The sequence below is a fragment of the Mycobacterium sp. AZCC_0083 genome (assembly GCF_014202335.1).
Classification (GTDB): Bacteria; Actinomycetota; Actinomycetes; order Mycobacteriales; family Mycobacteriaceae; genus Mycobacterium.
On record NZ_JACHGP010000018.1, the window covers coordinates 119,961 to 163,171 of the forward strand.

A 43,211-nucleotide genomic window follows, 5' to 3' on the forward strand; every position below is an offset into this window, starting at 1 on the left:
TGCTGCGGGTGCAGCCTGCGTCGGACCACCGGTAGTGCCGTCTGCGCCGGCGCCCTCCCGTGATCCCCAGTTCGCCGCGGCTAAGAAGGACATCGACGCGAACGCGAGCACGCTGAAGGCGCACCCGCCGGCCGCCAAAGAGGTGAACGAGGCGCAGAACGCCGCCGTAGCGCCAACCGACGACAAGGAGGCCCAAGCCAAGGCGGCACACACCGGCAAGATGGAGGCCGCCAAGCCCGGTGGATTCGACAAGGCTGCTTTCATCGCCGCGGTGAATGCCGCTGTCGCGGCGAAGGCGCCCAAGAACCTCGACGAAGCGGACAAGTTCGCGCAGTCCGGCAAGGCCGATCAAGTCAAGAACGAGGTGATGGGGAAGGTCACCGCAGGCAAAGACGCGTCGGCGAAGGCGATCAAGGAGACCACGGCTGCCACCCCGGACAACGCCGCGACCAAGGACAAACCCGTCACGCCGATGCCGCCAACGCCGGCGCCTGCAACTCCGACAGCCCCTGACCCGAAAGCGTTGGCGCCCAAGCCTGCACCGGCCGAGCAGACGCAGCTGGGCGCGGGCAGCTGCGAGACGAACAAGAACATGGCCGACGCCGGCGTCACGGAGGACCAGCTGGCGAAGTCCAACGAACCGGAATTCACCGGTGCGTTGGAGGCGAAGAAAACCGCGGAGGCCCACGATGCGACCGCGCCCGCCGCCGTGCGCCAGAAGGAAGGCGAAGTCATTTCTGGCGCCGCCGCCGGTGCCGGTGCCGTCAGCAAGGTCGGGCTGGGCGCGATGACCGGCGCCAAGGGCGGTGCCCTGCAGGCGGCCGGTGCCGACAAGCACGCGACGAAGTCGAAGGACGAGGGGGAGCGGGCACGGATCACCGGCGAGATCAAGAAGATATTCGACAAGACCAAGGTCGACGTCGAGCAGATCCTGACCGCCCTGGATACCACGGTTTCCACCAGGTTCGAGGACGGCGAGAAGAAGGCCAAGGAGGCCTTCACCGCCGATCACGAAGCAAAGATGTCGAAGTACAAATGGGCGCGGTACGGCGGCCTCGGCGGCGGCGCGCTGTGGGTGAAGGACCAGTTCCTCGACCTGCCGCCCGAAGCGAACAACATCTTCCTTGAATCCAAGAAGCTCTACGAGTCGAAGATGCAGGCGGTCATCAGCGACGTCGCCGACACCGTCGGAGCCGAACTCGCGCGCGCCAAGGCCCGCGTGGCGGAAGGCCGCGCACAGGTCCAGAAGTTCATCGGTGAGCAGCCGAAGAACCTGCAAAAGCTCGCGGGCGACGCCGCGAAGGAAATCGGTTCTCAGTTCCAGGATTTGGAGAAGTCGATCGACGAGAAGCAGAGCTCTCTCGTCGACGATCTGGCCGATAAGTACGTCGAGGCGCGCACTGCCATCGACGAGGAGATCAAGAAGCTCCAGGAGGACAACAAGGGTCTCGTCGGTCAGGCTGCCAGCGCGATCACGGGCGCCGTCGAGACCATCAAGAAGCTCAAAACCATGCTGCTCGGAGTGCTCGCCCGCGCGGCCAACGCGGTCGAGAAGATCATCAAGGATCCGATGGACTTCCTGGAGAAGTTCATCAACGCCGTCAAGGCCGGAATCACGAACTTCGTGTCAAACATCGCCACCCATTTGAAGAAGGGACTGCAGGGTTGGTTGTTCGGCACGCTGGCCGACGCCGGCATCGAGATACCCGAGAAGTTCGACCTCAAGGGAATTATCTCGTTACTGCTGTCTTTGCTTGGGCTGACGTGGAATTCGATTCGTGCGCGGATCGTCAACGTCGTCGGCGAGAAGGCGATGGGCGCGATCGAAAAGGGCGTCGACTTCATCAAAGTGATCGTCACCGAGGGCATTCCAGGCGTGTGGAAGTTCATCGCACAGAAGCTCACCGATCTCAAAGACCAAGTGATGGGCCAGATCAAGAACTTCGTGATCACCAAGGTCATCACCGCCGGCGTCACGTGGCTGATCTCTTTGCTCAACCCCGCGGCCGCATTCATCAAGGCATGCAAGATGATTTACGACGCGGTGATGTGGTTCGTCGACAACGCCGAGCGGCTGAAGGACTTCGTCGACTCGGTTCTCGATTCGGTCGAATCGATTGCGGCGGGCGGAGTCGGCAAGGTCGCGGCATTGATCGAAAGCACGATGGCCAAGACTGTGCCGATGTTGATCAGTGGCCTCGCCTCGTTGCTCGGGCTCGGTGGTATCGCCGACAAGATCAAGAGCATCCTCGAGAAGGTCCAGGCGCCGGTCGGCAAGGCAGTCGACTGGCTCATCGGCAAGGCCGTGAAGTACGGCAAGAAGTTCCTCGACAAGCTGAAGAAGTCGAAGTTCGGCAAGGCTGTCGGGGCCGCGAAGGACAAGGCCAAGGCCGCGTACGCCAAGGGGAAGGCGTACGTGAAGAAGAAGTACGAGGCGGGCAAGGCGTACGTCACGAAGAAGTACGAAGCGGGCAAGGCGTACGTCAAGAAGAAGTACGAGGCTGCGAAGGACTTCTTTACTGTCCACAAGACTTTCTCAGTAAAGGGTGAAAGCCACAGCCTTTATACCTCTGGCTCCTCTTCAGCGCTGACGGTGGCGTCGAAACCTACTGATCTAAGCCAGCACGAAAGCGCCGCGGTGAAGAAGGAGTACAACAAATACTTAAAAGCGATCGACAAAGCGAAGTCCCCGTCGGCCAAAAAGGAGGCCGCGAAAGCGCCATTGAAGAATATTATCTCCGCTCTCCGTAATTGGATGGGGAAATCAAAGAAGAAATATCCGGAGGCAAGCGCTCCGGGTATCGGCACGACGGCGCCTTACGGAGAATTGGGGTCGTCCTTGAGGCAACCGCACAATCCGGGCGCACCTCCAGAGTGGGCCATGGAGAAAGAGCACATCTTGCCGTTCTCCGTCGGAAAGCGTCTATGGCAGGTCACAAACCTACTGATACCTGGGCGTGGCGGATACGAGGACAAAGCGCAGACGACGATCCTCATCTACAAGGGAGCGGCTAACCGGAAGACGCAGGGTGATAAGACTTCGTGGCAGTCGTTTGAGAGGAAGACGGCGGATATTCTAAAGCGCACGAAATTCGCGGGGATGGGAGTAATCGGCCTTGCGATGGAGATTGATCAAGAGTTGGTGAAAGAAAAAGCCATGGCGGTCGGCCGCACCGCCGAGGCCGTTATCTACGAGAATAAAATACTTCCCTTGGGAAGTGCAGACAAAGAAGACAAAAATGGGGCACGGCGGGGGAAGCCCGGTAGCCCCGAAGATCCAATTCCGGGCCTAGGGGCCATCCAGGCGGCCGCGGATAGTCAGGTGACAATTGTGAGGGCGACGTTGAAGAGTTGCCTTGATGACGTAAGGGAGGGCCTCGTGCCAGACATTACGCCAGCGCGAAAGAAGAAGAAGCCGTAAGAATCCCGGGATTTGGAACATCTTTCGCCTCAACTGGTGTCGGGTCAACTCGGCGCTCACACGCACGAGTGACTCAGGTCAGATGCCACACGTAGCCGCAAACAGGACTGGTTTGGTGGATTGTGGCTCCGCGGTGAAGTCGAGAATGTACCGGCTATCTGCGAACGTCGATGGACAACGACCCGCCATCGGAGTGCACTAGCGAACCTTGGTCGCTAGGTTTTTTTGACAGTTGTCTTGAGTTTTCAGGCTGGCTTGGGCAGCAGTCGGGCCCGGTCGATGGTTTCGGTCATGTGAATGTCGATGGTGCGGAAGGCGTTTCGTACCGGTGGGGCCGGGGCGCCGGTAGCGGTTTTTGCCCGGGATGCGGGCGATGAGCCCGTTGGTCCGCAGCCGCGCCAGGTCGTAGCTGGCCTGGTTCATCGTGTAGGTCATACCGCCGAGCAATCCGGTCATCAAGGCGCGCAGGCTCTGGGTGGTGATGCCGCTGACGGCGGGCATGCTCGTGCATGGGCGTCGGCAGGGCCTGGACCCGAGGGCCGCCGAAGGGCAAGGCCGGTGCCCTCCTGCCATCCTCGGTGAGGGGTGGGCCGCGCGATCCGCTCAAAGGCCGGACTCGCAAGGACGCAGCCCTGGCCGACGCGTTCACTATCGAGCAGTGTGGTGTTGACCGGGACGGGCACGGGACTGCAATTCATCGAGATGGACCAGCCGCCGCAGACAGCCCACACCGTCCGGGTCGTTGATCGCGGTCTCGATCCGCAGCGCGCGCCCGTCCTTCAAATATTGTTTGATGCGCGAGTGCGGGTAGAAGGCGTTCACCTTGACGTCGGTGCCGTAGCTGACGACCGTGGTCTTGAACTCACCGGCCGCCGGTCGACATGGCGTTGGCCGCGTCGAAAGACGAGTTCGATCAGCTCCGGGCGGCCGATGTCGAGGTTGTCGGTGACCAGCGCCTCGAAGAACCCGCGGGCGTGGCGTGGCGCGTCGAACACCAGGGTGCGCGAGGTCTCCACCTGCCGCATTGACAGCTCCCACCAACAGCAGGCGGCGTGTGTGGGCCATTCATCCGTTCAGGCCCGTATGCCAAGCACACGTCGAAGGTGGTCACGTAGCGGGAGCTGCTCGGCGCGGGATGGTCGACCATGGGAACCGATCCGGAGTCCAAACAGGGCAAGACGCCATATCGACGTGTGGCCCAAGTCGGCGAATCACGCCCCCAACTCAGCCTGTATCTGCGCATGCTCGCGCCGAACATATTCGGCGCCAACGTGATCGCCGGCGGTGTCGTGTAGGTCGGCGATGATCAGCCACGACGTCTCATCTTCTGGGTTGAGCTCCACCGACCGTTGCGCGGCTTTCATGGCGAGGTCGCTCTCGCCCAACCCGTGGTAGTCGGACGCCAAGGCCGCGGCCGCAGCTGCGGCGCTGCGGCGATATCTGCGGCGCTCCGCGTCGACGTGATCGGTGGACGGGAAATCAATCAGCAGGTCACCCGTGTAGACGCTGAGCACTTGCTCCCGCGCCGCGATCCGGCCGTCGGTATCGCCCTGCACTGCACTGACGGAAGCTTTCGACAGCAGCTCGTCGAATTCCACGACGTCGACGTGCGCATTGGCGGGCAGGGACATCCGGTACCTGTCGCCCGCGCGTTCGATGCCGATGCCGTGGGCATCGACGGCGCTCCGCACGCTCGATATCGCCACTTGAAGACGATGTCCCGCGACCGAATGCGCGACGCCCGGCCACAACAGGTCCTCCAGGAATTCGCACCGGTGATCGCGATTCGGTGCCAGGGACAGCAACTGCAAGACGTTACGGGCTTGCGGTCGCAATGCGGAAAGGTCGAGCAGCTGACCGCCTGACTCCAGCTGGAATCTGCCGAAACACGTGATGGTGACTTCGGTTTCGGCCGAGCGGTCGATGGTGGTTTGGGTCTCCACAAGTGGCGGCGTATCGACCGTGTGCACTACTTGGCGCACTGCAGGCACCGCGATGCCTATTATCCCGTTGGCCGCCAACGCTGACGTCAGCGTGTGGGCGCTGCGTACATCCACTGCGGTGCTGTTCTCGATGGCCCGGCGCAGGGCAACCTCATTGCCGGCTTCGCGGAGCGGCAGGAGTTCACACCACAGCCGTAGAAGCGGCGCGTCCAGGTCGCGGAATTTTGCAGCGGCCGAGGCAAATTCATGACTCGCCTCGGCGCGCCCGCAGTGTTGGCCACTGATCGCGACAGCTACCGTAAGTAGGGCTGCGCCCCACGCATCACCAATTTCTTCGCAATGGGTGATGTTGCCGCGGCAACTTCTCGACCACCACGCCACATTCTCCGGTGAGATGGAAGCGGCTCGGTGAAAGCCGTTGGCCAGCCGGGCGATCCACGGTAACCCCTGCTGTTCTGCCTTGGTTGCGATCTCACTGAAATCTGACTCCGTGTTGTCCGATTCATCGGCTAGCAGTCCGATCACCGTGAGCGCCAGCTCAGCGCCGATAACCGCCAATGAATCAGCAGGGGAGTTCTCGCGGATCGTCCGCAGAACCGTTCGGGCCTGCTCGAATTCGCCGGCAAGAATGCCGGCCAGGGCGTAGCACAAACGGGTCCTCGGCTCCTGGTTGGGTGCAGGCTCGGTGATCGTCGCGAAATCCGGCGAGTGTCTGAGGGCTGCTCGCAGCAGCTCACTCCAGTGGGTTTGCGCCGCCGCTTGATCGCCCCTGCCCCGACCGTCATCGCCGGGCAGCCACATGGTCGCGACGCGGCGTTCGCCCCGGCAGAGCTGGTGGAAATTCGGCTCCTCATACAGGCTCTGCGCATGTTTGTACGCGTTGGCAGCAGCCTCTAGAGCACCTTCCCGGACCAGTCGCCGCGCGTTCGCGACGGCAAGCCACGGATCGTGATGCCATGTGCTTGCGGGAAGTAGATGGTCGTCGTCCATGTGCGAAGCATCGATGCCATTCCCGCTGTCGCCACCGACCAGCTCGCTCAGCGCCGCCCAGTCACCGGCCTTCGCGTAGGCGCGGGCTGCGGCTCGCAAGTCGCCGGCCGCCTCAAGCACCTGTCCGCTGCGGCGATACAGCGCGCGGGCCTCGTCAATGCCGAAGTCCTCCACGAGTGCGAGTTCGAGATGGGTTTGCAGGATCTCGTGGTAGCGGTAGAACGATCCGCCGTCGTCGGTTGAGGTGAACAGTTGAGAGTCCTCGAGCTGTTCGAGAATTCGGTGACTACCGGTGGTATTCAGGAGTTCATCGCATGTCGCGCCCGAAAGCCGGCCCAGAGTGCAGGTTTTCACCAAGAACTCGCGACGATCCTCGGCCAGCTCGGCCAGTACGTTGCGGGTCAGGTAGGAACGCACCAGTTTTGATCGGCCGGCAAGGTCGAGCACCGCCTGATGTCGTTCGGCGACCGTGCGGCCGACCGTCGACAAATGAAACAACTGCAGACCAGCGGCCCACCCACCGGTGCGCCGAGTCAAGGCTGCTGCCGCTTCGGGCCGAAGCGGCTGGTTGTACACCGAGGCGAACAATTCTTCGACTTCCCAGGACCGGAACCGGAGGTCGTCGCTCCCAGTTTCTTGTATCGACCCCGATACCCGTATCCGGGGGATGTTCACGTCGGGCATTCGGCGTGAGCCGAGAATGAGTCGCAGTCGCTGCGGGCGCAAGGACACGAGGCGTTCCAACGCGCGCTCTGCTGGGGTATCGGCAATCTCGTGCAGATCATCGAGAATCAGTGCACCCGCAGGTCCGTTCCACCGGTCCAGCCCGGTCAGGACATCGGTCATGGACGTGGCATCGGCGGCGTCTGTGATCGGGGCAAGTGCTTGCCGCAGGTGAGCGATGAAACGGTCCTCGGCGGCGTCGTCGGCGGTGACCCGGTACCAGCCGACCGGCACAGGTATTGCCGCGGCGACCCGGGCCAATAGCGTCGTCTTTCCTGAACCGGCGGGGGCGACAACAACATTGAGGCCACCGGGGGCATCTGACATCAGTGGCTGCTCAAGCCGCTCGCGCGCCAGGCCCCGCGCCTCAGGCGCGCGGAGCTTCTCTTGAAGGACGGCGTCTAGGACCATTTCGGGTGGCACAACCGGGGCATTCGGACGGTCACCAGTGGCCCGATGCCTTCACCTGATGTCGTCTCGGACCTTCCTCGCACCGCATGTTTCCTCGGATTGGCGGCCGCGTCAGTGCGGCCTGCGCTCGGGACGCTAACCGCAGGACCGTGTCCGATGGTCGCGCACACTGTCGCATCCTTCCGTGAGCAGCTACCAGCCCATGCGGGATTGCCGAGTTGTCCCCAACCGCAATCATTGACGGACGGCCGACCTGAAACATCGGGAGAAATTACCCATCTTTTGTTTCTGGTGATACGTGGTTATCGCCGGGTCTGCCGAATTGGTCGAGTAGGACCTATTCTTTTGCTATTGGTGTGTGAACGATTGATTGCACCTTTGGGCCGAGATCGAACGTTTCGGTGTACTGCGCGGGTGCGGTCGCCCATAATCGTGCGGATGCCGGTGGGTCCCGGGGGGGTCCCAGGGAGCAGGGGGAGGACAGCGAATGGCAGACTGGAGGTGTCTGCGCCATGTGTCCGTGGTGGTAGGCACTCTTGTTGTGGCGGCAGGCATGTCCTCGTGCACTCAGTCGATGCCGGTGCCCGCGAACACTTCAGTCACCCCGACGTCGTCGGGTACCAGTGCCTCCAGTTCTAGTAGTACGACGACCACTACGGCTTCGACTGCAGAGACCTCGACTGGTGAAACCACCACTACGACTTCCAGCACCGACAGCAGTGCGATGACGAGTACGTCCAGTGGCACGTCCTCGACGTCGAGCAGCACACCGACCACCACGACCACGGCGAGCGATGCCGGTGCGCTAGCGCCCAAAGTGATTGTCGGGGACAGTGTGTTGACCGCGACAGGTCCGGTGCAATGCACCTACGACTCCAATGGCACTCGCACGATTGAGGTCGGCTCGGGCACCGTCTACACCGCGCAGGTGACGTCAGACGAGAATTTCAGCGTCGTGAAAATGGATCTGGGCGTCGTCGATGGAGTGCCGATGCAGGTCCGTGCCAATGGCGGTTCGGCTCAAGGCAGCAGAACGGACAAGTCGTACAGCATTGCGGGGACGGCGCAGGGGACGGACCCCTCCACCCAGCAGGTGGTGCAGAAGAACTTCACCTTCGAGGCGACGTGCCCATGAGCGGGGAAACGCCGATGTCGGGCAGTGAGTTCCGTGGCCAGCGCTAGTGGTGCTGCAACGCAGCGAACGGGCGTCGTCGATGAGGGCGACGCCGCCCATGCCGATTTGCTTGAGCAGCTCGGTGTTTTGCTGGCCGACGTTGCCGGACAGCTTGGCGCTGCGGGGAAACAGCGGGTCGATGCCCTCGGGCGGAGGTCGCTGCAACCGCTGACGATCGCGGTGGCCGGCCGCACCAACGCCGGCAAGTCCACTCTGGTGAACGCCCTCATCGGAGCGCGGGTGGCTCCAACTCGGGCGACCGAATGCACGCGGGCGATCACCTGGTATCAGTATGGCGCCAATCAGGCTCGGGTGATCCGCCGAGACGGCACGTCGGTCCCGGTGTATACCGGGCCTCAGGGTGAATTGCCCGAAGAACTCGAGGTGCCGCTAGACGAGATCGACCGGCTAGAGGTGTCGCTGTCGCATGCGCCACTGCGACGGGTGATCATGATCGACACCCCTGGACTGTCCGGAGATGACGGCCTAGCTGACCAAACCGAGCGACTGCTCGCGTCGGGTGAAGTCGACGTGATGGTGTTCGTTCTCGGCGAGATCGTGCACGCCGACGAGGCAAAGATCGTCAATGACTTTTGCGCCAAGAACCGCTTCGCGTTTGATTTCCCGAATGCCATGGGCATCCTGAGCCGCGCCGACCAGTACGGCGACGGCGAAGATCCGTGGCCGATCGCCGTCGCGACCGCCGCTCGGCACGCCAGTGACCTGGCTGCGGGCTTGGCCGGAGTCCTGCCCGTCATGGGCAAGATTGCCGAGACCACCGAGACGGGCGCATTCGATGAAACGCAGTCCGACTCGATCCGCACCCTGGCCGGTCTTGACGAGGACGAGTTGTCGACGGCGCTGTTGTGGGCCGGTGCGTTCGAGGGCATCGATTCCCTGCCACCGGGGGCTGCCCGACTGCTGCTCGACCGCCTTGACCTCTTCGGAATCCGGGTACTGACGGAGTCCAGCGGCCCAGGCACGTCGGCGGCCGCCATGTACGGCCAGCTGCGGTCGATTTCCGGTATCGCCGCACTGTGGCACCGGATTGAGGTCCTGTACGTCCGGCCTGCCGCGGTTCTCAAGGTGAAACGGACATTGGCCGAATTGGACCGGCTACTCGTCACTGCCGATATGCCCAAGCCACAGCGACAGCAGGCGCGGCAGCAGATCCGAGCACTGCATGATCATCCGGCCATGCACGCCCTGGCCGAACTTCGCTGTCTGGCTGCGTTGTACTCGGGCCGGTGCGTTCTGCCTGACGGCCAGACGACGCAGGCGGCGCTGAACTTATGGGAGCAAACGGAACCGGCTGCCCGACTTGGCGCCCAGGCCGATACCCCCCGCGAGGAGCTGGCGCGCCTGGCGCAGGAAGCCAGCAGATTATGGCGCGCCTACGCCAACACCGCCTCGAATGCGCTCGTGCGCCAACTCGCTGACACAGCGCACTGGTCGGCCTACCAGTTGAGCATTGAACTTCGGGAGCGATCATGACGGCGCCCGTGGATCTGGATCTGGCGGCGTTGCGCGAATCGCTCCAATCACTTCTGCCCGAGGTCGGTGCCGGCGCGGCGCTGCAGCGGATGACGACCGGTGCCGGAGCGTCTTCGGGCAGCCGGGCAAACATCGTGGTGGTCGGCGAGCCCAGCACCGGCAAGACGTCGATGATCAACGCCCTGCTCGGTCGGGCCGACCTGCTGCCAGTACGACCCACGGCGTCCTACGTCGCCATTGGCGGTGACCAAATCCCCTCGGTACGAGCCCATTACGCCGATGGTCGGATGACGAGCGGAGATGAGACGCATCTGGCGATGCTCCTAGGAGAGGGTGCCGATGAGCGTGCCGAGCGGGTCGAAATCATGGTGGCCGACCCCCGGCTGGCCGCGCTGACGTTGTTCGATACGCCCGGCGTCGGCGGCATCGATTCGGGGCTGGCCCAGCTGACTCTTAGCGCCGTACAGCAGGCAACGGCTTTGGTGTTCGTCTGCTCGGCGGGGGCGAAAATATCGATCGCTGAACGCAAATTCCTCGCCGAGGCGGCGAATCGCATCGAGCAGATCGTGTTCGTGCTGTCCAAGATCGACAAGTACGCCGACTGGGAGCAGGTACTGGCCGAGAACGCTGACACCATCCGCGGCGATTTCCACAGATTCCCGCCGGGTCGATTCGACGATGTGGTGTTCGTCCCCATCAGTGCGCGGCTGGCGAATATGGCAGCCGCTCGCGGAAACCTCACGCTTGCTCGGGTAAGCGGGATAGACGAACTCTGGACGCAGCTGTTCCGAATCTCGGGGATGCACCATCAGCTGGATGAGCTGAACACGTTGCGGGAGTTTGCCAGCGTTATCGCAGACGCCGAGGCCATCCTGGCGGACCGCAAACGCACGCTTGAGGCAGCGCCCGAAGACGACGATGAACTGGCTGCGGTAACCCGTCAAATCGGCGCGCTCACTGAGGCCAACTCGGCCTGGCGGATGCAATTGTCCAAGCAGATCGACTTGGCGCGCGACGAGGTGCGCACGCGGCTGCGCCGTCGGGTGAGCCAGTTGCGTGACCGCTACGACGCCAAGATGCAGGAGAAGATCAAACCGAACATGATCCCGGAGATCGAAGCGGCGATCGTGTCCGACCTATGTGAGTTGCAAGACGAGATCGACGCTGCGGTACGCGAGCACATCACTGAGATCGCGGGCTATCTGCTGGCTGGAATCGCCGGCGGTGATGGTGCCGTCGCCGACTTGGCCGACCAGCTGCCCGCCCGAGGAGAGACGGCGGCGGAGTTTCTCCGGGAGCGTACGGGGCCGCCCCAGGATCCGTCGGCAATGATGATGGGTCTGACGACGGCCATGATGGGCACCAATACGGCGCGCATGTTGCTCACGCCCACTCTGGCGGCGGCCCTCCACGTCGCCGCATCTGGGTTCATTGCGGTGGGTGTCGGTGCGGTCGCGGCATTGCCCGTCGGTGTGGTGTGGTGGCGCCTGCAAAAGAAGTTTCGCGAGCGAGCGAGTGATGTTGCCAGCCTTCGTGGGTGGATAATTGAATGCCTCAGCAGTGCAAATGGTGAAATTGCTCTTGACTTGGACCGCATTTTTCGACAAGCTTCCTATTCTCTTCAGGAAACTATCGCGAGTGCCATGGCCGATGCTCTGCAAACCGCAACTGAGGCCCGGAAGGACTTGGGCCGGGCGCGTGACCGCGCGGCCGCGGACCTGCTCCGCCTCAACAAGGTGAAGACTCAGCTCGACCCCCTCAAGGAAGCCTCGCGAATGCGGCGCGCAGCGCTCCTGGCCGGTCCGACTTCCGGAGCTGGTTGAAATGGCTGACCACTCGTCCCGCACATGCTTCACCAAGGCAAACTCCAAACCTGCCGAAGAGGTCCGCAAATGACCGAATTCATGGATTCGCACGACGTTCACCATCTCGATGTGCACGGCTCGCCGTCGATGACCCCCGACATTCAATTTGCCGACCAGCACCACACCGACGACTGGGATCCCGGCGGGCAGGAGAATTTGGCGGACCTGCCATTGCCGGACTCCGGCACCGACCCGGATGCAGGACTCGTGCATGGCGACCCCTCGCTAATCAGTGATGACTGGTTCCTGCAGCGCAGCAGCGGATACTGCGTTCCCGCATCGCTCACCGAAGTGCTTTCACAGGTGACCGGGCACCGGTTCGCCGACGAGTCCGTCGTCGTCGAGCGGTTTGCAGCCTTGGGCAAACCCGTTACCGCACAAGGTGAAACGCTCGGTGACGCGGAGACGGTGCTGGACTCATTTGGGGTGGAGTCGCATGTCGCATCCAATGCAAGCCTCTCCGATCTCGAGCATTATCTGGACGATGGCCGGGCGATCGTCGTCGGCGTCAACGCGGATGAGATCTGGCATGGCGACGACACGGCAGCCAATCCCACCGGCCGCGCAAACCATGCATTGCTGATCAGCGCAATCGACGAGGCCCGCGGCCTCGTCACACTGTCTGATCCGGGCAATCCCGACGGCAAGAATGAGGTGGTGCCCCTGGAGGTGTTCAAAGAGGCGTGGGCTGCCGGGGAGAACCAATTGTTGGTGACCGATGAACCAGTCACCCACGACGGCGTCACGACCCCCGGACCGGTTGTCGTTCCCGTCACTCTGAATGCTCACACGCCCACCACGGAATTCGCTCTCGGCGCAGGTATGGATGACGCGGGTTCAGGGGCCACGCATGTGGTGCAACAGGGTGAAACCCTGTGGAGCATTGCGCAACGCGTTTACGGCGACCCGACCGCCTACACCAAAATTGCTGCGGCCAATGGGATTTCCGATCCGAACACCATCGTTCAAGGTCAGCATCTCACCATTCCTGGCGCGGCTGGGCCGGCGGCGAATCCATCGGTGGTCGTCGAGCCGATCCGGCACGATGGCCCGTCTGCCGCGTCACCGGGGGCAGGGTCGAATTCTCCAATAGTCGTCGAGCCGGTCGTGCATGACGCAGGGAACGGTTCCGCGGACCAGCCGGCGACGTCCTCGCCGGGATCCTCGTCTACTGCCGACGCGGGCAGCAGCCCCGCGCCCGCTGCCTCGCCCGCTGCCGCTGCCGCTGCCGGGCCCGCTGCCGCTGCTGCTGCCGGGCCCGCTGCCGCTGCTGCTGTGGCATCCGGCCACGGGGACGGCGAACACACTCCGACTACCAGCACCAATGCCCCCCCGGCGCCAGCTGCACCACATACTGACCCGCCGGCACCCACGCCGGATTCGAATGCAACGCCTGCTGCTCCTGCGTCGGCGGCACCACATACTGACCCGCTGGCGCCGGATTCGGATGCAACGGTTGCGGCTCCTGCGTCCTCTGAGCCGGCCGCCGCGGCGCCACCAGTCGCGGATGCGGCGGCACACGAGGAGCCACAGCAGTGGAATGCGGACTGGACCGCCATGGCGCAGAAGGAATCCAGTGGTAACTGGTCGATCAACACCGGCAATGGTTTCTACGGCGGCCTACAGTTCACGCAGTCCACATGGGAGGCTAGCGGCGGATTGAAGTTTGCGCCGCGCGCGGATCTGGCCACACCACATCAACAGATGTTGGCGGCCGAGCAAGTGCTGAAGACTCAGGGGCCTGGAGCATGGCCGAACACCTTCGTGCCGGGAACTCCGACCGACCTCGTGAATGCCGGCGCCAACGCTGTGATCGATCCGGTGGCTGACGTGACCAAATCCGCCTCCAACAGCGTCATCGACGCGGTTGCCGGAGCGGCCGGGCCTGCAGGCGCGCCCATCGCGGATGTGGCGAGAGCGGTCACCGGCGCGGTCGTGGACGGCGTGGCGAATGTGGCCGAGGCAGCGACCGGTTCAGCTACCGATGCCGTCACGAACGCGGTGCCCATTCCGGCTCCTCCCGACAGCCTTGGGGCCGAGCACAATTCGGGTCCGGTGGCGGCTGCGATGAACATCGCGCATTCAATGGCCGGCAAGCCCTACATCTGGGGAGGCAACAGTGAGGGCGGCGCCGACTGCTCTGGCCTGGTGTCGATGGTTGTCAACGCCTTCACGGGCGCCCCTCCGACTGAGAGCCGGATGGCCACTCCCAACGAAGCGATCTGGTTACAGCAACGTGGCGCGATTGTGGTGAACAGCCCGTCCGAGGTGCCGCCGGGCACCCTGGCCGTGGGGTGGAACAGTCACCACACATCGGGGACTCTGCCGGACGGAACCAGCTTCGAAGCGCAGACCTCGGGCGTTCCGATCAAGGTCGGGGGGGATGCAACACCGTGGGATAGCAAGCAATTCACGCAATGGGCGTACTTCCCATCGAGTGCCGTTGCTGGCACTGGGGAACCGCCGCCTCCTCCGGATGCGCCGCCACCGCCGCCTCCTCCAGATGCGCCGCCACCGCCGCCTCCTCCAGATGCGCCGCCTCCGCCACCTCCGCCACCCGATGCGCCGCCGCCTCCACCCGGTATGGACGCACCACCGCCGCCTCCGCCTCCTCCAGATGCGCCGCCTCCGCCACCGCCGCCCGATCCGGGAGGGGCCGCGCCCGCTCCGGCAGGGTGAAAATTGCTCAGCTCGGTGGATCGCATTCCGTTCCGCGGCGCCAAGGACACGTACTCGTCAATCCACATTCGCGTAATCGCCAGTGCCACCACTTCCACATGGATAGGACACCGAACATGACCTTTCGCGATGATCTACCTCACCCCGACGAAGCCGAGAATCTCCACGGACGTGTGGGCGACGGTGCGGCGTATTCGGAGGCCGCGCCCGCGGACCAACTCCCGCCAACCGACGAACTTCCGCGACAGGAGTCGTCCGCCGCGGCGATTCCCTGGCAGGAACCGCCGAAGCGGTCGGGCCGCCCCGCCAACGCCACGTTGCTGATCGGGCTGGGGTGCGCTGGCGCCGTCATCCTGATTGTCGTGATCGTCTGGGCCATGTTCAAGCAGGACTCGTCCAAGGGGCCTGAAAACGGTGGTGACCCGTTTGCGTCGTCATCTACTTCCGCTCAGTCCGCCCCGCCGTCGTCCACCTCTGCATCAACGCCGGGGGGAGGCCAGCCCGTCGCGGTGGCCGATCCCGATGGTGCAGGTCAGTCGTGTGCGGACGGTTTTCATGTGAAGGGCCACGATGGCTTTGGTACTCGCTCTGTCCGCGGGTCGAGAGAGACCTCGTGTGCATTCGCGAGCAAGGTGCTCGAGGCCTACTGGGTGCAGGTCGGGACGCCCACGAAGGATTCCAAGCGCATCACTGCCGCAGGAACGGTGCCTTGCAGTGCGACGGGCGGCGAGTGTTCGGGCGATAACTTCGTGATGACGTGCGCTGCGCAAAACAACGAGGGCTGGATAACGTGCGTCGGCGGCAAGAACGCCCGCGTGTACATCTACTGAGCCGACGTCCCGCCCGCGTCGTCTCGTCCTAGTCGCCGTCCTTGACCTTGGCCATCGCCAGCACGTCGAGGCGCTTGTCCAGCTCTTCCTCGGACAGCTTGTCGCCGATCAGGCCGCGGTCGATGACCGTCTGGCGGATCGTCTTGCGCTCCTTGAGTGCTTCCTTGGCAACCTTGGCGGCCTCTTCGTAGCCGATCGCCGAGTTCAGCGGCGTCACGATCGACGGCGACGACTCGGCGAGGTCGCGCAGGCGCCCCTCGTTGGCGATCAGGCCGTCGATGCACTTCTCCGCGAACAATTTCGACACGTTGGACAGCAGCGTGAACGACTCGAGGATGTTGCGCGCCATCATCGGGATGTAGACGTTGAGCTCGAACGCGCCCGACAGCCCGCCGACGGTGACCGCGGCGTCGTTGCCGATGACCTGCGCGGCCACCTGCGTAACCGCCTCGGGCAGAACCGGATTGACCTTGCCCGGCATGATCGAGCTGCCCGGCTGCAGGTCGGGAAGCTGAAGCTCGCCGAGGCCGGTCAGCGGGCCCGAGCCCATCCAGCGAATGTCGTTGGCGATCTTGGTGAGTGACACCGCGATGGTCTTCAGCGCACCCGACGCCTCGACCAGCCCGTCGCGGGCAGCCTGCGCCTCGAAGTGGTCTTCTGCGGGCCGCAGCTCGGCGATGCCGGTGTCGTTCACCAGCACGGCGACGACCTTGTCGCCGAACCCATCCGGCGCATTGAGTCCGGTACCGACCGCGGTGCCGCCGATCGCGAGCTCGCCGAGGCGGGGGAGCGTCGCCTTCACCCTCTCTATGCCGGCCTGGACCTGGCGCGCGTACCCGCCGAACTCCTGGCCCAGCGTCACGGGCACGGCGTCCATCAGGTGCGTGCGGCCCGACTTCACGACGACGCGCCACTGGCGAGCCTTGTTCGCCAGCGACTCGTGCAGCACCTCGAGTGCCGGAATCAGATGGCGCACAGCCGCTTCCGTCGCCGCGATGTGGGTGGCGGTGGGGAAGGTGTCGTTGGAGCTCTGCGACATGTTGACGTGGTCGTTCGGGTGCACCGTCACGCCGTTGGCCTCGGCGATCGACGCGATGACCTCGTTGGCGTTCATGTTCGAGCTGGTGCCCGAGCCGGTCTGGAACACGTCGATCGGGAACTGGTCGTCGTGCAGGCCGTCGGCGATCTCATTGGCCGCGGCGATGATGGCATCGGCCTTCTCCGCGTCGAGCAGGCCGAGATCCTTATTGACCTGCGCGCAGGCGCCCTTCAGCAGTCCGAGGGCGCGAATCTGCGTGCGCTCGAGCGGCCGGAACGAGATCGGGAAGTTCTCCACCGCCCGCTGGGTCTGCGCGCGCCACAGCGCGTTGATGGGCACCCGCACTTCACCCATGGTGTCGTGCTCGATGCGGTACTCAGACTGTTCGACTGCGCTGTCGGCGGTCATGTGCTCCCTCGTGTGTGTCGGTTTTGTCTAAGGCAGGGGATAAGCGGCGGACTTGTCACCCGTGAAGTCGACCGCGGAGTACTCGTTCAGTTTGGACAGCCGGTGGTAGGCCTCGATCATCCGGACCGTGCCGGACTTCGACCGCATGACGATCGACTGCGTGGTGCATCCGCCGCCGGAGTACCGAACACCCTGCAGCAGGTCACCGTCGGTGACGCCGGTGGCGGAGAAGAAGACGTTCTCACCGGACACCAGGTCTTCGGTGAAGAGCACCCTGTCGAGGTCGTGGCCGGCATCGAGGGCCTTCTGACGCTCGGCGTCGTCGGTGGGGGCCAGCACGGCCTGGATGGCGCCGCCCATGCAGCGGATGGCCGCCGCGGTGATGATGCCCTCGGGCGTGCCGCCGATCCCGGCCAGCATGTCCGTGCCGGAGCCGGGCCGGCAGGCCGCGATCGCGCCTGCCACGTCACCGTCGGAGATCAGCCGGATGCGGGCGCCCGCTTCGCGCACGTCGTTGATCAGTTGCGCGTGGCGCGGCCGGTCCAGCACGCACACAGTGAGGTCGGCGACGGTGGAGTTCTTCACCTTCGCGACCTGGCGGATGTTCTCGCCGATCGGCGCGGTGATGTCGATGACGTCGACGGCGTCGGGCCCGACCGCGATCTTGTTCATGTAGAACACCGCCGACGGGTCGAACATCGCGCCGCGTTCGGCGACGGCGAGCACCGAGATCGCGTTGGGCATGCCCTTGCTCATCAGCGTGGTGCCGTCGACGGGATCGACGGCGAAGTCGCAGTCCGGCCCGTCGCCGTTGCCGACCTCTTCGCCGTTGTAGAGCATCGGAGCGTGGTCCTTCTCGCCCTCACCGATCACCACGACGCCGCGCATCGACACCGAGTTGACCAGCTCGCGCATGGCGTCGACGGCCGCCCCGTCGCCGCCCTCCTTGTCGCCGCGGCCGACCCAGCGGCCTGCGGCCATGGCCCCTGCCTCGGTGACCCTCACCAGTTCCAAAGCGAGGTTGCGGTCCGGTGCTTCCCTACGCGATGCCGTCATCCGCAGATTGTCCCATTAGAGGGTCCGACTTTGGGAGCTGGGATACTGGCCGATGTGACCACCCCCACGCCGGCTCCGGGACCGAGGCCGGCGAAGCCCAGGCTGCTGCAGGACGGTCGCGACATGTTCTGGTCGATGGCCCCGCTGGTGCTGGCCTGCATCGTGCTCGCAGGCGTGCTCGGCATGTGCTCGTTTGCGCCCAACGGCCCTGGCGAGGGGCCCGTGCCGCCCTACGACGCGCCGGCAGCGCTGCAGGCCGACGCCGATGCGCTCAAGATCCCAATCCGGCTGCCCAAGTTGCCCGATGGCTGGCGCGCCAACTCGGGATCCCGCGCCAGCATCGACGGCGGCCGCACCGATTCCTCCGGTAAGCCGGCGCGTGCCGTTTCGTCCCGGGTGGGTTATCTCTCGCCGAGCGGCATGTACCTCAGCCTGACCCAGAGCGACGCCGACGAGGAGAAGCTCGTCGCCTCGCTCGACACCAGCCTGGCTCCGACCGGCACGCAGGACATCGGCGGCGTGAGGTGGATCGTCTACGAAGGCGGCGAGGGCGTGCGACCGGTGTGGACCACCCGGTTGACCGGCCCGACCGGCCCCGCGCAGATCGCCTTGAACGGAGGCGCCGGTACGGATGAGTACCGTAAGCTGGCCGAGGCGACGCAGACACAGCCGCCACTACCCGTCAAATAGGAGCGTTGGATGCCCGGACCAGAAGCCGACCTGACCGGATGGGTTGCGGAGGCGTTCACCGCCTCCGGTTTCACCTACGACGTCTACCGCAAGGGTGAAGGCCCCGGCGTGGTGCTGATTCCCGAGATGCCAGGAATTCATCCCGGCGTACTCGCGCTGGGAAATCACCTGGTGGACAACGGCTTCACCGTTGCATGCCCGTCGCTGTACGGCACGCCGGGCGCCCCCGGCATCCGGCCGGGTGCGGTGCCGGTGATATTGCGCGGTTGTGTGGCAAAGGAATTCAGCGCATTTGCGACCAACGCCGACAGGCCGATCGCGCACTATCTACGGGCGCTGGCCCGCGACCTGAACGAGAAGACCCATGGCAAGGGCGTCGGGGTAATTGGCGAGTGCTGGAGCGGCGGCTTCGCGTTGGCCGCCGCGGTGGATGACAGCGTGCTCGCCCCTGTGCTGAGCCAGCCGTCGTTGCCGATCGGGCTGACGGCGAAGCAGCGCAGCGATCCCGGCCTTTCCGAAGCTGAGTTGAAGATCATCGACCGCCGCGTCGCCGACGAGGGGCTGTGCGCGATCGGATTGCGGTTCAGCCAGGATCCGCTGTCGCCCGGCGCGCGTTTCAAGACCCTCAAGGACCGGCTCGGTGACGCATTCGAGGTGATCGAGATCGACTCCAAGAAGGGCAACGAGCACGGGTTCGGCAAGATGGCGCACTCGGTGCTGACCCTGGAGGTCCGCGAGGTCGTCGGGCAGCCGGCCTACGAGGCGCGCAAGCGTGTTGTCGAGTTCCTCACGGAGCGGCTGAGCCCGGATCCGGCTTGAGCGCAGGCGCGGTCGAAGTCTTCGGCTTGGCCGAGCCCTTGGCCCGCGCCAGTAGTCGTTGGAGCAGACCGGGTTTCTTGGGTCCGTCGTCATCGTCGAACTGGTCGAGCGGCACGTCCTTGTACACGGCGAGGTAGACGCTGATGGTCGTCACGACGACGATCATCAGCACCGGGCCGATGACGATGCCCCAGAAGCCGAACATCGCGATCCCGGCGAAGACGGCAAGCAGCATCAGCGCCGAGTCGAGGCGTGCCTCGCGGGGGACGAGGATCGGGCGCAGGACGTTGTCGACGTTCGTCACCACCACCAGGTGGAACGCGATGACGAATATGCCGCCGAATACGTTGCCGAACAAGATCATTCCGATGCCGACCGGAATGCTGAGGATGCCGCCACCCAACGGGATCACCGACAGTGCGGTCAGCAGGATCGCGAAGATGAAGAAGCCCTCGTGGAAGCCGGCGATGTAGATGGATGCCGCCCCGGAAACGCCCTGTGCCAACGCGATCACGAATTGGCCGCGCACGGTGCCCTTCACCATCGCACCCATCTTCTGCAGGTACAGGTCGGTGACCTCTTCACCCAACGGGTTGAGCTGACGGACCAGCGTCGCCACCTGCTCGCGGTTGGTCAGCAGTGACATGAAGATGTAGAGGAAGAGCACCGCCGCGGTGATGCCGCCGACCAGACCGCCCGCGGCGCCCTGCAAGAACCCGAGCAGATACTCGCCGACGTGCTGGGCGACGGTGCTCATCCGCTCGCGCAGCAGGTCGGGCGTCAGTTGCACGTCGTGCATCAACGGCACGCGCGCGAGCGCCTCGTTGACCACCGCGAGGGCCTTGTCGCCGAGCGCGCTGAGGTCGGTCTTGGCCACCCAATCGGAGACGCTCTGAATCATGCTGCTGATCTGGACGACCGCGAAGAGGACCAGCAGGCTGACGGGGATGATCACGGCCCCGAGTACCGCGAGCAGGGTGACGGTGGCGGACAGTCCAGGGCCGAACCGCCTGCGCAGCCGGTCGTAGAGCGGGGCGAACAGATAGGCGGCGACGGCGGCCACCACGATCAGGATGAAATAGCTGCGCAGGAAGTAGGCGACGAACAGGAGGGCGAGGACGGTGGCCACGGCCAGCGCACGCTTCTGCGTCACGGTGAACTCGGTGTTCATGGCCACGGAGTGATCCTGTCAGGAATGGTCGACAGATGACCTGCTTTGAATGTCGCGTTGGCGGGCGACGAACCGTATCGACGCCCGCTGCATCAGCCCAGGCGCCAGCCGCGCGAACAGCCAGGCGGCATGGGCGCGTCGCGGTTTCACCAGCAGGGCCTTGTTGCGCTCGATGGCCTTGAGCGTATCGCGGGCCAACTGGTCGGCGCCGTAGGCGGTCTTGATGCCCTGGCCCTTGAGGTAGTAGTCGCGGCCGGAGAAGCCGCCCACCGCGCCCTTGTCGAGCAATGGCGTCTCCACCGCGGCCGGGCAGATGGCCAGCACCCCGACACCGTGCGCGGCGGCCTCCGAACGCAGCGCCAGTGACAGCCCGACGACGCCGTGCTTGGTCATGACGTAGCTGGTGATCTGGCCTGCGGCGGTCAGGCCGCCCATCGATGCGGTGTTGACGATGTGACCGCTGCCCTGCTTGATCATCTGCGGATAGGCGGCGACCACGCCGTGCACGACACCGCGGAGGTTGACGTCGATGATCGCGTTCCACTGGGCCAGCGTCAGCAGCTCGGTGTTCCCGCCCCATGCGATGCCCGCGTTGTTGAACATCAGGTCAAGCCGGCCGGTGCGGTCCACGACCTCGTCGACGGCGGCTTGCACCGCGGCGGCGTCGGTCACGTCGAGCGTGGCCGATCGCGCGCCGAGCGGTTTGGCGGTGCGTTGGGCGGCGGCCTCGTCGACGTCGGTGCACACCACGTCGGCGCCCGCAGCGGCCAGGGCCCGGCACAGTGCCGCGCCGATGCCCGAGCCCGCGCCGGTGACGATGGCCTGCTTACCTGCGAACGTCACGTCGCCATCAATTTGTTGAGGTGGCCCATGATGTCGGGATAGCGCTTCATGTGGGCGCCGCCGTTGACGTCGAGCACCTCGCCGGTCAACCAGGCGGCCTTGGTCAGGAACAGGACGGCCTCGGCGATGTCCTCGGGCGTGCCAGCCCGGCCGAGCGGCGTGTTCTCGACGTACTCCTCGACGACGCCGGGAATGGCTGCCGCGGCCTCGGTCAGCGGGGTGTGGACGAATCCGGGGGCGACGGCATTGACCCGGATGCCACGGCCCGCGAGTTCCAGTGCGGCGACCTGGGTCAACATCGACAACCCTGCTTTTGCCGAGCAGTACGCGCTCATCCCTGCCGCGGGTTGGCGGCCGTTGAGCGAGCTGATCGACACCAGCGAGCCGCCGTCGGTCAGGTGCCTGCCCGCGTACTTGGCGACGATGAACGCGCCGGTGAGGCAGACGTCGATCACCGAGCGGAAGTCGTCGACCGGCATGTCGACGATCAGCCCGACATTGCTGAAGCCGGCGCAGCTCACCACGGCGTCGACCGGGCCGGCCTCTTCGAAGAGGTTTGCGACGGAGGCTTCGTCGCTGACGTCGACGAACGACGCGGTATGGGGCGCACCGAGTTCCGCCGCTCTAGCCTGTGCGCCGTCGAGGTTGCGGTCGGCGACGACCACCCGGTATCCGTCGGCGGCCAAGGCCCGGGCCGACGCCCAGCCGATACCGGATGCCGCGCCGACGACGATCGCGATGCTCACTTCGTGCTCCCTTCGGGACGGGGGTCCGCCCACTTTGCCGCGATCACGCCCCACGGGTCCGCGTATGGCTCGGTGCGGCCATAGTAGGCGGCGCGGCGTTTGAAGATCTCGTGGGTAAACGGCGCGACGATCCGCAGCAGATGGCGCTTCAAGCCCGCCTTGTCGGCCGCTTCGACCAGCATGTCTGGCCACGAATGATGTTGGTAGCCAAGCACTTCCTGTGCCCGCGTGGTGTCCATCCAGTCGGTGCTGAACCAGGCGTCGGCACTGTCCGGGTTGCCCCTCAGCCCAGTGGGCATACCGCCGACCAGGCCCACCGCGGCAGCCATCGCAGGGGCGATGTCGCCCTGAACCAACCGGTGCGAGTCGTTCCCGCCGATCAGCAGCGTCTCGCCGACCGCGTCGGCGGTGGTAGCGGCCGCAAATGCCCTTGCGACGTCGCGCACGTCGACGGTCTGGATCCGGCCGTCGATCGGCAGCAACCCCTCGAAGTACAGGTTGTCGAGGTTCATGGCCGATCCCGCATCCACGGTGAGCACGCCGCCGAGGCGCAGGATCACCCAGTCCAGTGATGTTGCGCGGACCAGCTTCTCGGCCTCCGCCTTGTGCGCGCCGTACAGGTCCGCCGGATTGACCGGGGTCTCGGCGGTCAGCAGGTCGTGCTGCGCGTGTGGGTTGCGCGGTCCGTAGACCGCGATGCTGGAGGCGAGCACGAACCGCGGTGCGCTCGGCTGCTTGGCCGCGGCCGCGAGTAGCGAGGCGGTGGCGCCGACGTTGACCTTCTCGGCCAGTTCGCGGCGCATGTAGGCGAACGGCGGGATGATCGCGGCCAGGTGGATGACGGCACTCGGTGCGACGGCGGCCATCAGGGCATCGACTGCCGCAGGGTCGGTGAGGTCGGCGTAGCACACGTCGACGCCCGACGGCAGCTTGGCGGCGGCCTTCCGGTTGGCCGGAATGTCGAGGTCAGTGGCGACGACGCGGCGGCCGTCGGCGGCGAGGCGCTTCACGGTCGCCGAACCGACCAGCCCGAAGGCGCCCGTCACCAGTACGGCGTCCGACATGGGTCTCCTCAGAACTAGAACGTGTTCTAGGCATCATTGCCTAGACGGGCTCAGTACACCAGGGTCGACCTGATGACCATCCCCGTCGTTTCGCTCGCCCCCGTCACGAGCTGCGCACGCAGCGAAACCCGATGTGGCTCATCCCGGTATCGACCGCCTGAGGACGACGAGCGGCAGGTCGGTAGCGCAGGCAGTAGCTGTCGGCGCACAGGAACGAGCCACCCTTGATCACCCTGCGGCCGACCGGGAACTGCGGTTGGGCAGTGTCGTAACTGTCAGCGGCGCAGCAGGATTCGAGCGCTCGGGTGTCCCCCCACCAGTCGGTGGTCCACTCCCATACGTTGCCCGCCATGTCGTGAAGACCGTATCCGTTCGGCTCGAAGCTGCCGACGGGGGAGGTGGTGCCGTAGCCGGTGTCGGGCAGGTAGGGGAACTCGCCGTGCCAGTAGTTGGCGAGCCGCTGACCGGGGCGTTCGGGCTCGTCGCCCCAGGTGTAGACCGCCGCAGCCAGGCCACCGCGCGCCGCCACCTCCCACTGTGCCTCGGTCGGCAACTGGATGCCCGCCCAGTGCGCGTACGCCGCCGCATCCTCGAAGGCGACGTGCACGACGGGGTGACGCTCGCGGCCGGTGGTCGACGAACGCGGGCCACGCGGGTGGTTCCAGCAGGCGCCCGGTGTCCACGTCCACCACTGGTTGAGGTGGCGCAGATCGACGGGGCCGGGGGTGCGGTGAAACACCATCGACCCGGGCTGCAGGTTCTCCGCCGGCGCGCCGGGATAGTCGTCGGGGTTCGGTGGCCGCTCGGCGACGGTGAGATAGCCAGTGGCTGCAATGAATTCGGCGAATTCGGCGTTCGTCACCTGGTGGGTCTGCATCCAGAAGCCGTCGACGCCAACCTCGCGCGCAGGAGCTTCTTCGGCGTAGTGCGCGTCCGATCCCAATATCGCGGTCTGGGGCGGGATCCAGACGAAGTCGTCAGTCGTCACATCGTCGCCTACGCGCCGAGACTGCTGTGAGATCGGGAATCTGCCCGCGAACGCGATCTGTCAGCAGTCTCGACGAGGTGGTGGGTGGGTCAGTTGGCAAAGACGTGCGTCCAGTCGTCGCGGATGCTGGCGACCGTCCAGCCGCGTGCCGAGGCCAGCTCCAGCGCCTTCTCCGCGCCTGCCATGTAATCGAATTCGCGTGCGGCGTCATCGTGGCGGACCAGCAACCGCATGCCATGCGTGTACTCCAGCATCTCGATGTCGCCATTGGAGTTCCCCGCCGCGAAGATCGGGCGACGCCCCACTCTGCCCCAGATGCGGACCGGTTTGACCGGGCCGTCGTTGAGGAACTCGGTGACTCCCGTCGTGACGAGGTTGCCGTCGCTGAAGGCGAGCCCCACCGAGCTGCCCACCACGCGCTCTGGCGGGATGCCGTACATGTCGACGCTGATCGGCCGCATGAAATCGCGTCCACCACCGGAGACGATGTAACAGGTGAACCCGTTGGCCTCCAGGTAGTGCAGCAACTCGACCATCGGCGCGTAACCGCATGCGGTGTAGGGACGGCCCAGCGTCGGGTGCCGCGCGGAGGCGAAGAAATCGGCGACGTGCGCGGCATGTTCCTCGACATTGACCCCACTACTGGCCGAAAGGATCGCCACAGCAAGCTCATTGAGGTCGGAGTCATCGCCCTGATAGTGCTTGGTGACGGCGTTGCCGAACCACGTCAGATTACCTGATGACGCGGCGGCGTACGCGGGCCGAGCGGCCAATGACGGGTCTGCAGCGACCGCTGCGGCGAGTTGGCGCACCAGGAAGTCCAGCTGAACGTAGGCCGGCTTCTCGCACCACAGCGTGCCGTCGTTGTCGAAGACCGCGACGCGATCCATCGGGGCGAGGTGGGTGATGGCCATATGAACGAAGTCGACGATCGCCGACTTAGTCGGCCCGTCGTTCCACGATTCAAGCATCTAGTCGGCCGCCAGGAATGCTTCGAGCTTCTTGACGATCTGATCGATGCTGAAGCTGGCTGGTGGGTGCCGCGGCGGGAACTCCTTGAAGGTGTCGAGGAACGCCGATGCCATCGCTGTCGCATAGAACACGAAGAAGTCGCGCCGCAGGAACCACTCGTAATACGTGTTCGACGTGATGTCGGCGTACTCGAACGGGTCGGTGCGCAGGTTGAACAGCTTCGGCACCCGCAACTCGGTAAAGGGCTCGGCCCATATCCGCAGCGTCCCCTGGCACCTCTGCTCGGCGAACACGATCTTCCAGTTCTCGAAGCGCATCGCGACCAGTTCGGCGTCGTCGTTGAAGTAGAAGAACCCGCGCCGCGGGCTGTGCTCGACCTCGCCCATCAGGTACGGCAGCAGGTTGAACCCGTCGATGTGCACCTTGTACTCGGTGTCTCCATCGGCCCCGGCCTTGTAGCCCTTCTTGAGCTTGTCGCTGACGTCGGGATCGCCCGCGGCGGCCACCAGCGTGGGCAGCCAGTCGTGATGCTGGACGATGTCGTTGGAGACGCTGCCCGCCTTGATCTTTCCCGGCCAACGGATCAACTCCGGAATGCGGAATGCGCCTTCCCAGTTGGTGTTCTTCTCGCTGCGGAACGGTGTCGTGCCGGCGTCCGGCCACGTGTTGCGGTGCGGACCGTTGTCGGTGGAGTAGATGACGATGGTGTCCTCGGCAATGCCGAGTTCGTCGAGCACGTCGAGGACTGTGCCGACGTTCTTGTCGTGGTCGATCATCGCGTCGTGGTACTCCGACTGCCACATTCCCGCCTAACCCTTGCTCTCGGGCTTGATGTGCGTGTAGAGGTGCATGTGGGTGAAGTTGCACCACACGAAGAACGGCGTGTCCGCCTCGTGCTGCCGTTTGACGTAGTCGACGGTCGCGGCGGCGATGTCGTCGTCGATGGTCTCCATTCGCTTGGCGGTCAGCGGGCCGGTGTCCTCGATGGTCTGCTTGCCGACCGGACCGAACTTCGGGTCGTCGGGTTCGGTGGACACCTCGTCGAGCGCCTTGCACTTCATCACGCCGCGCGGCAGGGCCAGTTCGTAGAGCCGCGGGAACTGGTCCTTGTGCGGGTAGTCGAATTGCTCGGGTTCCTCCTCGGCGTTGAGGTGATACAGGTTGCCGAAGAACTCGTCGAACCCGTGCACCGTCGGCAGGTACTTGTTGAGGTCGCCGAAGTGGTTCTTGCCGAACTGCCCGGTGGCGTAGCCGAGTGGCTTGAGCATTTCGGCAATCGTCGGGTCCTCGGCGGCCCAGCCGATGTCGACGCCCGGCACGCCGACCTTGCTCATCCCGGTGCGATAGACGCTCTGCCCACTGATGAAGGCGGCCCGGCCCGCGGTGCAACTCTGCTCGCCGTAGGAGTCGGTGAAGCGCATGCCCTCGGCGGCGATGCGGTCGATGTTCGGAGTGCGATACCCCATCAGGCCGTCGCTGTAACAGCTGAGGTTGGAGATCCCGATGTCGTCACCCCAGATGACCAGGATGTTGGGCTTGCCGTTCGGCACGGTCGACTCCTTTTCTTGATTTCCCGTCGCTTCGCTCGCCCCGAAGAAGCGCGTCCGATCCGATGCTAGGAGCCGGGGTACTTCGTTGGGGGCGTTCGACGGAGTCCGCCCGCGTGCACGAGCAAATGCATTTCACGCCATATCAATACGATCACGATGCGGACGCGATCGCCCGCTAACGCGGCGGGGTGACCAGCGCCGAGGTCGAGGCAGTGGTCTAGTGTCAGAAGATCGTAGGTATTTCGCGTTCCCGCAACCACGGTTACCGTCTGCGATTTCTCGGATAGCGACGGGAGCACCGTCCATGGTGCCAATCTCCTCTCCTCGCACGACAGCGCCGCGCCTGGCGTTCTGCAGCAGGTCGACGGCGCGCGGCAGCGTTGACGGGGCCTGGTGGCCCAGCAGCACCAACCTGGGCGCTGAACTGCCCGACGTGTTGGCGGTCCTCGGCTCGAGGATCGGTGAGGTCCGTCGGGTGGTCTACGACCCAAGCATCTGGCCGACCACGCCGTCGCGCATCATCCGCAGAGGCGTCGCGATCTCCGTCGACCCGTACAACATGGTGACCAGCGAGACCATCTACCTGATCGGGACGCACTCGCGCGACGCGGTGCTGTTCGTCGTCCCGCCGTCGTGCGCGGTCGCGGTCGTCGATCGTGTCCTCGGCGCGGTCTCGGAGGCCGCGGGCCCGATGAGTGCCTACGTGCTGAGGCACATGCTCGGACAGTTCGCCGATGCCGAGAAGGCGTCGGCCGTGGCCGCCAGGAAGGCGGCTGGGTGAGCCGCTTCTGCGATGTCATGTACGAGGCCATCGACCCGTTGGACACCGACGAGGACGACATCCGTTGCTGCAGTTGACATCCGGTTCCACCCCGGGACCATCCAGAAGACGCCCTCGGGCTACGCCGGGCGCACGCCCTCTCGCTGGTTGGTGGGTAGATCAGGAATCACTCCGGCCGATGGGGGGTGAGCCAACGCTGACGTTGGTGCCCAACCAGGAGGACAAGAAGGCGGACAGGCCGGGATCGGTTTTCGCGAGTTGCTTGGCGCGGGGCAGGGAACGGGTGCGCTCGATGACACGACGGTGATACGCGCGGACATGGTCGACGGCAGCCGCAGCGTCGCGGCGGGCGACCGCGTCCACGATGTCGATTCTCGCGTCGTACATCGAACCCGCCACGCGGCCGAAATCACCGCGTTCACCGCCGGACAACTCGACTGCCATCCCGATCTGGATCTCGGTGATCGCCTTGGACAACGCGGCCAGCAGCGGATTATGGGAGATCGAGGACAAAGTAGCGAAGAACTCGCACAACGCGGCGGCGCTGGATGTCACGTCGGTCGTGTCCGCTGTCCGCTCGGCCGCCGCACGCAGCCGTCCGATGTCGTCGTCGGTGGCCTGGTCGACGGCGAGCTCGGCGGCGTAGGCGTTGAGGGCACCGAGCAGGCCGAGGACGTTGCCGGCCCGCATCTTCTCGAACTGTACGACCGAGGCGATCGACATGCGCAGCAGCGCATCGCCGTTGGCAACAACGGTGGTGCGGCTGCCGTTGCGCGTGTTGAGTAGCCCCATTGCGGCCAGCACGCGGATGGCCTCGCGGACGGTCGGAGCGCTGACGTCGTATTGGGCGGCCAGTTCACGTTCGGACGGGAGCCGCGCACCGTCCGCCAGCTCGCCGGAGAGGATCTGGCGCCGTAGATCCGCCACAATCTGGTCGGCGACTCGGCCGCGGAACAACCGCTCTGCTGGTCGCGACACGGTTACCTCCTACGTGCTCCGCCCGGTCGGGTTCGATAGCACAGTTCCCACACAGGGTATCCACCTGCGTCAGAACCTACCAAGTAGGCGCCGTGGCGAGAAAGCGCGACCGCACCAGCGACCACGTCACTGGACTCTGGGTCATTGCTGGGATTCGTATTGACGTGTGGACGTGCGGGGATCGCCTGCGAGTGTCGGGCGCGCCGTGGTTGGTCGGGGTCGCCGTAGGTCGGTGAGACCGATGAGGGTAGCGGCGGCGAACAGAAGGATCGGCACAGCCAAGCCGTAGCCGATGGCACCGTGGAAATCGTGGGTGCTGCCGGCAGCGAAGAAGTACAAGGAGGTCGTTGCCGCGGTGCCGAGACCGGTGGTGATGCGTTGACTGGTTTCGAGCACGCCTGCGGCGGCGCCGCCGTCGGTGTGGCGGACCTCCTGCAGCGACCGGGTCTGGTTGGCGGTGATGAGCAGTCCGCAGCCGATGCCGGCGACCAGTAGCGGGGCTTCGAGGACGACCGCGGCGTGCGCCCCGCTCCACCAATACCCTGTTACCGCAACGGCGGTCACCGCGACGACGGCGATGGCCCCTCCGATGACAACGAGCCAGCGGCCGTGGCGATCAGCCAGGCTGCCGCTGACGACGGAGGCGCCGGTAGCCCCGAGCGAGAAGACCAGCATCGCGAACGCCGTCTGCAACGCGGTGTAGTTCAGGCCTTGCTGCAGGTACAGCAACATGACCACGACGGTGCTGGTAAACCCGGCGAAGAACACCGTCGCGATGAGCGCGCCGACGCAGAAGCTGCGTACCCGCAGCAACGACATCGGGATCACTGGTTCGCCACCGCGGGCATCGAGTCGGCGTTCCCACCAAGCGAATAGGCCCAAACAGAGCAGGCCGAGCCCGAGCATCCACCACCGGGGCCGTTCTCTGGCCGAGGACATCTGCATGATCGGTTGCAAGATGAGCAGGACTCCGACGCAGAGCAGCGTGGTGCCGGCCAGGTCCAGCCGGTGTGACGCGGCGCGGGGCGGATCGGGCGGCAACACCCGATGGCCGGCGGCGATGGCCGCCAGCGCCACGGGCGCCGTCGCGGCAAGCGCCAGTCGCCAGCCAAGGTCGGGCCCATACGCCTGCAGGAGTACGCCGCCCAGCACTGGTCCGGTGGCGGCGGACAGGCTGACGGTCGCACCGAAGTAGCCGAAGACCTTGCTTCGTCGGCGACCGTGGAACATGCGCTGGATCATTCCCATGGTCTGAGGCGCCAACAGGCCGCCGGCGAGGCCGTGAATCAGTCTGCCGATCACCAGCACGGTGGCGTTGGGGGCGGCGGCGCAGGCGACGGCAGTGATCGCGAACAACCACAGGCCGAGGAGGAACAGGCGGCGGCGTCCGAAGACGTCACCCAATCGGCCGGCGGGTATCAGCGCCAGGCCGGACGCCAGCGATGGCCCGGCGAGAACCAGGGTGGCGGCGGTCGGGCTGAGATGAAGTGTCTCCTGGATCGCGGGGAGCGCGATCTTTACCATGCTGACGTCGAGCAGCGACATGCAGACGGTGACCAGGAAGATCGTCACTGCCACGCGTTGGGTGCGTTCGGGGATCGCGGGCAGGGTGTCGGTCGGTTTCGGCATGAGCGGTCAGCCGGCGTCGGCGATGAGGCCGACGCTTTCGATCCCGGCGGTGGCAGCCCGTTCGTCGTTGTCGGGCCGGTCGCCGCTGACGCCGACCGCACCGAGCAGGGTGCCATCCGAATCGCGGATCAAGACGCCGCCTCGGGACGAAGCCATGCGTCCGCCCGAGATGGCGGCCAGTGCGGTGAAGAAGGTGGGCGAGCGGTCGGCGTGCTGGGCCAGTGTGCCGCCGCCTTGGCCCATGCCGAGACAGCCCCAGGCTTTCGCGTGGGCAACGTCGTGTCGCAGTATTCCGGCTTGGTCCTCTCGTTTGAGCACGATGGGATGGCCGCCGGGGTCGAGCACGGTGACCGCTACCGGCCGTAATGCAAGCTCACGCGCGGTCACCAGGACCGCGTCCACGATGGCCGATGCCTGTGTCAACGACAGCATGCCGATCAGATCCCTTCGCTGGATCCGACGGTCTGCTTGGGCTTTTCGAACTCGATCGGTCCGTCGCCCACGACGATGTCGTACTCTTGCGGCACTCGCGGCAGTTGTACCGGCGGCATGCCGACCACGTGCAGCTCGAGTTCCTCGGCAGCGGCTACGGTCAGCACCTCACCGGCCTCGGCCTGGATCGCCGCCAAACGGCCGATCTCCACATCGGCGACCTCGCCGGCTCCAGCGAGCACCACGATCAGTCGCCTCGCGTTGTCCTCGGTGGAGACCCACCGTGCACCCGCCGCGACCTTGATCCGCTCGATCCAGAAGGCGCGCTCGGTGAAGGCGCCGAAGAACTTCCGCTTCACACCCACCGCCCCCGTGACCGGCAAGAAGTTGAATCGTGCAGGGTCGAACTTGATGACGTTGTCGTAGCGCGGGCGCGGCAGCTTCTGATCACGATCCTCACGCCGCTCGGTTGCGGACCGCTTCGCTTCGGGGCCTCGGCCGCGGCCGGCGCGCATCCCCAGCCCGGACGCGCCACCGAACTGCAGTACCAGCTGCAGTTGCCTGGGGTCCCCCAAACGGTCGTCCTGCGGACCGTAGGTTCCTCCCTCCGGGAAGTACCCGATCTCACCCTCGGTCAGGATGCCCTGCTCACCGAGATTCATGTCGCCGATCAGCGGCAGGCGAATCTGCTCGAACGAATGCCTGTGCCGCGGCATCGAGAAATCGCCTTCCTGCCGCCCCAGGATGTAGCGGAAATTCTCCAGAGACTCCGGCTCACCACCCATCAGCAGGTAGTTGAACGACACCGTTCCCCGCGGGTGGTCCATGTGAAACGCGTTCTCGTCAAACGGTACGACCTTCATCGCCTTCCTCCTCCTTGTTGTGCTTGTTGTGCTTCGCTCCTCAATTGCACAACCTACTTGGTAGGTTGAACCCGACCAACGGGTCGCAATGTATTCACAGCAGACTCGGAGGATTGACATGACGAGAAGCTTGCGGGGGACCGCATCATCGCCGACGGCGGCACGGCATTGGTGGTGATCAGCGACGTGTCCGACCGAAACCAGGCCCAGGACGCGGTCGAGAGGTCCGTACGCCAATGCCGCGCTGCCACACCTGGTGGAGGCCGGGGACACGGAGCCGCGACGGGTCGCGGACCTGATCAACATCAGTTCGCTGTCGGGCCGGATCTCCCGCAGGGGTCAGCGGTGTACTGCGCCACCAAGCATGCGATGAACGCATACAGCGAATCACTGCGCCAAGAGCTGGCTGAGCACCGGGTGCGCGTGACGGTGCTCGAACCCGCCGCAGTCGAGACTGAGCTCTTCCCTGTCGACGTACGCGAACAACGCCGGGCCGACCGTGGATATCCGCCGCTGCACGCCGACGACGTCGCCGACGCCTACGCCGTCACCCGCCCCGCCCACGTCGCGGTCAGTGAATTGTTGATCCGCCCAACAGGCCAGCAACGATGATCACTCGCCGACCGCCTGTATCGACAACGCCGGCCGCGTCGCAGCTGCGAGTAGGGGCTAGGCGAGTGTGGCTCGTCCCGCGGCCTTCATCTGGGCGTACAAATCCGTGTAGTACGGCAGGCATTCCGCCATCGCCTTCTCGGTGGTGAACAACGGCTGGTACCCCAGGTCGCGTTCGGCCTTGGCGATCGAGAAGTAGTTGTCCATGTAGACCCGTTCCACGGCAAGCGGTTCCAGCGGCGGCTTGGGCAGGCCGAACCGGAAGTGCAAGAGCTGCCATTGCGTCATGACGAATCGGACCATCGGGCCGGACACCCGGAAGCGCGGCCAGTGCTCGCCGCACGCCTCGACTACCGGGCGAGAGAACTCGAACATGTTGACCGGCTCGCCGTCGTTGATGAAGTACGCCTGACCGGGCGCAGAGCCCCCTGGCACCAGGTGCTCGCCGGCGAGGATGAAACCGTGAATCAGGTTGTGCACGTAGGAGTTGTCGAGTTTGGCGTCCTTGTTTCCGACGAGCACCTTGACGTGTCCGGCGAGCACGCTCTCGAACAACTTGCGGAACATCGTCTGGTCGCCGCGGCCCCAGATGCCGCTGGGCCGGATGGAGCAAGTCAACAGTCCATCGACGTTGTTCTGGGATAGCACGAACTTCTCGGCGATGACCTTGGTCTCGGTGTAGAGATCGTTGAATCGTTGTGTGTACGGCAGGGTTTCGTCGCCGCCGGAGATCACCTGGCCGCCCATCACGACGCTGTTGGACGCGGTGTAGACGAACCGCTTCACCCCGGCCGACTGAGCGGCGTCGACGAGTTTCTCGGTTCCGCCGACGTTGACAGCGAAGCTGCGCTCTCGGGCCGGCGCCGAACCGCCGCCCATCAGGTCGATGACGGCCGCGGTGTGGATCACGGTGTCGATGCCCGAGACGGCGGAGGCGACGTCGTCGGCGTTGGTGATGTCGCCGACGACGGTCTGCAGCCGTGCGTGCTCGGGCAGCGGTGAGGGTGCCCGGTCGAAGGAGCGGACCTCGTGCCCGCGGTCGAGAAGTTCGGTCACCAGGTTGGTGCCGACGAAGCCGGAGCCCCCGGTCACCAGGACGCGGCCGAGATCAGTGGTCAGCGTTGAGTCACCCATGGAGCCGAATCATACCCAGAAAACTGTAACGTGTTCCAGTTTGGGTTCGAAACGGCCCGGCTGGTTGTGTTCTCAGCTATCTTCGTCGTCTCGCGACGCGAGCGCCTTTTCGACCTTCTCGCGTGCGCCTGCGAGGTGCTCCTCGCAGCGTTTGGCCAGCTCTTCACCTCTTTCCCACAATTTCAGGGAGGCGTCGAGATCCAGGCCGCCCTGTTCGAGTGCGCGCACTACCTCGATCAGTTCGTCGCGCGCCTGCTCGTATCCCAGTTGACTAATGGGCTTCATCTGACCCCTCGCTGAGCGTAGTGACGGCACCGTCGGCGACGCGAATCCGCAGCCGTGTGCCCGCAGGAGCGTCCTCGACGGAACGCAGCACGGCCATGGAATCCGACACGACCTGCACGACGGCGTACCCGCGCGCCAGCGTCGCCGCCGGACCAAGTGTGGCCAGCCGCGCCGACAAGTGCCCGACCCGGTCGGTCTCGGATGCGACCAGGCGGGTGACGTCGCGGCGCGCGGCGGCGCGGGCGCGGTGGATCTCCTCGGTCCGCGCGGTCAGCGCAGCGAGCGGCTGTGCGAGCACCGGCCTGCTGCGCAGCTGACTCAGCGTGTGCTGTTCGCGGTGCACCCAGTTGCGCAGCGCGCGTGCACTGCGGCGGCGCAGATCGGAGACGAGTGCCTGCTCGGCTACGGCGTCGGGCACGACGCGCTTGGCCGCATCGGTCGGCGTCGCGGCCCGCAGGTCGGCGACCAGATCGCACAGCGGGCTGTCGGGTTCGTGGCCGATGGCGCTGACCACCGGCGTCGTGCACGCAGCGATGGCGCGGCATAACGTCTCGTCGGAGAACGGCAACAGATCCTCGACGCTGCCGCCGCCCCGCGCCACCACGATGACGTCGACGTCGGGGTCGGCATCGAGATCGCGCAGCGCCTCGACGATCTGGGCTACGGCGTTGGGGCCCTGCACGATCGTGTTGCGGATGGCGAATCGCACCGCGGGCCAGCGGGCCTCCGCGACCGACGTCACGTCGCGCTCGGCCGCCGATGCCCGCCCCGTGATGAGTCCGATGGTGTTGGGCAGGAAGGGAATTGGCCGCTTCAGCCGAGCGTCGAAGAGGCCCTCGGCGTCCAGCAGCCGACGCAGCCTGTCGATCCGGGCCAGCAGCTCACCGAGACCGACCGCGCGAATCTCGCTGACGCGCAGCGAGAACGTGCCGCGCCCGGTGTAGAAGTTGGGTTTGCCGCACACCACCACCTGGGTGCCCTCGGCGAGCTTGACCGGGGCGTTGCGGACCAGGTCGCGCGGGCACGTCAACGTCAACGACATGTCGGCTGCGGGATCGCGCAACACCATGAACACCGTCTTGGCGTCGGGGCGCATGTTGAGCTGCGTCAGCTGACCCTCCACCCACACCGTGCCGAGCTTGTCGATCCAGCCGGCCACCCGGATGGCGACCGCGCGGACGGGCCAGGGATTCTCCGGTGAGCTCGGCTGGGTCACTTCGCGGTCGCGCGGGTGATCCTGTTGGCCAGCAGAGTCTGGAACGGCGCACGCGACTTCGTCGCATCCTCGTAGGACAGCAGCGCCTCGAGATCGGCCACCTTCAGCGATGGCAGCCTGGCGCGCAGCTGAGCCAGCGTGAGCGACTCGTAGTCTAGGGCGCCGACGACGTCGGGCGGGAGGGACTTCGCGGGGTTGATGTTCGTGGGTGCAGGACTTTCCGGCTCGCCCGTGCTGTACAGCGCGAACCGCCCCTCGGTCAGGCGTTCCCCGTTGGTGCTCGGGGCAGGGGAGTCGCCCTCGTCCTCGTCGAACGTCGCCCATTCCGGCTGCTCGTCCTTCGGCGGAAACAGCTGCTCAAGCGTCTCGTCGCCCTTGATCACCAAGTCGGCGACGTCCTGCTGGACCTTCATCACGAGATGCGCGACCTGACTGGCGACGGTCATCGGGTACATCAGGACGGTCTGCGGCAATTTGAGGGTTTCCTCAAGCGCGGTCGCCGCCGCCCCCACCAGCAGACGGACCCCGTACGGTGCAGTAGCCATGCGTGCAAGCCTACGGCTGGGCGATCGGGTAGGTGGGTCAGTACCCTTGAGCCATGACACCGACGATCAACATGGGCATCCCAGGTGCCGCCAGCTCGGTCGTCACCCCCACAACCGGCAAGCGAGTTCTGCTCGCCGAACCGCGGGGTTACTGCGCGGGCGTTGACCGCGCCGTCGAAACCGTCGAACGCGCGCTGGAAAAGCACGGCGCCCCGGTGTACGTCCGGCACGAGATCGTGCACAACGTGCACGTGGTCGAAACGCTGGCCAAGGCGGGAGCCGTGTTCGTCGAAGAGACCAACGAGGTTCCCGAGGGTGCCATCGTGGTGTTCTCCGCGCATGGCGTGGCGCCGACGGTCCACGTCGAGGCGGCCGAGCGCAATCTGCGCACCATCGACGCCACCTGCCCGCTGGTCACCAAGGTGCACAACGAGGCCAAGCGCTTCGCCCGCGACGACTACGACATCCTGCTCGTCGGCCACACGGGGCACGAGGAAGTGGTTGGCACCGCCGGAGAGGCGCCCGATCACGTCCAGATAGTCGACAACCCGGAAGCGGTCGACAAGGTCACCGTGCGCGACGTCAACAAGGTCATCTGGTTGTCCCAGACCACGCTCAGCGTCGACGAGACCATGGAGACCGTCCGTCGACTGCGGGGGAAGTTCCCGACGCTGCAAGACCCGCCGAGCGACGACATCTGCTACGCCACCCAGAACCGTCAGGTCGCCGTCAAGGCGATGGCACCGGAGTGCGAGCTGGTGATCGTCGTCGGCTCGAAGAACTCGTCGAACTCGGTGCGTCTGGTCGAGGTGGCGCTCGGCGCCGGTTCGGATGCGTCCTACCTCGTCGACTACGCCGAGGACATCGATCCGGCGTGGCTGGAAGGCGTCACCAGCGTCGGCGTCACGTCGGGTGCATCGGTGCCCGAGATCCTGGTGCGGGGAGTGCTGGAGCGTCTCGCCGAGTACGGCTTCGGCACGGTCCAGCCCGTCACCACGGCCAACGAGACGCTGGTGTTCGCGCTGCCACGGGAGTTCCGCCCCGCGCGGCGATGAGCGCTTAGACGTCGTACTGCCAGGAATCCGTTTCCGGATTGCGGGTGCGCGGCGGCCTGCTGCGGTTCTCGGTACGCGATTCGCCGCCGTCGTCGGCGGCGCGGTAGCGCACACGCGACACCGGGTGGTGCGACCCAGAATCATTGGGCTTGGGGCTGCGGGGCGCGCCGTTGGCGGGACCCGGTTCGTAGGGCTCGTAGTCGGATGGCCGGCGGCGCCGCTCTGGACGTTCGTACGGGTCGGGCCGTGGTTGCCGCTGCGGGCGGTCGTATCGCTCGGACCGTTCGCGTGGGTCGGCGGGCGGTGGGGTGCGACGCGAACGGGGGTCGCGTGGTTCACGAGGCTCGCGGGGCTCACGCTCGCGGGGCTGGGAGGCACGTGTGCGCCGACGGGGTTCAGGCTCGGCGGGCGGGCCTGCAGGCCGTGGCCGACGTGGGCGGTCGACGACGGGCTCGATGAGCTCGGTCTCCGGCGGACGTGCGTGTCGTGAGCGCGACGCCCGCGCGGATCCGGCCGTCGTCCGTGGCTTGCGGGCGGGGCGCTGCGGCGCCTCGTCCTCCACGACGGCGTCGCGTCCGGGGCGTTCGATGGAGTGCCGACGGCCCCTGCGCGCTGCCGGCTTCTCGGTCGCGCCCAGTGCGGCCGCCGCCAACCCGCTGTCGGCAGCCGCGGCGTCGGGGGTCTCGGCGTCGTGCGATGCGGCCCGCCGGGCGGCCATGCCGAAGTACCAGCGGCCCATCCCGATGAGCAGCACGACCGCCGAGGTGAAGAACATCAGCGGGAATCGCTCGATGAGCGGATAGCCGCAATTGATCAAGGTGTCCTTGATGCCGGTGATCTTGCTGCCGTGGAAGACGAAGAACGCCGTCGGGACGGCGAAGAACAGGATCAACGGCGGCTGGATCACGGCGGAGAAGACGCCCGACTGACGCACGGCCAGCACGGCCAATATGCAGCCCGCGGCGTAGCAGACCGAGAACACGGCGCTGAGAGTGTTGTCACCGGATCCAGCGTCGTAGGCAAAGCCGACGGCGGATGCCGTCGCAGCCAGGATCACCGCGCCCCACCAGGGAATTCCGGGCACTCGGGGGAGGGCTGAGCGGTGATCGGGCACCATCGCCGAATCGGCGCGCTGTCCTAACACGCATTTGACCGTACCGGCAATCGCGCGGGATGCGCTGCCAGCGCGCTCTGACGCGCCTGTGTGGGCCCCTAGACTGTCCTACCCGTGGGCCTAAATCTCGGAATCGTCGGACTGCCGAACGTTGGCAAGTCAACCCTGTTCAACGCGTTGACTCGCAATGACGTGCTGGCGGCTAACTACCCGTTCGCCACGATCGAGCCGAACGAGGGCGTCGTGGCTTTGCCAGATCCGCGGCTGACCAAGCTGGCAGAGATGTTCGGTTCGGAGAAGATCGTGCCCGCGCCGGTGACGTTCGTCGACATCGCGGGCATCGTGAAGGGCGCGTCCGAGGGCGCCGGACTGGGCAACAAGTTCCTGGCAAACATTCGCGAGTGCGACGCGATCTGTCAGGTCGTGCGGGTGTTCGCCGATGACGACGTCGTGCACGTCGACGGCAAGGTCGACCCGGCCGCCGATATCGAGATCATCGAAACCGAATTGATCCTGGCCGACATGCAGACGTTGGAGAAGGCGGTGCCGCGTCTGGAGAAGGAAGCCCGCACCAACAAGGACCGCAAGCCCGTCCACGAGGCGGCGGTGGCGGCGCAGCAGTTGCTCGACGGCGGCAAGACGTTGTTCTCCGCGTCGTCGGGAGCCGTGGACTTCACGCTGCTTCGCGAGCTGAGCCTGTTGACGATCAAGCCCTTCCTGTACGCCTTCAACGCCGACGAGTCGGTGCTCACCGACGAAGCCCGCAAGGCCGAGCTGCGCGCGATAGTGGCGCCTGCCGATGCAGTGTTCCTCGACGCCAAGATCGAGTCCGAGCTCCAAGAGCTCGACGACGAGTCGGCCGCCGAGCTGCTGGAGTCGATCGGGCAGACCGAGCACGGCCTGGATGCGTTGGCGCGGGCGGGTTTTCACACGTTGAGGTTGCAGACCTATCTGACGGCGGGTCCCAAGGAGTCGCGGGCCTGGACGATCCATCAGGGCGATACAGCGCCCAAGGCGGCCGGCGTCATCCACACCGATTTCGAGAAGGGCTTCATCAAGGCCGAGATCGTGTCCTTCGACGACCTCGTCGCCGCGGGATCGATGGCGGCGGCGAAGGCGGCGGGCAAGGTCCGCATGGAGGGCAAGGACTACGTGATGGCCGACGGTGACGTGGTGGAGTTCCGGTTCAACGTGTAGGTGGCAATGCGGTTGGCGGCGTAGATTTTCGTCGTGAGTTTCGTCGTCCCGCCAGAGGCATATGCCCGGTACATGGGCCGATACGCCGAGCCTCTCGCTGCGGTCTTTGCGGCGTTTGCCGGGGTCGGCGCGGGCGACACTGTGCTCGACGTCGGCTGTGGACCAGGTGCGCTGACGGCGCACCTGCGTTCGGTGGGAACCGAGGTCGCGGCGATCGATCCTTCTCCGCCGTTCATCGAGGCGATCCGCACGAGCTTGCCAGACGTCGACGTGCGGCTAGGTACGGCGGAGGAATTGCCGTACGACACCGGTGTCTTCGATGCTGCTCTCGCGCAATTGGTGGTGCACTTCATGACGGATCCGGTGGCCGGACTCAGACAGATGGCGCGAGTGACTCGGCGTGGTGGTGTCATCGCAGCATGCGTATGGGACGGGCCAACCGGGGCGCTGGCGCCGTTCTGGGATGCGGTCCACGTGATCGACCCTGACGTTGAAGACGAAGCGCTCCTCTCGGGGGCAGCGATGGGGCACCTGACTGAGCTGTTCGAAGCTGCTGGCGTGCGCGATGTGCACGAAGGCTCCATTGCGGTCGATGTCGTGCACCCCACGTTTGAGGAGTGGTGGGAGCCATATACATACGGTGTCGGTCCTGCCGGTGACTACGTCCAGCGACTCGATGAAGACGGTCGCGCACGGCTGGCATCAGTGGCTCGCGAGCGTCTGGGTAGCGGCCCGTTCACCGTCTCCGCTACGGCTTGGGCCGCCCGCGGGACGGTGTGACAGGCGGCGGCCAGACCTACGATTTTGTCGGCGAGAGGGCGCGGGCTGCTCGGTTCGATGTCGACGCGCGATGATGAATCACGCTAGCCCTTCGTTGGTGAGGTTCGCCGCGTCGGCCTCCAGTTCGGCGAAGGTCATCTGCAGCAGGGTCACCGAGTCGTTGACTGCGCCGACGTCTGTGTCGTCTATGGAGACGCCGCTGGTGTGTGCGGTCGCGGATAGCTCGAGCAGCCCGGCGTATACGGTGGCTACCTCGTCGACGGCGGCGGTGAGTTTGTCGAGCAGTTTGGCCCGCCGTGATCTCAACCGGCCGATCGTTTTGTTGATTGATTCCGTGGCGTGCCCACCCTGGCCGGATACGTTGCGGACGGCCGCGATCGCCTCGTCGAGCGCGTCCACGGCGGCTGCCATCTGCAGTACGGAAGGCCGAGCGGTATCCGACGCGGCCAACGCTTCTTGCGCCTTGGGCCGCACGACATCGGGCAGCGCATTGTTCTGCAGTTCCTGCAGTGAGTGCACGTGCCCGTCGAGAAGGTCGATCAGTTCCTGTTGCCGTGTTCCGACGCGCAGCGGCGCCGGCGTCTTGCGGTACTTCGTTCCCAGCGCAGTGAACACTGCTGCCGTGCCGAGTGTCACGGCTGCGCTGACCGCGGCCAGGGGAATGGGAACACCGCACGCCCATGTCGTTGCGCCGTCGAAAATCGCCAAGAGCAGTACCCACGGGTCGCGCATGCTCGCCCGCAAGCGTTTCCGAAAGCCGCTGTGCGTCATTAGAAGTTCGACAGGACGTTGGTGAACACGGAGTCGATGGTCAGCGGGTCGGTGGCGTCGTATGCAGCGGCTCGTGAGGCCTCGGAGATGCGTTTGAGGGTATCCAGGTCGGCGTCCTTCCCATAGGCGATGGTGAAGACTCGAACGCCGCCCTCGGTAGCGTTGTCGGTGAGTTGGCGGATCAGTCCGTCGAGATCCGTGTCGTCGGGATTCTCGTTCTTGCCGTCGGTCATGACCACGATCGCATTGATGGTGTCCGCACGCGCGGTCGTGCGGGCCTGTTCGGCTGCCTTGCGTGTGACGGCGTATAGCGGTGTGCCGCCCGACGGGATCAGCTGTTGAATCCTGTAGGTCATTTCGTTGCGCTGCGGTCCGAGCGGCTCGATAGGCAGGTACTGCCAGTACACTTGGCCTTCGCCTGGGAATGCCCACAACCCAACCTCATCGGTGTCGGACAGCTGCGCCAGGCCATGCACGGCCGCGGCCTGGGCGAGTTCCAGCCTGGTCTTGTCGCCGCCGGCCGACTGCGCCATGGACCCCGAGACATCCAGCACCAGCAGTAGGTGGGCTTTCTTTCGCAGTTCGGCCCAGGTGGCGCGGACTGCCGCCAGGACCGGCGGGCTCGGCGGGGCGAGTGTGGGAACGCCGATGTTCTCGCGCAGGTAGCTACTGTCGGTGATGGTCTTACCGGGATGGCCGTCGTAGCTGCGGAATCCGGCGTCGGTGAACATCTCCTGCTGTGCGGACTCGCGTAGGAACGCCAGGAAGTCGTCGGCGCCCGCCTGCTTACCCGGATCCGACCACGGAACTTGCAGAACCGCGAACGGGTTGTCGCTGTTGAGTGTTCCCTCTTTCGGATAGATGGCGACCAGCGGCACTTTTGGCTTGCCGTGCTGGCCGGCGGCCTCGAGGTCTCCGGCGGGGTTGCCGCTGTTGTAGTCCACGACGGATTTCTCCTCCACGGTCACGGCGCTGACATAGCCGAGCGCCGACCCGGCGTCGTCGGCGCGTTGCAGGTTGGTCAGGAAGGTGAGCGCGGTGTCGCCGTAGTGTGTGACCGACTTCTCCACGCCGGCAACGAAACTACGCACGCGTAGATCTTTCAGGGTGTCCAGGGTCAGGTCGCTCGACGTGCCGGTGGCGGCCACGAATACCCCGACGGTGGCAGACAGGCCCGTGGTGGAGATGTTGGGGTTGGTCTTGCCCAACTTGAAGGCTCCCCATTCCGGATGGCCTTTGGCGCCCCACCCTTCAGGGTGATTGGCGAGGTTGAGCAGATCGGCCCAGCCGATCGCGGTGTCGGGCCAGCCCAACGCCGCCGCCATCGGCTCGGGCATCGCCACGACGATCGGTGTTGAGACCACCGACTCCGCCTTGGCGGGCAGGATGTCGGGTCGGTCGTGGGCGGTGCGGTCGTGGCGCAGCAGTTGCAACCACGTCGACGCCGCCGGTGACCAGGCATCCGGCGCCGGGCCCCAGGCCGTGTCCCAGCCGGCCTCGGTGAGCCGGGACTCGGCGATGCCGGAAGCCGTTGCGGTGATGGTGATTCCGTAGCAGCTGCCATTCACGCGGCGATCGGAGGTGTTGTAGCGCTTGGCAGCTTCGCCCATCAGATCGGCCTTTTCGACCGAGGCCGTCACGACGACCGTGGTGCAGCCCTGTCGCGGGGCATTGTCGTCGCGCCGGTTCCACCAGTAGGCCACGCCGATGACCATCAGCCCGGCGATTGCGCCGGCCAGTAATGCCTTTCCGTTGCTGGCCATGTGGTGTCTCCCGTCGGGGCGTCGGCGTGGTCGTCGCTGTGTGGTGCGATCATCGCTGCCGAGAAATGGACATGATTTCAGCGAACCGGAAGCCTTGTGCAATTGGTAGATTCGTCAGGTTTATGTCGGCTTGGTGCAACCTTCCTGGCCGGCGAAGGCCGCCATGGTGTTCATCACGAGATCTTCGTGTTGGGGGCAGACGTGGCCAATCGCGATGAGGATCGCCAGTGCTCCGTCCGCCGAGTCGAGCCCTTGATTCTGCAGCCTCGTCAGGCCCTGTGCCACCCCGGCTTTCGTGGGCGCGGCGGAAATGGCACTGCACAGTTGCGCGGCGGACGACTCGACGACGGCCATAGGTGTCGCCGGATTAGCCTGGGCCACATTGGCACTGAGCAGTATTGCGCTGGCTGCGATAGCCGTGGCACACGTCAACGTTTTCTTGATCATTGTCTCCCCCTAGGTCGTGCTGTCTATTCCCCATGGTGTCGGCAATCACCTCGACGAGGAAGAGAAGATGGCTTTTCGCCGAATTTCCTTGCACGATTCACAGATTCACAGATTCACAGATTCACAGATGAGAGCGCCCTGCCAGCGGTTGGCGAAGCGGCGGGTGCATACGCGGTTTTGCGTTCAGCCGTGCAGGGTTCGGTAGGCGTCGACGGCGGCTGGATGCAGTGGTATGAGACCGGTCTGGATCATCGTGGGAGGGGAGAGGTATTGCAGCCCTCGGACGTAGGGAGGGACGAGTTGCGGTGCGTCAGTGCCGAGTACGTCCACCACTGCGGCGACCAGGTCGGCGGCGGTGTCTTGGCGGCACATCAGCAGGTCGGGTACGCCGATGGTCCGTACGCCGGGTGGCACGTAGTCGCCGCTGGGAACTCGGCGCGCGAGGTAGGGGTATCCAGACTTGTCGGCCATCGGTACTGCCAGCGCGCCGATGTCGAGCATCCGCAGCGGCAATGTCGCGTCCAATTCTGCGATCGCCGGTGTCGGTACGCCACCCGACCACACCAGTGCGTCGACAGCGCCGTTCGCGAGCCCGGATAGCCCATCCTGCAAGCGATACCCCCGGGTGTCTACGCGTCCGGTTAGACATCCCAGGTTCGTAAGGTGTCAAGCGGCTTTGGCGGGTTGGCGGTGTGCCCAGGCGGTGTGTTCGTCGTAGGTGCTGTGGTGGCGG

General features: G+C 65.4%; 39 protein-coding genes and 1 pseudogene (1 of these 40 only partly in view). 13 read left to right on the plus strand and 27 right to left on the minus strand.

Going from position 1 to position 43,211, the window contains the following annotated elements; all coding sequences use genetic code 11:
• On the plus strand, positions 1-3,421 hold the 3' portion of the coding sequence (locus tag HNP02_RS34080; RefSeq protein WP_221318349.1) for a hypothetical protein. The gene continues 167 nt to the left of window position 1, outside the view; only the last 3,421 of its 3,588 coding nucleotides appear in the window; its start codon lies off the left edge, out of view; the stop codon is at positions 3,419-3,421.
• A 198-nt stretch (positions 3,422-3,619) separates the two neighbouring features.
• On the opposite strand, the gene HNP02_RS34085 is transcribed toward HNP02_RS34080, so the two are convergent.
• The 5 genes from HNP02_RS34085 to HNP02_RS34105 all read right to left on the minus strand — a co-directional run bounded on the left by HNP02_RS34085 (position 3,620) and on the right by HNP02_RS34105 (position 8,304).
• Positions 3,620-3,922, minus strand: a complete 303-nt coding sequence (locus HNP02_RS34085; protein WP_184445088.1) for a hypothetical protein — start codon at positions 3,920-3,922, stop codon at positions 3,620-3,622.
• 147 nt (positions 3,923-4,069) lie between these two features.
• Entirely contained in the window at positions 4,070-4,243 is a 174-nt protein-coding gene (locus HNP02_RS34090) for a hypothetical protein (RefSeq protein WP_184445089.1), read from the minus strand.
• Positions 4,240-4,446: a hypothetical protein gene (locus tag HNP02_RS34095; RefSeq protein ID WP_184445090.1), complete on the minus strand. Its 207-nt coding sequence runs from the start codon at positions 4,444-4,446 to the stop codon at positions 4,240-4,242. Before HNP02_RS34095 ends, HNP02_RS34090 begins: the two co-directional genes overlap by 4 nt.
• A gap of 186 nt (positions 4,447-4,632) precedes the next feature.
• Positions 4,633-6,843, minus strand: coding sequence for a BTAD domain-containing putative transcriptional regulator (locus HNP02_RS34100; RefSeq protein WP_255507277.1), 2,211 nt, complete (start codon positions 6,841-6,843; stop codon positions 4,633-4,635).
• Positions 6,844-8,055: 1,212 nt separating this feature from the next.
• A complete protein-coding gene (locus HNP02_RS34105; protein ID WP_184445092.1) occupies positions 8,056-8,304 on the minus strand; it encodes a hypothetical protein in 249 nt (82 codons plus the stop codon).
• Positions 8,305-8,326: 22 nt separating this feature from the next.
• On the opposite strand from HNP02_RS34105, the gene HNP02_RS34110 reads away from it, so the two are divergent.
• From HNP02_RS34110 to HNP02_RS34130, 5 genes are all read left to right on the plus strand, one after another.
• The gene (locus tag HNP02_RS34110) at positions 8,327-8,623 is read left to right on the plus strand and encodes a lipoprotein LpqH (RefSeq protein ID WP_184445093.1); all 297 of its coding nucleotides are present in this window, start codon (positions 8,327-8,329) and stop codon (positions 8,621-8,623) included.
• Between the two features lie 33 nt (positions 8,624-8,656).
• Positions 8,657-10,156 (plus strand): GTPase, encoded by a 1,500-nt coding sequence (locus HNP02_RS34115; RefSeq protein ID WP_184445094.1) that lies wholly within the window; start codon positions 8,657-8,659, stop codon positions 10,154-10,156.
• A complete protein-coding gene (locus HNP02_RS34120) occupies positions 10,153-11,979 on the plus strand; it encodes a dynamin family protein (RefSeq protein ID WP_184445095.1) in 1,827 nt (608 codons plus the stop codon). Before HNP02_RS34115 ends, HNP02_RS34120 begins: the two co-directional genes overlap by 4 nt.
• 69 nt (positions 11,980-12,048) lie before the next feature.
• Positions 12,049-14,700, plus strand: coding sequence for a transglycosylase family protein (locus tag HNP02_RS43590; protein WP_184445096.1), 2,652 nt, complete (start codon positions 12,049-12,051; stop codon positions 14,698-14,700).
• 116 nt (positions 14,701-14,816) lie between these two features.
• A complete protein-coding gene (locus tag HNP02_RS34130) occupies positions 14,817-15,530 on the plus strand; it encodes a hypothetical protein (protein WP_184445097.1) in 714 nt (237 codons plus the stop codon).
• A gap of 28 nt (positions 15,531-15,558) precedes the next feature.
• Here HNP02_RS34130 and HNP02_RS34135 read toward each other — a convergent pair whose 3' ends face one another.
• Together HNP02_RS34135 and glpX are read right to left on the minus strand one after the other, a co-directional pair.
• Positions 15,559-16,977 (minus strand): class II fumarate hydratase, encoded by a 1,419-nt coding sequence (locus HNP02_RS34135; protein ID WP_184445098.1) that lies wholly within the window; start codon positions 16,975-16,977, stop codon positions 15,559-15,561.
• A 27-nt stretch (positions 16,978-17,004) separates the two neighbouring features.
• On the minus strand, positions 17,005-18,033 hold the full coding sequence (gene glpX / locus HNP02_RS34140; RefSeq protein WP_184445099.1) for a class II fructose-bisphosphatase: 1,029 nt from the start codon (positions 18,031-18,033) through the stop codon (positions 17,005-17,007).
• 54 nt (positions 18,034-18,087) lie between these two features.
• On the opposite strand from glpX, the gene HNP02_RS34145 reads away from it, so the two are divergent.
• A complete protein-coding gene (locus tag HNP02_RS34145) occupies positions 18,088-18,723 on the plus strand; it encodes a DUF4245 domain-containing protein (RefSeq protein ID WP_309241794.1) in 636 nt (211 codons plus the stop codon).
• 9 nt (positions 18,724-18,732) lie between these two features.
• Positions 18,733-19,542, plus strand: coding sequence for a dienelactone hydrolase family protein (locus HNP02_RS34150; RefSeq protein ID WP_184445100.1), 810 nt, complete (start codon positions 18,733-18,735; stop codon positions 19,540-19,542).
• Here the strand turns inward: HNP02_RS34150 and HNP02_RS34155 are convergent.
• From HNP02_RS34155 to HNP02_RS34185, 7 genes and pseudogenes are all read right to left on the minus strand, one after another.
• Entirely contained in the window at positions 19,511-20,713 is a 1,203-nt protein-coding gene (locus HNP02_RS34155) for an AI-2E family transporter (RefSeq protein WP_184445130.1), read from the minus strand. The genes HNP02_RS34150 and HNP02_RS34155 overlap by 32 nt on opposite strands.
• A gap of 18 nt (positions 20,714-20,731) precedes the next feature.
• Positions 20,732-21,556: an SDR family oxidoreductase gene (locus tag HNP02_RS34160; protein ID WP_184445101.1), complete on the minus strand. Its 825-nt coding sequence runs from the start codon at positions 21,554-21,556 to the stop codon at positions 20,732-20,734.
• Positions 21,553-22,302 (minus strand): SDR family NAD(P)-dependent oxidoreductase, encoded by a 750-nt coding sequence (locus HNP02_RS34165; RefSeq protein WP_184445102.1) that lies wholly within the window; start codon positions 22,300-22,302, stop codon positions 21,553-21,555. Before HNP02_RS34165 ends, HNP02_RS34160 begins: the two co-directional genes overlap by 4 nt.
• Positions 22,299-23,366: an NAD(P)-dependent oxidoreductase gene (locus tag HNP02_RS34170; protein WP_184445103.1), complete on the minus strand. Its 1,068-nt coding sequence runs from the start codon at positions 23,364-23,366 to the stop codon at positions 22,299-22,301. Before HNP02_RS34170 ends, HNP02_RS34165 begins: the two co-directional genes overlap by 4 nt.
• Positions 23,367-23,469: 103 nt before the next feature.
• Entirely contained in the window at positions 23,470-24,354 is an 885-nt protein-coding gene (locus tag HNP02_RS34175; RefSeq protein WP_184445104.1) for a formylglycine-generating enzyme family protein, read from the minus strand.
• A gap of 89 nt (positions 24,355-24,443) precedes the next feature.
• Positions 24,444-25,325, minus strand: coding sequence for an HAD family phosphatase (locus HNP02_RS34180; RefSeq protein ID WP_184445105.1), 882 nt, complete (start codon positions 25,323-25,325; stop codon positions 24,444-24,446).
• Positions 25,326-26,876: pseudogene (locus HNP02_RS34185) on the minus strand (arylsulfatase).
• Between the two features lie 304 nt (positions 26,877-27,180).
• On the opposite strand from HNP02_RS34185, the gene HNP02_RS34190 reads away from it, so the two are divergent.
• A complete protein-coding gene (locus HNP02_RS34190) occupies positions 27,181-27,657 on the plus strand; it encodes a DUF5994 family protein (protein ID WP_184445106.1) in 477 nt (158 codons plus the stop codon).
• A 159-nt stretch (positions 27,658-27,816) separates the two neighbouring features.
• Here HNP02_RS34190 and HNP02_RS34195 read toward each other — a convergent pair whose 3' ends face one another.
• The 4 genes from HNP02_RS34195 to HNP02_RS34210 form a co-directional block, all read right to left on the minus strand.
• Complete coding sequence (locus tag HNP02_RS34195; RefSeq protein WP_184445107.1) at positions 27,817-28,635, minus strand: FadR/GntR family transcriptional regulator; 819 nt, start codon at positions 28,633-28,635, stop codon at positions 27,817-27,819.
• Positions 28,636-28,776: 141 nt separating this feature from the next.
• A complete protein-coding gene (locus HNP02_RS34200; protein WP_184445108.1) occupies positions 28,777-30,264 on the minus strand; it encodes an MFS transporter in 1,488 nt (495 codons plus the stop codon).
• A 6-nt stretch (positions 30,265-30,270) separates the two neighbouring features.
• The gene (locus HNP02_RS34205) at positions 30,271-30,696 is read right to left on the minus strand and encodes a heme-binding protein (protein ID WP_184445109.1); all 426 of its coding nucleotides are present in this window, start codon (positions 30,694-30,696) and stop codon (positions 30,271-30,273) included.
• A 5-nt stretch (positions 30,697-30,701) separates the two neighbouring features.
• On the minus strand, positions 30,702-31,559 hold the full coding sequence (locus HNP02_RS34210; RefSeq protein WP_184445110.1) for a hypothetical protein: 858 nt from the start codon (positions 31,557-31,559) through the stop codon (positions 30,702-30,704).
• A 345-nt stretch (positions 31,560-31,904) separates the two neighbouring features.
• Between HNP02_RS34210 and HNP02_RS43875 the strand changes: the two genes are divergently transcribed.
• Positions 31,905-32,171, plus strand: coding sequence for an SDR family NAD(P)-dependent oxidoreductase (locus tag HNP02_RS43875; protein ID WP_309241797.1), 267 nt, complete (start codon positions 31,905-31,907; stop codon positions 32,169-32,171).
• Between the two features lie 57 nt (positions 32,172-32,228).
• On the opposite strand, the gene HNP02_RS34220 is transcribed toward HNP02_RS43875, so the two are convergent.
• From HNP02_RS34220 to HNP02_RS34235, 4 genes are all read right to left on the minus strand, one after another.
• The gene (locus tag HNP02_RS34220; RefSeq protein WP_184445112.1) at positions 32,229-33,305 is read right to left on the minus strand and encodes an NAD-dependent epimerase/dehydratase family protein; all 1,077 of its coding nucleotides are present in this window, start codon (positions 33,303-33,305) and stop codon (positions 32,229-32,231) included.
• A 72-nt stretch (positions 33,306-33,377) separates the two neighbouring features.
• On the minus strand, positions 33,378-33,590 hold the full coding sequence (locus HNP02_RS34225; protein ID WP_184445113.1) for an exodeoxyribonuclease VII small subunit: 213 nt from the start codon (positions 33,588-33,590) through the stop codon (positions 33,378-33,380).
• Positions 33,577-34,806, minus strand: a complete 1,230-nt coding sequence (xseA, locus tag HNP02_RS34230; protein ID WP_184445114.1) for an exodeoxyribonuclease VII large subunit — start codon at positions 34,804-34,806, stop codon at positions 33,577-33,579. Before xseA ends, HNP02_RS34225 begins: the two co-directional genes overlap by 14 nt.
• Positions 34,803-35,351 carry a lipid droplet-associated protein gene (locus HNP02_RS34235; protein WP_184445115.1) on the minus strand — a complete coding sequence of 183 codons (549 nt, stop codon included), beginning with the start codon at positions 35,349-35,351 and terminating at the stop codon, positions 34,803-34,805. The genes xseA and HNP02_RS34235 overlap by 4 nt, the downstream gene beginning before the upstream one ends.
• Positions 35,352-35,404: 53 nt before the next feature.
• Between HNP02_RS34235 and HNP02_RS34240 the strand changes: the two genes are divergently transcribed.
• Entirely contained in the window at positions 35,405-36,406 is a 1,002-nt protein-coding gene (locus tag HNP02_RS34240) for a 4-hydroxy-3-methylbut-2-enyl diphosphate reductase (RefSeq protein ID WP_184445116.1), read from the plus strand.
• Positions 36,407-36,410: 4 nt separating this feature from the next.
• Here HNP02_RS34240 and HNP02_RS34245 read toward each other — a convergent pair whose 3' ends face one another.
• Positions 36,411-37,550: a DUF6542 domain-containing protein gene (locus tag HNP02_RS34245; protein WP_184445117.1), complete on the minus strand. Its 1,140-nt coding sequence runs from the start codon at positions 37,548-37,550 to the stop codon at positions 36,411-36,413.
• Between the two features lie 84 nt (positions 37,551-37,634).
• Between HNP02_RS34245 and ychF the strand changes: the two genes are divergently transcribed.
• Both ychF and HNP02_RS34255 read left to right on the plus strand, forming a co-directional pair.
• Positions 37,635-38,717, plus strand: a complete 1,083-nt coding sequence (gene ychF / locus HNP02_RS34250; protein WP_184445118.1) for a redox-regulated ATPase YchF — start codon at positions 37,635-37,637, stop codon at positions 38,715-38,717.
• A gap of 33 nt (positions 38,718-38,750) precedes the next feature.
• Complete coding sequence (locus HNP02_RS34255; protein WP_184445119.1) at positions 38,751-39,497, plus strand: class I SAM-dependent methyltransferase; 747 nt, start codon at positions 38,751-38,753, stop codon at positions 39,495-39,497.
• Positions 39,498-39,575: 78 nt separating this feature from the next.
• On the opposite strand, the gene HNP02_RS34260 is transcribed toward HNP02_RS34255, so the two are convergent.
• The 4 genes from HNP02_RS34260 to HNP02_RS34275 form a co-directional block, all read right to left on the minus strand.
• A complete protein-coding gene (locus HNP02_RS34260; protein ID WP_184445120.1) occupies positions 39,576-40,229 on the minus strand; it encodes a hypothetical protein in 654 nt (217 codons plus the stop codon).
• 38 nt (positions 40,230-40,267) lie between these two features.
• Complete coding sequence (locus HNP02_RS34265; protein ID WP_184445121.1) at positions 40,268-42,031, minus strand: substrate-binding and VWA domain-containing protein; 1,764 nt, start codon at positions 42,029-42,031, stop codon at positions 40,268-40,270.
• A 120-nt stretch (positions 42,032-42,151) separates the two neighbouring features.
• The gene (locus HNP02_RS34270; RefSeq protein WP_184445122.1) at positions 42,152-42,478 is read right to left on the minus strand and encodes a hypothetical protein; all 327 of its coding nucleotides are present in this window, start codon (positions 42,476-42,478) and stop codon (positions 42,152-42,154) included.
• 183 nt (positions 42,479-42,661) lie between these two features.
• Positions 42,662-43,090 (minus strand): TAXI family TRAP transporter solute-binding subunit, encoded by a 429-nt coding sequence (locus HNP02_RS34275; protein WP_255507279.1) that lies wholly within the window; start codon positions 43,088-43,090, stop codon positions 42,662-42,664.
• Positions 43,091-43,211 lie beyond the last annotated feature (121 nt).

Excerpts from the sequence above, each read along its gene's own strand:
- HNP02_RS34085 (WP_184445088.1), bottom strand. The coding sequence starts at position 3,922 with ATGCCCGCCGTCAGCGGCATCACCACCCAGAGCCTGCGCGCCTTGATG.
- HNP02_RS34095 (WP_184445090.1), bottom strand. The coding sequence starts at position 4,446 with ATGCGGCAGGTGGAGACCTCGCGCACCCTGGTGTTCGACGCGCCACGC.
- HNP02_RS34120 (WP_184445095.1), top strand. The coding sequence starts at position 10,153 with ATGACGGCGCCCGTGGATCTGGATCTGGCGGCGTTGCGCGAATCGCTC.
- HNP02_RS43590 (WP_184445096.1), top strand. The coding sequence starts at position 12,049 with ATGACCGAATTCATGGATTCGCACGACGTTCACCATCTCGATGTGCAC.
- HNP02_RS34130 (WP_184445097.1), top strand. The coding sequence starts at position 14,817 with ATGACCTTTCGCGATGATCTACCTCACCCCGACGAAGCCGAGAATCTC.
- HNP02_RS34135 (WP_184445098.1), bottom strand. The coding sequence starts at position 16,977 with ATGACCGCCGACAGCGCAGTCGAACAGTCTGAGTACCGCATCGAGCAC.
- glpX (WP_184445099.1), bottom strand. The coding sequence starts at position 18,033 with ATGACGGCATCGCGTAGGGAAGCACCGGACCGCAACCTCGCTTTGGAA.
- HNP02_RS34150 (WP_184445100.1), top strand. The coding sequence starts at position 18,733 with ATGCCCGGACCAGAAGCCGACCTGACCGGATGGGTTGCGGAGGCGTTC.
- HNP02_RS34155 (WP_184445130.1), bottom strand. The coding sequence starts at position 20,713 with ATGAACACCGAGTTCACCGTGACGCAGAAGCGTGCGCTGGCCGTGGCC.
- HNP02_RS34170 (WP_184445103.1), bottom strand. The coding sequence starts at position 23,366 with ATGTCGGACGCCGTACTGGTGACGGGCGCCTTCGGGCTGGTCGGTTCG.
- HNP02_RS34180 (WP_184445105.1), bottom strand. The coding sequence starts at position 25,325 with ATGCTTGAATCGTGGAACGACGGGCCGACTAAGTCGGCGATCGTCGAC.
- HNP02_RS34190 (WP_184445106.1), top strand. The coding sequence starts at position 27,181 with ATGGTGCCAATCTCCTCTCCTCGCACGACAGCGCCGCGCCTGGCGTTC.
- HNP02_RS34200 (WP_184445108.1), bottom strand. The coding sequence starts at position 30,264 with ATGCCGAAACCGACCGACACCCTGCCCGCGATCCCCGAACGCACCCAA.
- HNP02_RS34205 (WP_184445109.1), bottom strand. The coding sequence starts at position 30,696 with ATGCTGTCGTTGACACAGGCATCGGCCATCGTGGACGCGGTCCTGGTG.
- HNP02_RS34210 (WP_184445110.1), bottom strand. The coding sequence starts at position 31,559 with ATGAAGGTCGTACCGTTTGACGAGAACGCGTTTCACATGGACCACCCG.
- HNP02_RS34220 (WP_184445112.1), bottom strand. The coding sequence starts at position 33,305 with ATGGGTGACTCAACGCTGACCACTGATCTCGGCCGCGTCCTGGTGACC.
- HNP02_RS34225 (WP_184445113.1), bottom strand. The coding sequence starts at position 33,590 with ATGAAGCCCATTAGTCAACTGGGATACGAGCAGGCGCGCGACGAACTG.
- HNP02_RS34235 (WP_184445115.1), bottom strand. The coding sequence starts at position 35,351 with ATGGCTACTGCACCGTACGGGGTCCGTCTGCTGGTGGGGGCGGCGGCG.
- HNP02_RS34240 (WP_184445116.1), top strand. The coding sequence starts at position 35,405 with ATGACACCGACGATCAACATGGGCATCCCAGGTGCCGCCAGCTCGGTC.
- HNP02_RS34260 (WP_184445120.1), bottom strand. The coding sequence starts at position 40,229 with ATGCGCGACCCGTGGGTACTGCTCTTGGCGATTTTCGACGGCGCAACG.
- HNP02_RS34265 (WP_184445121.1), bottom strand. The coding sequence starts at position 42,031 with ATGGCCAGCAACGGAAAGGCATTACTGGCCGGCGCAATCGCCGGGCTG.
- HNP02_RS34270 (WP_184445122.1), bottom strand. The coding sequence starts at position 42,478 with ATGATCAAGAAAACGTTGACGTGTGCCACGGCTATCGCAGCCAGCGCA.